The 56,735-nt window shown below is 73.4% G+C and carries 50 protein-coding genes and 2 pseudogenes (1 of these 52 running past the window's edge); 31 read left to right on the top strand and 21 right to left on the bottom strand.

Features of this window, described 5'->3' with window-relative positions; all coding sequences use genetic code 11:
• Positions 1-838: the 5' portion of a glycosyltransferase gene (locus ACGF0D_RS20860; protein WP_392918254.1), read on the bottom strand. The gene continues 398 nt to the left of window position 1, outside the view; 838 of the gene's 1,236 nt are visible here — the first part of the coding sequence; its start codon is at positions 836-838; its stop codon lies off the left edge, out of view.
• Positions 839-1,699: 861 nt separating this feature from the next.
• Positions 1,700-2,317 (bottom strand): annotated as a pseudogene (locus ACGF0D_RS20855) (amidohydrolase family protein); the annotation flags it as partial.
• Positions 2,318-2,320: 3 nt separating this feature from the next.
• Here ACGF0D_RS20855 and ACGF0D_RS20850 point away from each other — a divergent pair.
• Positions 2,321-2,713 (top strand): HPP family protein, encoded by a 393-nt coding sequence (locus ACGF0D_RS20850; RefSeq protein WP_392918252.1) that lies wholly within the window; start codon positions 2,321-2,323, stop codon positions 2,711-2,713.
• A 239-nt stretch (positions 2,714-2,952) separates the two neighbouring features.
• Complete coding sequence (locus ACGF0D_RS20845) at positions 2,953-3,597, top strand: ankyrin repeat domain-containing protein (protein WP_392918249.1); 645 nt, start codon at positions 2,953-2,955, stop codon at positions 3,595-3,597.
• 27 nt (positions 3,598-3,624) lie between these two features.
• On the opposite strand, the gene ACGF0D_RS20840 is transcribed toward ACGF0D_RS20845, so the two are convergent.
• Positions 3,625-4,218 carry an SRPBCC family protein gene (locus ACGF0D_RS20840; protein ID WP_392918247.1) on the bottom strand — a complete coding sequence of 198 codons (594 nt, stop codon included), beginning with the start codon at positions 4,216-4,218 and terminating at the stop codon, positions 3,625-3,627.
• 193 nt (positions 4,219-4,411) lie between these two features.
• Between ACGF0D_RS20840 and ACGF0D_RS20835 the strand changes: the two genes are divergently transcribed.
• Complete coding sequence (locus ACGF0D_RS20835) at positions 4,412-5,347, top strand: LysR family transcriptional regulator (protein ID WP_392918343.1); 936 nt, start codon at positions 4,412-4,414, stop codon at positions 5,345-5,347.
• A 401-nt stretch (positions 5,348-5,748) separates the two neighbouring features.
• Here ACGF0D_RS20835 and ACGF0D_RS20830 read toward each other — a convergent pair whose 3' ends face one another.
• The 4 genes from ACGF0D_RS20830 to ACGF0D_RS20815 all read right to left on the bottom strand — a co-directional run bounded on the left by ACGF0D_RS20830 (position 5,749) and on the right by ACGF0D_RS20815 (position 8,604).
• Positions 5,749-6,519, bottom strand: a complete 771-nt coding sequence (locus ACGF0D_RS20830; protein ID WP_392918245.1) for a GNAT family N-acetyltransferase — start codon at positions 6,517-6,519, stop codon at positions 5,749-5,751.
• 170 nt (positions 6,520-6,689) lie between these two features.
• Complete coding sequence (locus ACGF0D_RS20825) at positions 6,690-7,256, bottom strand: transposase (protein WP_392883173.1); 567 nt, start codon at positions 7,254-7,256, stop codon at positions 6,690-6,692.
• Complete coding sequence (locus ACGF0D_RS20820; protein ID WP_392883175.1) at positions 7,172-7,744, bottom strand: transposase; 573 nt, start codon at positions 7,742-7,744, stop codon at positions 7,172-7,174. Before ACGF0D_RS20820 ends, ACGF0D_RS20825 begins: the two co-directional genes overlap by 85 nt.
• Before the next feature lie 95 nt (positions 7,745-7,839).
• Positions 7,840-8,604 carry a crotonase/enoyl-CoA hydratase family protein gene (locus ACGF0D_RS20815; protein WP_392918242.1) on the bottom strand — a complete coding sequence of 255 codons (765 nt, stop codon included), beginning with the start codon at positions 8,602-8,604 and terminating at the stop codon, positions 7,840-7,842.
• 206 nt (positions 8,605-8,810) lie between these two features.
• Between ACGF0D_RS20815 and ACGF0D_RS20810 the strand changes: the two genes are divergently transcribed.
• Entirely contained in the window at positions 8,811-10,145 is a 1,335-nt protein-coding gene (locus tag ACGF0D_RS20810; protein WP_392918239.1) for a PLP-dependent aminotransferase family protein, read from the top strand.
• Between the two features lie 20 nt (positions 10,146-10,165).
• On the opposite strand, the gene ACGF0D_RS20805 is transcribed toward ACGF0D_RS20810, so the two are convergent.
• Positions 10,166-11,152, bottom strand: a complete 987-nt coding sequence (locus ACGF0D_RS20805) for a helix-turn-helix transcriptional regulator (RefSeq protein WP_392918236.1) — start codon at positions 11,150-11,152, stop codon at positions 10,166-10,168.
• Between the two features lie 181 nt (positions 11,153-11,333).
• Here ACGF0D_RS20805 and ACGF0D_RS20800 point away from each other — a divergent pair, with 181 nt between their 5' ends.
• Positions 11,334-11,882, top strand: a complete 549-nt coding sequence (locus tag ACGF0D_RS20800; protein WP_392918234.1) for a DinB family protein — start codon at positions 11,334-11,336, stop codon at positions 11,880-11,882.
• 89 nt (positions 11,883-11,971) lie between these two features.
• Here ACGF0D_RS20800 and ACGF0D_RS20795 read toward each other — a convergent pair whose 3' ends face one another.
• The gene (locus ACGF0D_RS20795; protein ID WP_359898470.1) at positions 11,972-12,187 is read right to left on the bottom strand and encodes a heavy-metal-associated domain-containing protein; all 216 of its coding nucleotides are present in this window, start codon (positions 12,185-12,187) and stop codon (positions 11,972-11,974) included.
• A 413-nt stretch (positions 12,188-12,600) separates the two neighbouring features.
• Here ACGF0D_RS20795 and ACGF0D_RS20790 point away from each other — a divergent pair, with 413 nt between their 5' ends.
• Together ACGF0D_RS20790 and ACGF0D_RS20785 are read left to right on the top strand one after the other, a co-directional pair.
• Complete coding sequence (locus ACGF0D_RS20790) at positions 12,601-13,302, top strand: DUF3152 domain-containing protein (protein ID WP_392876127.1); 702 nt, start codon at positions 12,601-12,603, stop codon at positions 13,300-13,302.
• 154 nt (positions 13,303-13,456) lie between these two features.
• Positions 13,457-14,368 (top strand): glutaminase, encoded by a 912-nt coding sequence (locus ACGF0D_RS20785; protein WP_392876829.1) that lies wholly within the window; start codon positions 13,457-13,459, stop codon positions 14,366-14,368.
• Positions 14,369-14,455: 87 nt separating this feature from the next.
• On the opposite strand, the gene glmS is transcribed toward ACGF0D_RS20785, so the two are convergent.
• Together glmS and ACGF0D_RS20775 are read right to left on the bottom strand one after the other, a co-directional pair.
• On the bottom strand, positions 14,456-16,282 hold the full coding sequence (gene glmS, locus ACGF0D_RS20780) for a glutamine--fructose-6-phosphate transaminase (isomerizing) (protein WP_392876130.1): 1,827 nt from the start codon (positions 16,280-16,282) through the stop codon (positions 14,456-14,458).
• 138 nt (positions 16,283-16,420) lie between these two features.
• Entirely contained in the window at positions 16,421-16,696 is a 276-nt protein-coding gene (locus tag ACGF0D_RS20775) for a hypothetical protein (protein ID WP_359817625.1), read from the bottom strand.
• Between the two features lie 216 nt (positions 16,697-16,912).
• Between ACGF0D_RS20775 and asnB the strand changes: the two genes are divergently transcribed.
• The 3 genes from asnB (at position 16,913) to ACGF0D_RS20760 (ending at position 21,743) form a co-directional block, all read left to right on the top strand.
• Complete coding sequence (gene asnB, locus ACGF0D_RS20770) at positions 16,913-18,763, top strand: asparagine synthase (glutamine-hydrolyzing) (RefSeq protein ID WP_392918232.1); 1,851 nt, start codon at positions 16,913-16,915, stop codon at positions 18,761-18,763.
• Between the two features lie 265 nt (positions 18,764-19,028).
• A complete protein-coding gene (locus tag ACGF0D_RS20765) occupies positions 19,029-20,144 on the top strand; it encodes a hypothetical protein (RefSeq protein ID WP_392918229.1) in 1,116 nt (371 codons plus the stop codon).
• 159 nt (positions 20,145-20,303) lie between these two features.
• Positions 20,304-21,743 (top strand): pyridoxal phosphate-dependent decarboxylase family protein, encoded by a 1,440-nt coding sequence (locus tag ACGF0D_RS20760; protein ID WP_392918226.1) that lies wholly within the window; start codon positions 20,304-20,306, stop codon positions 21,741-21,743.
• A 60-nt stretch (positions 21,744-21,803) separates the two neighbouring features.
• Here ACGF0D_RS20760 and ACGF0D_RS20755 read toward each other — a convergent pair whose 3' ends face one another.
• From ACGF0D_RS20755 to ACGF0D_RS20740, 4 genes are all read right to left on the bottom strand, one after another.
• A complete protein-coding gene (locus ACGF0D_RS20755; RefSeq protein ID WP_392918224.1) occupies positions 21,804-22,475 on the bottom strand; it encodes a hypothetical protein in 672 nt (223 codons plus the stop codon).
• 102 nt (positions 22,476-22,577) lie between these two features.
• Positions 22,578-22,871, bottom strand: coding sequence for a muconolactone Delta-isomerase family protein (locus ACGF0D_RS20750; RefSeq protein WP_392876147.1), 294 nt, complete (start codon positions 22,869-22,871; stop codon positions 22,578-22,580).
• Between the two features lie 128 nt (positions 22,872-22,999).
• Positions 23,000-23,227, bottom strand: coding sequence for a hypothetical protein (locus ACGF0D_RS20745; protein WP_392876150.1), 228 nt, complete (start codon positions 23,225-23,227; stop codon positions 23,000-23,002).
• Between the two features lie 149 nt (positions 23,228-23,376).
• Entirely contained in the window at positions 23,377-27,321 is a 3,945-nt protein-coding gene (locus tag ACGF0D_RS20740) for an amino acid adenylation domain-containing protein (RefSeq protein ID WP_392918221.1), read from the bottom strand.
• Positions 27,322-27,588: 267 nt separating this feature from the next.
• Here ACGF0D_RS20740 and ACGF0D_RS20735 point away from each other — a divergent pair, with 267 nt between their 5' ends.
• From ACGF0D_RS20735 to ACGF0D_RS20705, 7 genes are all read left to right on the top strand, one after another.
• Entirely contained in the window at positions 27,589-28,287 is a 699-nt protein-coding gene (locus ACGF0D_RS20735) for a GNAT family N-acetyltransferase (RefSeq protein WP_392918218.1), read from the top strand.
• 282 nt (positions 28,288-28,569) lie between these two features.
• Positions 28,570-29,832, top strand: coding sequence for a MurT ligase domain-containing protein (locus tag ACGF0D_RS20730; RefSeq protein ID WP_224281748.1), 1,263 nt, complete (start codon positions 28,570-28,572; stop codon positions 29,830-29,832).
• A 46-nt stretch (positions 29,833-29,878) separates the two neighbouring features.
• Entirely contained in the window at positions 29,879-30,607 is a 729-nt protein-coding gene (locus tag ACGF0D_RS20725; RefSeq protein ID WP_392876158.1) for a type 1 glutamine amidotransferase, read from the top strand.
• Positions 30,608-30,958: 351 nt separating this feature from the next.
• Entirely contained in the window at positions 30,959-31,984 is a 1,026-nt protein-coding gene (locus tag ACGF0D_RS20720) for a 6-phosphofructokinase (RefSeq protein WP_392876160.1), read from the top strand.
• A 155-nt stretch (positions 31,985-32,139) separates the two neighbouring features.
• A complete protein-coding gene (locus ACGF0D_RS20715) occupies positions 32,140-33,138 on the top strand; it encodes a 2-hydroxyacid dehydrogenase (protein ID WP_392918215.1) in 999 nt (332 codons plus the stop codon).
• 562 nt (positions 33,139-33,700) lie between these two features.
• Positions 33,701-35,779: a hypothetical protein gene (locus ACGF0D_RS20710; protein ID WP_392918212.1), complete on the top strand. Its 2,079-nt coding sequence runs from the start codon at positions 33,701-33,703 to the stop codon at positions 35,777-35,779.
• Positions 35,776-37,341, top strand: coding sequence for an ABC transporter substrate-binding protein (locus ACGF0D_RS20705; RefSeq protein ID WP_392876171.1), 1,566 nt, complete (start codon positions 35,776-35,778; stop codon positions 37,339-37,341). The genes ACGF0D_RS20710 and ACGF0D_RS20705 overlap by 4 nt, the downstream gene beginning before the upstream one ends.
• A 232-nt stretch (positions 37,342-37,573) precedes the next feature.
• Here the strand turns inward: ACGF0D_RS20705 and ACGF0D_RS20700 are convergent, their stop codons facing one another.
• A complete protein-coding gene (locus ACGF0D_RS20700) occupies positions 37,574-38,290 on the bottom strand; it encodes a superoxide dismutase (RefSeq protein WP_392918209.1) in 717 nt (238 codons plus the stop codon).
• A 129-nt stretch (positions 38,291-38,419) separates the two neighbouring features.
• The gene (locus ACGF0D_RS20695) at positions 38,420-38,554 is read right to left on the bottom strand and encodes a hypothetical protein (RefSeq protein ID WP_392918206.1); all 135 of its coding nucleotides are present in this window, start codon (positions 38,552-38,554) and stop codon (positions 38,420-38,422) included.
• Between the two features lie 203 nt (positions 38,555-38,757).
• Here ACGF0D_RS20695 and ACGF0D_RS20690 point away from each other — a divergent pair, with 203 nt between their 5' ends.
• Both ACGF0D_RS20690 and ACGF0D_RS20685 read left to right on the top strand, forming a co-directional pair.
• The gene (locus ACGF0D_RS20690; RefSeq protein ID WP_392918340.1) at positions 38,758-39,774 is read left to right on the top strand and encodes a cytochrome c oxidase assembly protein; all 1,017 of its coding nucleotides are present in this window, start codon (positions 38,758-38,760) and stop codon (positions 39,772-39,774) included.
• Positions 39,775-39,915: 141 nt separating this feature from the next.
• Complete coding sequence (locus tag ACGF0D_RS20685) at positions 39,916-40,506, top strand: YdcF family protein (protein WP_392918204.1); 591 nt, start codon at positions 39,916-39,918, stop codon at positions 40,504-40,506.
• Positions 40,507-40,591: 85 nt separating this feature from the next.
• Here ACGF0D_RS20685 and ACGF0D_RS20680 read toward each other — a convergent pair whose 3' ends face one another.
• The gene (locus ACGF0D_RS20680) at positions 40,592-42,814 is read right to left on the bottom strand and encodes an NADP-dependent isocitrate dehydrogenase (RefSeq protein ID WP_392876186.1); all 2,223 of its coding nucleotides are present in this window, start codon (positions 42,812-42,814) and stop codon (positions 40,592-40,594) included.
• A 411-nt stretch (positions 42,815-43,225) separates the two neighbouring features.
• Between ACGF0D_RS20680 and ACGF0D_RS20675 the strand changes: the two genes are divergently transcribed.
• Together ACGF0D_RS20675 and ACGF0D_RS20670 are read left to right on the top strand one after the other, a co-directional pair.
• Positions 43,226-43,573, top strand: coding sequence for an SAV_915 family protein (locus ACGF0D_RS20675; RefSeq protein ID WP_392918201.1), 348 nt, complete (start codon positions 43,226-43,228; stop codon positions 43,571-43,573).
• Complete coding sequence (locus ACGF0D_RS20670) at positions 43,570-43,908, top strand: hypothetical protein (RefSeq protein ID WP_392876192.1); 339 nt, start codon at positions 43,570-43,572, stop codon at positions 43,906-43,908. Before ACGF0D_RS20675 ends, ACGF0D_RS20670 begins: the two co-directional genes overlap by 4 nt.
• 57 nt (positions 43,909-43,965) lie before the next feature.
• On the opposite strand, the gene ACGF0D_RS20665 is transcribed toward ACGF0D_RS20670, so the two are convergent.
• Complete coding sequence (locus ACGF0D_RS20665) at positions 43,966-44,238, bottom strand: hypothetical protein (protein ID WP_392876195.1); 273 nt, start codon at positions 44,236-44,238, stop codon at positions 43,966-43,968.
• 82 nt (positions 44,239-44,320) lie between these two features.
• Entirely contained in the window at positions 44,321-45,211 is an 891-nt protein-coding gene (locus ACGF0D_RS20660; RefSeq protein WP_392876197.1) for a DMT family transporter, read from the bottom strand.
• A gap of 647 nt (positions 45,212-45,858) precedes the next feature.
• On the opposite strand from ACGF0D_RS20660, the gene ACGF0D_RS20655 reads away from it, so the two are divergent.
• Both ACGF0D_RS20655 and ACGF0D_RS20650 read left to right on the top strand, forming a co-directional pair.
• Complete coding sequence (locus tag ACGF0D_RS20655; RefSeq protein WP_392876200.1) at positions 45,859-46,458, top strand: hypothetical protein; 600 nt, start codon at positions 45,859-45,861, stop codon at positions 46,456-46,458.
• 557 nt (positions 46,459-47,015) lie between these two features.
• Complete coding sequence (locus ACGF0D_RS20650) at positions 47,016-48,677, top strand: APC family permease (RefSeq protein ID WP_392876203.1); 1,662 nt, start codon at positions 47,016-47,018, stop codon at positions 48,675-48,677.
• A 67-nt stretch (positions 48,678-48,744) separates the two neighbouring features.
• Here ACGF0D_RS20650 and ACGF0D_RS20645 read toward each other — a convergent pair whose 3' ends face one another.
• Positions 48,745-50,466 (bottom strand): FAD-dependent oxidoreductase, encoded by a 1,722-nt coding sequence (locus ACGF0D_RS20645; protein WP_392918198.1) that lies wholly within the window; start codon positions 50,464-50,466, stop codon positions 48,745-48,747.
• Positions 50,467-50,674: 208 nt separating this feature from the next.
• On the opposite strand from ACGF0D_RS20645, the gene ACGF0D_RS20640 reads away from it, so the two are divergent.
• From ACGF0D_RS20640 to ACGF0D_RS20605, 8 genes and pseudogenes are all read left to right on the top strand, one after another.
• Positions 50,675-51,850, top strand: a complete 1,176-nt coding sequence (locus ACGF0D_RS20640) for a SchA/CurD-like domain-containing protein (RefSeq protein WP_392876209.1) — start codon at positions 50,675-50,677, stop codon at positions 51,848-51,850.
• Between the two features lie 28 nt (positions 51,851-51,878).
• Positions 51,879-52,304 carry a cupin domain-containing protein gene (locus ACGF0D_RS20635; RefSeq protein ID WP_392876212.1) on the top strand — a complete coding sequence of 142 codons (426 nt, stop codon included), beginning with the start codon at positions 51,879-51,881 and terminating at the stop codon, positions 52,302-52,304.
• Positions 52,301-53,557: a beta-ketoacyl-[acyl-carrier-protein] synthase family protein gene (locus tag ACGF0D_RS20630; protein WP_392876215.1), complete on the top strand. Its 1,257-nt coding sequence runs from the start codon at positions 52,301-52,303 to the stop codon at positions 53,555-53,557. The genes ACGF0D_RS20635 and ACGF0D_RS20630 overlap by 4 nt, the downstream gene beginning before the upstream one ends.
• A gap of 5 nt (positions 53,558-53,562) precedes the next feature.
• On the top strand, positions 53,563-54,801 hold the full coding sequence (locus ACGF0D_RS20625; protein ID WP_392876218.1) for a ketosynthase chain-length factor: 1,239 nt from the start codon (positions 53,563-53,565) through the stop codon (positions 54,799-54,801).
• Positions 54,802-54,833: 32 nt separating this feature from the next.
• A complete protein-coding gene (locus ACGF0D_RS20620; RefSeq protein ID WP_392876221.1) occupies positions 54,834-55,094 on the top strand; it encodes an acyl carrier protein in 261 nt (86 codons plus the stop codon).
• A 1-nt stretch (position 55,095) separates the two neighbouring features.
• On the top strand, positions 55,096-55,551 hold the full coding sequence (locus ACGF0D_RS20615) for an SRPBCC family protein (protein WP_392876223.1): 456 nt from the start codon (positions 55,096-55,098) through the stop codon (positions 55,549-55,551).
• Positions 55,552-55,556: 5 nt separating this feature from the next.
• Positions 55,557-55,877: a TcmI family type II polyketide cyclase gene (locus ACGF0D_RS20610; protein ID WP_097235013.1), complete on the top strand. Its 321-nt coding sequence runs from the start codon at positions 55,557-55,559 to the stop codon at positions 55,875-55,877.
• A gap of 302 nt (positions 55,878-56,179) precedes the next feature.
• Positions 56,180-56,735: pseudogene (locus tag ACGF0D_RS20605) on the top strand (hypothetical protein); the annotation flags it as partial.

Here is a 56,735-nt window from a genome sequence, read left to right as displayed (position 1 = left end):
CCCAGCCCCGGGCGAGGAGCAACCGGCGGCCCTGCGCGCGGGCCGCTTCGACGGCCACCCGCGCGATGCCCTCCGGAGCGTACGCGGCCATGCTGCCGAAGCCGACGTACACGGGCGGTTCACCGGCGTCCAGGAACGCCTCCAGGTCGGTCGGGAGCGGGCGGTCGTCGGGCAGGATCCACGCCCCGGTCGGCACCACGTCGAGTTCCGTCATGCCCTCGGACGGGCACAGCATCGGGTCCGCCGCCAGCCATGGCCGCTCGGTGAAGACGTGGTCGCGGACGTTCTCCACCGGCGGCAGTCCGATCGCCGCCCGGTGGCTGTTGAGCGCCTCCCCGTACAGCGCGTTCACCCGCTGGGCGTCCTGCTCCCACAGCTTCCGGTAGTCGGTCTCGTCCTCCGGGGACGGCGTTCCCGGCCGCTGCCCGGGCCGGAAGTGCCGCGAGGGCAGCCCGAAGATGTGGAAGCAGGCCAGCACGTAGTGGAGGCCCAGCTTCTCCGCGACGTCCCGCGCCCCGGCCGGCATCAGCCCGGTCGCCAGCAGCACGTCACAGCCCTCGGCAGCGGCGGTCAGCGTCTCGAACCGCGCGGCGACCAGCTCACGGGCCAGCCGGAACGCGTCCTCCGCCGTCGGCGGCTTCGGACCGGCGACCACCGACCGCACCGTCGGGCCGAGCGGCACCAACGGCACCCCGGCCCGCGCCAGCACCGCCACGAACTCCTCGTCCGGCGGCGCACACACCCGCACCTCCGCACCGAGCCCCCGCAGCGCCACCGCCAGCCCGGCCAGCGGCTCGACATCCCCGCGCGATCCCCACGTCGTCATCAACACACGCATTTCACGACTCCCGTTCCCGCAGGTCATGGCCTTACGAACGGGATTCTGCGACAGATCGGGGGCCTTGCCGCAAGCCCCGGGTCACGCTATAGCTTGATAGTGGCAAGGGGATTGACTCTCCTTGCCCCTTCCTTTGGCCGCGTGGTCCCGCCCGCTCTCCCGAACCGGCCATCCCGTAGCAATCCCGCCGGACCCCCAGCGCAGACTGCCGGCCGTCCCCAGCGGCCCCCGCTGCCCTCGCCAACCCGCGGGACGCGAGCAGCCGCCATGCATCAGGCGCGCTCCACCCACCAGCACGGCGCACAGACCCGCCACCACCACAACGTCCGTCGGCAGAAGCGCGGCCCGGGCCAGGCCGCGCACAACGCCGGCCAGGCGCTCACCGCGCTGTCGGCGGTGACCGCCGGCGCCGACCCTGCGGCCGGCGAGGAGAGCGGGGGTTTGGTCACCGTCGGCCGCCGCGCGGACCTCCCCGCCGCCCGCTCCGCACGCCGGACGCCGACGGGCGCGCGGCTGCTGCCCGAACACTGGACCGCGCGGGTGAGGCGCCACCGAACGGGCCGAGTCCAAACCAACTGCTGCTGCAAGTCCTGCTGGAGGGCGACCAAGCCACCGAGACTGCACGCCGGCGACGGCCTGACCCCGCACCCGGTTGCCCGCCGTCCCGGTCGCCTCGCCGCGCTCGCCGTCCAGGCGCACGGGTGGGGGCTCGGCGTAGCCTCCGGCTACCTCCCGGTCACCATGATCGGTACGGGCCTACAAGCGGACGGGCCTACAAGCGGACGGGCCGACAGGCGGCCAGGCGGCCAGGCGGCCAGGCGGCCGGGCACGAGACCCGCCCGGCTCCTCCGCGCGCGCCTGTCAGCCCGTGAACCGGCCGTCCCGCGCCACCACCCGGCCCGCGCGGACCACCAGTTCGCGCGTCGGCAGGTCGACCACCACCTGCGGCAAGCACTCGCCCGTCACCAGCATGAAGTCGGCGGGCGAGCCCGGCTTCAGGGTGGCGGCCGGCAGGTCCAGCAGTTCGGCGCCGCCGTCGGCCGCCAGGGCGAAGCAGTCGGCCAGCTGCTCGTCGGTGCGGGCGTCGGTGGTCCAGCCGAGCAGGTGGGCGCGGTGCAGGAGGTCGGCGTTGCCGTACGGACTCCACGAGTCGCGCACGCCGTCCGAGCCGAGGCCGACCCGCACCCCGTGCGCCCGCAGCTCGCGGAACGGCAGCACCTGGTGGGCGGAGGGCGCCACGGTGGTGAGGCCGACTCCGGACTCGGCCAGCTCGGCGGCGAGGTCGGCGAGCGGCGCGCCGGTCAGTTCGGGGACGCAGAAGGCGTGGCTGACGACCACCCGTCCGGCCAGTCCGGCCGCCCTGGTCCGCGCGGCGATCTCGCGCAGCGGGCCGAGGCCGCGCTCGCCCCGGTCGTGCAGGTGGATGTCCAGACGCAGTCCGTGCTGTTCGGCGAGTCCGAACAGCAGCTCCAGCTGGTCGGGGTGGGCGTACTGCTCGACCAACCACTGCTGATCCCGTCACTGGCCGCCAGCGCCGCGCTGGTGCACGGCGCGCCCGGGCTGCCGATCTCGCAGCCGCGCAACCTGATCGGCGGTCAGCTGATGTCGGCCCTGATCGGCTTCGCCACCCTGGCCGTCACGGGCAGCACCACCTGGGGCGCGGCCGTCGCCGCCGGGCTCTCGCTGGGCGCGATGATGCTCACCCACCTCTCGCACTCCCCGGCCGTGGCCACCGCCGTGATCGTCGTCCTGCAGACGCCGCACCCCGTGCCCTTCCTCCCGTTGCTCGTACTGGCCACCGGACTGCTGGTGCTCATCGGCCTGCTGCCCTGCCGGATCGGCGGGCACCCGGTCCGCTACCCGGTGTCCTGGTGACGGCCACGCGGCGATGACGGCCACGCGGCCGCGACCGGCCGCACGGTCACGACCGGCCTCGCGCCGGTACCTGACCTCCACTCTCCTGCCGAACGCCGACGGCCGGGTCATCCGATCGGATGACCCGGCCGTCATCCGTTCCGCCCGACCGGGGCCACCGCCCCGCCGACGCCGCCGAGCGCCCGCGACGGCAGGCTGGGACCGTCGCGCAGTCCGCCACCCCGCCGAGGAGCCCCGCCATGACCGCCCGCCCGCTCTCCCCCGCCGACCAGGCCGTGCTGGAGGCCGCCGACCGCGGCGACGTCGACGCCGTCCGCACGGCCCTGACCGCGGGCGCGGCCCTCGAGGCCCGCGACGCCCAGGGCCGTACGCCGCTGCTGCGGGCCGCCCTCGCCGACCGGGTCGCCGTCGCCCGGCTGCTGGTCGAGGCCGGAGCGGACGTCAACGCGCAGGATTCCCGGCTGAACTCCCCCTGGCTGGTCACCGGCATCACCGGCAGCGTCCCGATGCTGCGCGCCCTGCTGCCCGGCGGCCCGGACCTCACCCACCGCAACCGCTACGGCGGGGTGTCGGTGATCCCCGCCGCCGAACGCGGCCACGTCGCCTACGTCCGCGCGGTCCTCGCCGAGACCGCCGTCGACGTCGACCACGTCAACGACCTCGGCTGGACGGCCCTGCTCGAAGCCGTCCTCCTCGGCGACGGCGGCCCGGCACACCAGGAGATCGTCGAGGTCCTGCTCGCCCACGGCGCCGATCCGCTTCTTCCCGACGCCGACGGCGTCACCGCCCGTGCCCACGCCGAGCGCCGCGGCTTCCGCGCCATCGCCGCGGCGCTGCGCACGGCGGAGACCGCCCTCAACGACGGCACGGGCACTACCGGCTGAAGCCCACCCCGCCCCGAGGGGCCGGGATCAGCGCTCGGCCAAGGCCCGATCCCCCTGCTCGGCCAGCGACTTGATGCCGTCGAGGGTGGCCGCCATGCCGGTGCGCAGCTCGTTCAACCGGAAGTCGACGATCTTCTCCTCCAGCTCCGGCGTGGCGTCGATGAACAGGCTGGGGCCGCTGCGGCCCGGACCGATCACCACCGACTGGCGCAGCCGGGTGCCGCCGTCCTCGGGGGTCAGCTCGAAGCGCCACCGGGCCAGCGCCCCGAGGAGGTCGGACACCGGCTCGCCGTAGCGGCCGTCCGCGTCCATCACGCCCCAGGCGAAGACGCGCCGGTCGCCCGGCCCGGCCGGTGCCGTCGCCCCGGTCGGCTCGGTGATCTCGGTCAGCTCGGTGATCTCGGAGACCGTCCGCCAGTCGGGCATGCCCGCATGGCTGTTGTGCCCCTCGAAGCGGGCGCCCACCGCGGGGCCGTCCGCGCCGTCCAGCCAGGCGACCCGCTGGAGCTCCGGACTGAGCCGGGCGGGCAGGCCGATGTCCGTCACCAGGTCCCACACCCGCTCCACCGGCGCCGCGACGAACACCTCGCACTGCGTACCCGGACCTTCGGCGTACCGCATTCCCGTCCCCCTCTGCCTTCCTACGTCACCGCTCTTGCGCATCGATGCGGGTCGACACCCGCCCGCGACCCCGCCTCGGCGTCCGGACGCCGGCGAGGACAGCGGGCGGGTTGCCGCCCTGGGCCCTGGTTCGATGATCGATCCGGCGGAACACCCAAGTCAATCCGCCGATTTACTGGGACACCTCCAAGCGATACCTTGGGCCTCCGTAACCATTGACGACCTCCGTGTCTTCGCCGCGGTCTGCCGGGCCGGCTCGCTCAGCGCCGTGGCCCGCGAGCTGAACTGCACCCAGTCCGCCGTCAGCCAGCACGTCAGGCGGCTGGAGCGGGAGGTCGGCCTCGCCCTGATCGAGCGCCATCCGCGCGGGGTCGTCCCCACCACTGCGGGGAGCCTGCTGCGCACGGCGGTCGCCGCCGGCCTCGGCAGCATCGACCACGCGCTGCACCGGATCGCCGAACTCGCCCGCGGCGAGGGCGGATCCGTACGGATCACCACCGGCGCCACCAGCATCCGGCACTTCATGTCCGCGGCCGTGGTGGACTTCCGGCGGCGCTTCCCCCAGGTCAGCCTGGAGTTCCAGACCGAAGTGTCCAGCCGTAGCTGCCTGGAGTCGCTCAACGCCGGGCGGGTCGACCTCGCCTGGATCACCCTCGGCGCCCCGGCCCGGGGCGTCGACCGGCGGCCGGTGGTCGAGCTGCCCTGGGTGCTCGCGGTCGCGGCGGGTGACCCGCTCGCCGCCCGGGCCCGGATCTCGCCCGCCGACCTCCAGGACGCCCGGCTGATCGGGCTGCCGCAGAACTCCGTCTCCCGCTCCCAGGTCGAGGCCTGGCTGGGGAAGTCGGGCATCCGGCCGGTCTTCGACACCAGCGTCGCCGACTGGGACACCGCGATCCTGCTCGCCGAACTCGGCCTCGGCCACGCCGTCGTCCCGGCCCTCCCGCAGTGGCAGGGCCCCGGCCACCCGGGCCTGCGGCTGCTTCCGCTGCCCGACCTGCCCGCCCTCACGGCCGGTTGGGCCGTCCGCGACTGGGAGAACCTCGGCCCGCTCGCACGCGCCTTCGCCGACACCGTCGCCACCCACTGCGGTCGCGACACTCCGCGGCCCGGAGGCCCGGAGGCGGGCTGACGGCGGCGCGGCCGGCCGCCGTCACCCCTCGCCCTCCGGAGCCGTCCGTCCCCGGCCGGCAGGACGGGACCGACCGGCGTCCACACGCCGTCCCGAGCCGCCGCCGTCCGCAGCGGGGCGAAGTCCTCCGGCGGGACGTCCAGCAGGCTGCGCACGCGCTCCCCTCCCCGCACGGCGTTCGCCACCTCGCACCGCAACCGCGGTGGTGGCTACGGCCGGTGTGACAGCCGGTGCCACAGCGCCGGCCGCGACCAGTGCCGGCCCCGCGGTTCCGCCTACGCCCGCGCCCATGCCCACGTCCACGTCCGCGCCCACGCCCGGTCCGACCGACGGGTGAGACCGAACCCTTCCGCCCGTTCCTCCAGCCGCACGGCCGCCGTACCGTTGTCGCGTAGCCGTCGTCAGCCGCTGTAGAAGGAGTGGCTGCGTCCGATCTGCGCAAAGCCCCGGCGGGCGTACCACTCGCGCGGCCAGTCCACCGCGTCCGCGAGCAGGAACAGCTGCGGGACGCCGACTTCGGCCGCCAGTGCCAGGCCGGTGGCGAGCAGGGTGTCGCCGTGCCCCGCGCCCCGATGCCGTGAGGCGGTCACCAGGTCCTCCAACTGGGCCAGCCCGAGGGACGGTTCGAGGTAGAGGTCGCTCCAGGCCGCGACCTCGCCGACCCGCGTCCGGGCGGCCAGGAAGTGCACCCCCGCGGCACCGCGCAGCCGGGCGGCGCGGCGGTCGGTGAGCTGCCGGCCGAGCTCCTCGTCCTCGCTCCACTCCCGCTGCTGGCGCAGCACCGCCTCCCGCATCTCGGCCAACTCCACCGGAACTGCGGCCGGTTCGGGCCGCGGGCAGCCGTCCGTCGGCCGGGCCAGGATCACCGCGCTCTCCCGCTCGTACCCCGCCGCCGTCAGCACCGGGGCGGCCCGCTCGCCCGAGTCCGGATCCAGCACCGTGATGCGGTACCGGCGGCGCCGCCCCAGCCATCGGGCGGCGAGCTCGGGCAGCATCGCCGGATCGGTGCCCGGCCCCTCGACGATCAGCTGGTTGTGCTCCTCCGAGCGGGCGAACTCGGCGTCCCGGACGGCGAACACCCCTGGGAACTCTGGAAGTTCGAGGAGTTCAGCCGCCTGGCGGCGGGCGAACGCGGAGCGGAAGGTGGTCACGCGCGCAAGCAGATCCGACATCCCGCCATGATCACCCCCACGACCGCCCGCGGACAACGGCTTTCCCGGGCCCGCACCCGCGCGCCCCACACCCCGCACACCACACACCGGCAGACCGGCAGACCGGCAGACCGGCAGACCGGCAGACAGCGCCTCGCACACCGCCCCGGCGGACTACTGACTTCGGCTTGTCAGGGTGATGTTGCAGTGTCGAGGGTCAGGCCGGTGCCGGCTATGAAGCCGTCGAGGAGGTCGGGCCGGTACTGGAGGCGTTTGAGCCGGTTGCGGACGAGGGCCTCGAGTCGGTCGAGGGCGACCACGGCGAGGTTGGCCAGGCTGCGCTTGACGTGTGCCCAGACCCACTCCACGGGGTTGAGGTCGGGCGAGTAGGCGGGAAGCAGGAACACCGTCAGCCACGCACGCTCGGCGATCAAGTCGCGCATGGCGTGGGAGACGTGGGTGTTCAGGCGGTCCCAGACCAGCACGATCGGTGCCTTGACCAGCTGGTGCACGCCGTCGATCAGTGCGATGAAGTCGCGCTCGCCCATGCTGCGGCGCTTGCCTCTGCCCGCGGGGTGGGAGCGCAGGCGGTGGCACAGCCGGGTGCGGGAACCGGGCCGCATGGCGATCAGGCCGGCCACCGACAGGCGTCCCGAGCGGCGGCCGCTGACCGTCACGACAGGGGTGCGGCCTCGCCGGCCCCAGGTGCGTCCTTTGGGCGGACGGCGGGTGAATCCTGCCTCGTCCTCGAAGCAGATGTAGCCCCCGCAGGCCGCCCGCGCAGTTTTACCTCCGCCCAGGTCGCCTCCTTCCACACGGTCACGGCCTGCTCGTCACGCTCGGCCACCCGCCGCGCGGGGACCTGCGGGCTGAAGCCGAGCCGGTGCATCAGCCTCGTGGCACCCGAGACGCTGTAGGAGACGTGGAACTTCCGGCCGATCAGCGTCGCCACCCTCGCCGCGGTCCACACCTGGTCCTCCACCCAGCCATGCGCGGCCGGGCCCTGCTCCAGATACACGGCCAGTTTCTCCAGACAGCGTGGGGACAGACGGCACCGCGACCCGCTCGGGCCGCGAGAGGCCAGAGCCTCGACCCCGCCATCCCGCCACAACTGGTGCCACTGGTACGCCGACTTCGGGCTCACCCGCAGTCGTCGCGCGACTTCCGGCGGTTTGACTCCCTGCTCGAACAGCTCGACCGCCTGGATCCGTACCACTTCCCGACGCTCACGTCCCGCGGCGGTCAGCCCGCCCCCATCCGCATATCTCACACACCACCGGATACAACCACCGCTCCAGAGCCATCAGGGACTTCGCGAAGGTTCACCCTGACAAGCCGAAGTCAGTAACGCTCCAGGAAGCGCCGGATCCCGTCCCGCACACCGTCCGTCGGCACGGTCGCCGCGAAGGCCGCCGCCTCGACCGCCAGCCCTTCGTCGATCGGCAGGTTGATGCCCCGGGTCACGGCCCGCAGGCAGGCGGCCACGGCGGTCGGCGCGTGACGGATGATCCGCTCGGCCAAGTCCCGGGCGGTGTCCAGCAGTTCGTCCGCCGGGACGACGGAGTTGACCAGGCCGAGCTCGGCGGCCCGGGCGGCCGGGATCGGGTCGCCGGTGAGGATCAGCTCCAGACCGCGCTTGCGGCCGACGTGCCGCGGCAGCCGCTGCGAGCCGCCGAAGGGCGGCGGGAAACCGAGCGAGATCTCCGGCTTGGCGAAGGTCGCGTGCTCGGCCGCGACGGCCAGCGGGGCGGCCTCGGTGATCTCGCAACCACCCCCGTAGGCCAGGCCGTTGACGGCTACGATGACCGGCTTGGGGAACTCCTCGATCCGCCGGGTGAGGGTGTGCCCGCGCCGGACGAACTCGCGCAGCGCCCGCTCCGGCCCGCCCGCGATGCTGGCCGCCAGCGACGGGATGTCGGCGCCCGCGCTGAACGCCCGCCCGCCGGCGCCGGTGAGGATCACGGCGCGGACGGTGTCGTCGGCGTCGATCAGGTCGAGCTCGGCGAGCAGCGCGTCGATCGTCGGGTAGTCGAGGGCGTTGAGCTTCTTCTCCCGGTCGATGGTGAGGGTGACGACGTGCCGGTCCCGCTCGCTGCGGATGGTCATGGGCGCGTGCTCCGTTCCTGGCCTCGCTGCTGGATGTGACGAGGCTAGGAACACCCGCCCAGGACAATCCACTTATTGTCCTGGATACACTCCGGTACCCGCCCGCACGCCCGGGGCGGGCCTCCGCCCCCAGGAATCCCACTCCAAGAACTCCACTCCGGGAACTCCACTCCGGGAACTCCGCCCCCAGGAACGGCAGGTGCCCCGTGCGGCCGCCCACCTACAAGGCCGTCGTCGACGAGTACGCGGCCGCCATCCGCTCCGGCGCGCTCCCGGCCGGCACCCGGCTGCCGACCCATCGCGCCCTCGCCCGAGAACGGCGGATCGCCCTCGCCACCGCCACCCGGGTCTACGCCGAACTGGCCGCCGCCGGACTGGTGGTGGGCGAGCAGGGGCGCGGCACCTTCGTCCGGCTGCGGTCCGGCTACGACGGCCCCGAACCCTCACGAGCGCTCCCGGTGCCCCGGGTGGCCGACCTCTCCTTCAACCAGCCGCTCGCCCCCGGGCAGGGCGACCAGCTCCGGCGGGCCCTGCGCGCGCTCGCCTCCTCGGGCGACGCCGAGGCCCTGCTGCGCCAGCACCCGCCGGGCGGCCACCGGCACGACCGGGCCGCGGTCGCCACCCACCTGCTGGACCGCGGGATCGACACCCCGCCCGAGAACGTCCTGCTCACCAGCGGTGCGCAGCAGGCCCTGGACTGCGTCCTGCGCACGCTCACCCGCCCCGGGGACGTCCTCGCCGCGGACGCGCTCGGCTACCCGGGCATCAAGCTGCTCGCCACCGCCCACGGGCTGGACCTCGCCCCCGTACCGGTCACCGCCGCGGGCCCGGACCTCGACGCGCTCGACCGGCTCTGCCGCACCCGGCCGGTGCGGGCGGTGTACACCCAGCCCACCGTCCACAACCCGCTCGGCTGGGTGCTCGACGCGGCGCAGCGCGAGCGCCTCGTCCGGCTCGCCGCCGACCACGGCTTCATCCTCGTCGAGGACGGCACCTACGCCTTCCTGGAGGCCACACCGCCCCCGCCCCTGCACACCCTCGCCCCCGAGCGCACCTGCTACCTGGCAGGCCTCTCCAAGAGCGTGGCACCCGGTCTGCGGTTCGGCTTCGCCGTCCTGCCCACCCACCTGGTCCGGGCCGCCACCACCAACCTGCGCACGGCGGCCTGGGGCACCCCCGGGCTGATCACCGCCCTCGCCACCGGCTGGCTCACCGACGGCACCGTCGCCCGGCTGGAACGGGAACGCCGTACGGACGCCGCCGCCCGCCAGTCCATCGCCCGCACCGCCCTGGCCGGCCTGACCACCACCGCCCACCCCACCTCGTACATCGTCTGGCTCACCCTCGAACCCCACCAGCGCCCGGACCACGCGGCCGCCGCCCTGGCCGCCGCGGGCATCCTGATCTCCACCGCCGACGCCTTCGCCACCACCCCCCACCACCCCAACGCCCTCCGCCTCGCCCTCGCCACACCCCCGCTCCCCACCCTCCCCGCCGTCCTCACCCACCTCCGCACCACCCTCGAAGCCATCGCCCCCTGACTCCCCCAGCCGGCACAGCATCAGAAGTCGGCCTCGCCGACTTCTCCCTCCCCCGCCGCGCGGGCGAAGCGGGCGCTCCAGTCGGCGAGCAGGCTCCGCAGGGCGGGTGGGGCGAGTACGTGGAACTCGGCGCCGAGGGAGCCCAGGGCCATGGCGGGCCAGTCGAGGGAGTCGGCCGTCATCCGCAGGCGGCAGCGGTCGGGGGTGACGGGTTCCACGGTGGCCCAGCGGCCGACGCGGGCGCGGACGTGGTCGGCCGGCGCCTCGACGAGGGCCTCCACGAGGTGCGGCCGGGGCATGCCCTGGAGGCCCGCGCGGACGAACTCCGCCGCGTCGGCGGCCGGGAGGGCCCTCGGGGCGAAGCGGGCGCCGCTGCCGGACGGGACGGTGAGGCGGTCGATGCGGAAGCTGCGCCAGTCGGCCCGGTCGAGGTCGTACGCCACCAGGTACCAGCGGCGGTTCAGGCAGACCAGCCGGTGCGGTTCGACGTGCCGCTCCGTACCGCGCCCGTCGGCGGCCGTGTACGAGAACCGCACCCGTTCGCCGTCCCGGCAGGCGAGCGCCACCACGGTCAGGACGTCCGGGTCGACGCCCGCACCCGTCCCGGTCCCCCAGTCCACCGGGACGGTCACCGCGCGCAGTGCCTCCACCCGTCGGCGCAGCCGGACCGGCATCACCTGGACCACCTTCGCCAGCACGCGCACCGAGGCCTCGGCGACGCCCTCCACCGGGCTCTCGGCCGCCGCCTGCAGGCCCACCGCGAGGGCCACCGCCTCCTCGTCGTCGATCACCAGCGGCGGCAGCGCCGCGCCCGCCGCCAGCTGGTAGCCGCCGTCGACGCCGCGCTGCGCCTCGACGGGGTAGCCGAGTTCGCGCAGCCGGTCGATGTCGCGGCGCAGGGTGCGGACGGAGACGCCGAGCCGGTCGGCCAGTTCCTCGCCCGGCCAGTACCGGTGGGTCTGGAGCAGGGAGAGCAGTCGCAGCGTCCGGGTGCTGGTGTTGGCCATGCCCCCGATTCTCCCGGGATTCAGGACAGGAAGTGGCCGCAATGGTCCGTAGCGTTGTTCTTGCCCGAGGGAGCGGGACCCGAGCAGGGCCCACCAGACCCGCAGGACCCGCAGGACCAGAGCAAAACCAGAGCAAGACCCGTGCAGGAACCGTGCAGGACCCGAACGAAAGGCCGTCACGATGACCACGCCCACCACCCCCGCCGCCAGCCCCCGGAACCTCACCGGCGAGCGCGCCGACCTCCTGGTGGCCCTGGAGAAGCAGCGGCACTTCCTGCGCTTCACCACCCGCGACCTCACCGACGAGCAGGTCGGCCTGCGGACCTGTGCGAGCGAGCTGTGCCTGGGCGGCCTGATCAAGCACGTGACCAGCGTCGAGCGGCTCTGGGCGGAGTTCATCGTGCAGGGGCCGTCCGCGATGCCCGACTTCACCAGCTGGACCGAGGAGGACCTCGCCCGCCGCGCGGACGAGTTCCGCATGCTGCCCGGCGAGACGCTGGCCGGTGTCCTCGCGGCGTACGCCGAGGTCGCCCGCCGCACCGACGAGCTGGTGGCCGGCCTCCCCGACCTGGACGCCACCCAGCCGCTGCCGAAGGCCCCCTGGTTCGAGCCGGACGCCGAGTGGTCGGCCCGCCGGGTGCTGCTGCACATCGCCAACGAGACCGCCCAGCACGCCGGCCACGCCGACATCATCCGCGAGTCCCTGGACGGCGCGAAGAGCATGGGCTGAGCCGGTCCCGGACCGGCCGGGGTCCGTCGGCAGCCGCCGCCGGACCCCGGGACCCACGGACCTGCCCCGGAACCGCCCCGGAACCGCGCTCAGGCCCGCCCGACGAAGGTGAACCCGGCGCCGTCGACCACGCCGCGGACCAGGGCCTCGTCCAGTGGCTGCGCGGAGGCCACGGTGACCCGGCCGCTCGGTGCGTCGGCGCTGACGTCGGTGACACCCGGCAGGACGGCGAGTCCGGCACTGACCGTCTTCTCGCAGTGGCCGCAGCTCATGCCGTCGACGGCGAAAACAGCGGTGGTGGACATGGCGGCGCCTCCGATGGCAGGTCAGACGGAACGAGCCGACCCGGACGGATCGACCCGCCCCCACCACACCCGAATCCGACGGCGGCGCCCAGGGACACGCCGCCCGGGTGACACCATCGAGCGGTTTCGGGAACCGCCGGGGCCTCCCGTCCGACTGGCGTCCGCACGGTGGCCGGCCGTGGTGACGCGCGCCACTCCCTGAACCGCCGCCGCTCCCCGCCGCGTCACTCCAGGTACGACCGTTTCGCACGTTCGGGCGACGGCCCGGCCCGCAGATCCCGTCCTGTCCCGTCCTGGAGCACTTCCGCGATGTCCACCCCGGCCCCGCTCGGCGGCCACCCGGCCACCACCGCCCTCCCGCTCACCCACACCGGCCACACCGCAAGAACCGCCCGCACCGCGGGAGCGAGCCGTTGAGGGCGCCCGCGCTGCTCGCCCGCCGACGCCCCCGGCACGCCGTCCTCGCCCTCGCCCTGGTCGCGGCGCTGGCTGCCGGGCTGCTCTGGTGGCGGCCGTGGAGCGGGGGCGAGGACGGGGACCGGCTGGCCTTCACCACCGCGCCCGGCGGCTCCGCCCGCTTCGGCACGGGCGAACACCTGTACCGCTACAAGGTGCGGGTGGAGAACGGGATCGCCGAGAGCCCGGCGCAGTTCGCCGCCGAGGTGGACGCCGTGCTCGGCGACGTCGGGCACGGCTGGGCGGCCGGCGGCACGGCCTCGTTCCAGCGGATGCCCGCCGACCCGGTGGACTTCACCGTGTACCTGGCCACCCCGGAGTCCACCGACCGGATCTGCGGCCAGTACGGGCTGGACACCGGCGGCTGGGTGAACTGCGGCGTCACCCACCAGGTGGTCATCAACCTCAAGCGCTGGAACGAGCTGTCCGAGTTCTACCAGGGCCGCCCCGAGCAGTACCACGCGCTCGCCGTCAACCACGAGGTCGGCCACATCCTCGGATACGGCCACGTCGACTGCCCCGGACCTGGCGCCCCGGCGCCGGTGATGATGCAGCAGATCAAGGGCCTGCACGGCTGCGTCCCCAACGGCCGGCCGTACTCGGACACCGGCGCCCTGCTCACCGGCCCGCCCGTCCAGGCCCCGAGCAACGCGCCCTGACCTGCCGGCACCCGCCCCCCGTGCCGGGCCGCCTGCCGAAACACGGATAATCCTGGTCGGACCGGACGCACCGCACCGCGCGCCCGGTCCCGGTCGTGTTCCAGTCGGTGCCGGTGGAGGAGAAGCGTTGAACGGTGTGCCCGGCGGGGAGATCCTGGACTGGCCGGTGCTGCTGGAGGCCGCCGAGGCGGCCGCCCGGGCGACCACGGGCCGGGGCCGGGTCGCCGACTACATCCCGGCCCTCGCCAGCGCCGACCCGGAGGCCTTCGGCATGGCCGTGGCCACCGTCGACGGGGAACTGCACGGCGTCGGGGACTGGGAGCGGCCGTTCTCCGTGCAGAGCGTCTCCAAGCTGTTCTCGCTCGCCCTCGCGGTGGCCTACGGCGGCGACACGCTCTGGCGGGGCGTCGGCCGCGAGCCGTCCGGCAACCCGTTCAACTCCCTGGTGCAGCTGGAGACCGAGCACGGCATCCCGCGCAACCCGTTCATCAACGCGGGCGCCCTGGTGGTCACCGACCGCCTCCAGACCATGACCGGCGACGCCTCGGGCGCGGTACGGGAGTTCCTGCGCCGCGAGTCCGGCAACCCGCTGCTCGACACGGACCCGGTGGTCGCCGCCTCGGAGGCCGAACACGGCCACCGCAACGCCGCGCTGGCCCACTTCATCGCCAGTCACGGCAACCTGGAGAACCCGGTCGAGACCGTCCTGGAGCACTACTACGCCCACTGCGCGGTCGCCACCAGCTGCCGCGACCTCGTCCTGGCCGGCTCCTTCCTCGCCCGCTACGGCGTGCGCGCCGACGGCACCCGGCTGATGTCCCGCAGCGAGGCCAAGCGGATCAACGCCGTCCTGCTCACCTGCGGCACCTACGACGCCGCCGGCGAGTTCGCCTTCCGCGTGGGCCTGCCCGGCAAGAGCGGCGTCGGCGGCGGCATCCTCGCCATACTCCCCGGCCGCGCGGCCGTCTGCGCCTGGGGCCCGCGCCTGGACCAGGCCGGCAACTCCGTCGCCGCGGTCGCCGCCCTGGACACCCTGACCACCCTCTCCGGCTGCTCGGTGTTCTGATCCCCGGCGGGGAACCCGGGCCCCGGCCGTCCGCACAGCGACCGGGACCCGGTGGTTCGAAGGGCGGCCGGCCGCCGTCGGGGAGGGCTACTCCACCGTCACGCTCTTCGCCAGGTTGCGCGGCTTGTCCACGTCGCGGCCGAGGGAGACGGCGGCGTGGTAGGCCAGCAGCTGGAGCGGGATGTTGAGCAGCAGCGGGTCCAGCTCGGGCTCGCTCTTGGGCACCAGGATGCAGTGGTCCGCGAGCTTCTCCTCGGGCCGCCGGTGGGCGATCGCGATGACCCGCCCGGAGCGGGCCTTGATCTCGCCCAGCGTGGTCAGGTTCTTGTCCAGCAGCTCGTCGTCCGGAACCAGTGCCACGGTGGGCAGTTCGGGGCTGATCAGCGCCAGCGGGCCGTGCTTGAGCTCGCTCGCCGGGTAGGCCTCGGCGTGCACGTAGGAGATCTCCTTGAGCTTCTGCGCGCCCTCGCGGGCCACCGGGAAGCCGCGCACCCGGCCGATGAACATCATGCCCGTCGACTCGGCGTACTCGGCGGCGAGTCCGGCGATCGCCTCGCTCTGCTCCAGCACCTCGCGGATCTGGTCGGGCAGTGCCTGGAGCGCCGAGACGATCCGACGCCCGTCGGCGGGCGACAGGTCGTGGATGCGCCCGAAGTGCAGGGCGAGCAGCGCGAAGGCGACCACGGTGGAGGTGAAGGCCTTGGTCGAGGCGACGGAGACCTCGGGACCGGCGTGCAGGTAGATACCGCCGTCACACTCTCGGGCGATAGCGCTGCCCACGGTGTTGACGACGCCGAGCACCCGGCCGCCCTTGCGCTTGATCTCCTGGACGGCGGCCAGCGTGTCGTAGGTCTCACCGGACTGGCTGACCGCGACGTACAGGGTGTCCGCCTCGATCACCGGGTTGCGGTAGCGGAACTCCGAGGCCGGCTCGCTGTGCGCGGGGATGCGGGCCAGCTCCTCGATCAGCTGCGCGCCCATCTCGCCCGCGTAGTAGGCCGATCCGCAGCCGAGGATCTTCACCCGGCGGATCTCGCGCAGCTCCCGGGCGTCCAGGTTGAGGCCGCCGAGGTGGGCGGTGGCGAAACGCTCGTCGAGGCGGCCGCTCAGGGTGCGCTCGACCGAGCCGGGCTGCTCGTGGATCTCCTTGAGCAGGAAGTGCTCGAAGCCGCCGGTGTCGTAGGAGTCGACCTCCCAGTCCACGGTGGACGGCTGGCGGTGCGTGGTGCGGGCGTCCGCGGTGAAGGTGCGGAAGCCGTCGGCCCGGACGGTGGCCAGCTCGCCGTCCTCCAGGTGGACGACCTGGCGGGTGTAGCGGACCAGCGCGGAGACGTCCGAGGCGGCGAACATCTCCTTCTCGCCGATGCCCAGCACGATCGGGCTGCCGTTGCGGGCGACCACGATGCGGTCCGGCCGCTCGGCGTCGAGCACCGCGATGCCGTAGGTGCCGACCACCCGGCTCAGCGCGGCGCGCACCGCGTCCTCCAGCTCCACGCCCTCGGCGACGTTCGCCGCGATCAGGTGGGCGAGCACCTCGGTGTCGGTCTCGGAGTGGAACACGGCGCCGTCGGCGGTGAGCTTGGCGCGCAGCTCGTCGGCGTTCTCGATGATGCCGTTGTGGACGACGGCGATCCGCTCGGCGTTGTCCAGGTGGGGGTGGGCGTTGGCGTCGCTGGGGACGCCGTGGGTGGCCCAGCGGGTGTGGCCGATGCCGGTGGTGCCCTTGAACCGGGCCGGCACGGCGGCGGCCAGGTCGGCGACCCGGCCCTTCACCTTGCGGAGCTTGATCCCGCCGCTGCGCCCGGTGACGGCGACGCCGGCCGAGTCGTAGCCGCGGTACTCCAGCCGCGCCAGCCCCTCCAGCAGGAAGGGGGTCGCGTCCTTGGGGCCGATGTAGGCCACGATTCCGCACATGCGTGGTCTCCTCTTCGAAGTCTTCGGAAGGTCGGGAACGACGGTCTAGTCGGGAACCGCGGTCCGGTCGGGAACCGCGGCCCGGTCGGAAGGAACAGCGGCCCAGCCGGCTCGGACGGCCCAGCCGGCTCGGGCGGCTCAGCCGTAGACGATCCGCCGCAGCTGGCGGGCCGACAGCTCCGGCGCCGAGACCCGGCGCTGCGGCAGCTCCTCGGCGAGCCGGGCGAAGATCCGCTCGTTGGTCAGACCGCGTGCCTGGAGCTCGGTGTGGCGGCGGCGCACGTACTCCTCGGTGCTCTCGGAGAAGTACGCCAGCACCTCCGCCACGACCCGCGCCGCCTCCCGGGGCCCGAGCGGGCTGGTCCGGGTGAGGTGGGCGAGGAGGTCTTCGTGAGGGTGGGATGAGCTCGGCACGAATGAGGAGCCTAGGTCGGGCTCCCCGCCGAAGCCAAAGTTTCTGCCCGAAATCGGGCAGACATTACGACTTTCAGACCACGTTCACGCCTCCTTCACATTCGACCGCCGATCGGTCACCCGATCACCCCCGTTCCCGAAAGCCCCTTGAAGCGACGCCAACTCCGCACGTAGCGTGACCCCCTGAACACGAAGCGGAAGACCGGAGGCTTGCGGATGTGCGGGATCACCGGATGGGTCGCGTTCGAGCGCGACCTCACCGCCGAACGGGGGGTCATCGAGGCGATGACGGCCACCCAGGTCCGTCGCGGCCCGGACGCCGGCGGCGTGCACCTGGAGCCGCACGCCGCGCTCGGCCACCGCCGGCTCGCGGTGATCGACATCGCGGGCGGCGTCCAGCCGATGACGGTCGAGCACGACGGCCGGACGCTGGCCGTGCTCACCTACAGCGGAGAGGTCTACAACCACCGCGAACTGCGCGCGGACCTGGAGGCGGCCGGGCACCGCTTCCGCACCCGCAGCGACACCGAGGTCGTGCTGCGCGCCTACCTGGAGTGGGGCGAGCACCTGGCCGAGCGGCTCAACGGCATGTTCGCCTTCGCGATCTGGGACGTGCGGCGCGAGGAGCTGCTGCTGGTCCGCGACCGGATGGGCGTCAAGCCCCTGTACCTCCACCGCACCCCGGACGGGGTGATCTTCGGCTCCGAGGTCAAGGCCCTGCTCGCCCACCCCGCCGTCCGCCCGGTGGTGGACCTGGACGGGCTGCGCGAACTGCTCGGCTACACCCGCACCCCCGGCCTCACCCCGTACCGGGACATCCACGAGGTCCGGCCCGGGCACGTGGTGCGGGTGCGCCGCGAGGGCCTCACGGTGCGCCGCTACTGGGCGCTGGAGGCGCGCGAGCACGGCGACAGCCTGGAGGCCACCGTCGCCACCGTCCGGGCCCTGCTGGACGACATCGTGCACCGCCAGCTGGAGGCGGACGTCCCGCTCTGCTCGCTGCTCTCCGGCGGCCTGGACTCCAGTGCCGTCACCGCCCTCGCCTCCCGGACGCTGGGCGCCGCCGGGGCCGGCCCGGTGCGCTCCTTCTCCGTCGGCTTCGCCGGGCAGAGCGAGACCTTCCACGCCAACGACGTCCGGCAGACCCAGGACGGCCCGTTCGCCCGGCTGCTCGCCGAGCACGTGGGCGCCGACCACAGCGTCGTCGAGCTGGACGCCGCCGACCTGACGGACCCGTCCCGGCGCTCCGTCGTGCTGCGCGCCCGTGACCTGCCCAACGGCGTCGGCGACATGGACACCTCGCTGCTGCTGCTCTTCCAGGGCGTGCGCCGGCACTCCACCGTCGCGCTGTCCGGCGAGTCCGCGGACGAGCTCTTCGGCGGCTACCGCTGGTTCCACGACCCCGAGACCATCGCCGTCGAGGACTTCCCCTGGGCGCTCGGCCTCACCGGCATCGCCGGCGGCGGAGCCACCCCGCGCGAGTACCTCCTGGACGCCGAACTGCTCCGCAAGCTCGACCTGGACGGCTACCGCAGGGCCCGCTACCGCGAGGCGATCGCCGAGGTCCCGCACCTGCCGGCGGCGGATCCGCTGGAACGGCGGATGCGCGAGATCTCGTACCTCAACCTGACCCGCTTCGTCTGCATCCTGCTCGACCGCAAGGACCGGATGAGCATGGCCAACGGCCTGGAGGTCCGGGTGCCGTTCTGCGACCACCGGCTGGTGCAGTACGTCTTCAACGCCCCGTGGGCGATGAAGACCTTCGACGGACGGGAGAAGAGCCTGCTGCGCGCCGCCGTCCGGGACGTGCTGCCGCCCGCGGTCGCCGAGCGGCCCAAGAGCCCGTACCCCGTCACCACGGACCCGCACTATCCGGCGAAGCTGCGCGCCGAACTGGCCCGGCTCGCCGTCGAGCGCACCTCACCGGCCCTGGACCTGCTCGACCGGCGGCGCCTGACCGACGCGCTCGCCCCGGACACCGACCCGCAGTCCGTCCGGCTGGCCGTGGACCTCGCGCTGGACTTCGACGCCTGGCTGACGGAGTACCGGGTGACGCTGGAGCTGTGAACGTGGCGCCCCGCGGGCCCCGGGAGAGGCCTGCGGGGCGCCGGGGCGCGGGTGCCGCCACCCGGACGGCGCAGTTGGCGACGTCCGCGCCCCCATACTCCGTCCGGGTGATTGTGCGGAGCCCCATCCCGCCGGGCCCTGCGGTCCCACGGTGCGGTAGCGTCGCCGACACCTCCCGAACGGCGGGCGAATACGCGGATTACCCGCTCATCTGCCGTCAGGATGGAAGCGAAACGTTCACCTCGATCCGCCGGGGGATCCCGTCATGCAGCCGCGAGTCTTCGCGATTCTCACCGCCCTGCTCCTGGGCGTCCTGGGCCTGGGGTCGGTGGCCGTCACCGACTGGTCGCCCGCGGCGGCCACCGCGCCCCCGGCCGCCGCCCCCGGGGGCACCGCCGCCGGCGCCAAGCCGGCCGCGGCCGGTGCCGCGAGCGCCACCCCGACCGGCGACCCGGCGGTGTGGACCCGCTCCACGCTGCGCAACAAGCTGATGGCCGAGATGGACGCCACCGACCCCGGCGTCGCCCTGGCCGACCTCGACAAGATCACCAAGGAGAAGCCGTACACCGTGCGCTTCTGCCACCCGATCGCGCACGAGCTCGGCCACGCGGCGGTCAAGCGCTTCAACGCCGACTTCCAGAAGGTCATCTCCTTCCCGCACGAGACCTGCGCGGCCGGCTACCTGCACGGCGCGGTCGAGGAGATGCTCAACGCCTCCGCCCAGCCCGAGACGGACCTGCTCAAGCTCTGCGCGCCCAAGAACAACGGCCCCTGCATCCACGGCGTCGGCCACGGCACGATGTTCGTCGCCAAGCAGGACGTCGCCAAGGCCCGCGACCTGTGCAACAAGTTCCCCTCCGACCAGAACCGGATCCGCTGCTCCGAGGGCCTGTTCATGCAGCTCTTCGGCCCGGACGAGGAGGACGAACAGGCCAAGGCCAACCTCCCGGCCGACAAGCTCGCCCAGGACCCGCTCTACCCGTGCAAGGACCAGCCGGCGCTGTTCCAGTCCGCCTGCTTCTTCTACGCCCCGACCTTCTACCTGTCCTCGCACGACTACCCGAACCACCCCGAGGTCTACGCCGAGGCCCTCAAGTGGTGCCTCGGCGGCAAGGCCGGCGGCGGGGCGGTGGACTGCAGCCGCGGCGTCGGCTCGCGCACCATGAAGTACAACCTGGACCGCGAGGACTGGGCGGCCGAGCAGTGCGCCACCGCCGCCGACGGCTGGCAGCGCAAGGCCTGCGCCGAGGGCCTGGTCAGCTACTACACGGTCAACTACACCGACGGGGGCGCGGCCGGACGGCTCTGCGCCAAGATCACCAACAAGGAGATGCAGGGCTACTGCCGCTCGGCGAGCGGCCTGTCCAGCACGCTGGACTGACGCCCCGCTCACCCGGACCGACACCCCGGTCTCAGCATGAGGGCCCGCGCCGCACGGCGCGGGCCCGTTTGCGTAGGATCACCCGATCATCGCCTGATCAGGGTGCGCCAAGGACGCCGCGCCTCGCCCCGCCCCTCCCCGGCCTCCCTGGAGCACGCCATGACCACCGAGGACATCCCCGGCGCCGATTTCCGCCGTGCCGCCCACGCCACCGCCGACCTGGTCTCCGACTACCTCGCCGAACTTCCCGGGCGCCCGGTCTGGCAGCCCATGGACGAGGCCGCCCGCCGGGCCATACTCGACGCCCCGCTGCCCGCCGAGGGCCGCCCGCTCGACGAGCTGGTCGGCGCCATCGGGCGGGACGTCCTCCCGTACCCGATGGGCAACGGCAACCCGCGCTTCTTCGGCTGGGTCAACTCCGCCCCCGCCCCCGCCGGGGTGCTCGCCACCCTCGCCGCCTCCGCGATGAACCCCAGCTCGGCCGGCGGCGACCACGCCGACGTCCACCTGGAGCGCACCGTGGTCCGCTGGACAGCCGAGCTGGTCGGCTTCCCGCACCCGGCCGGCGGCGGCCTGCTCACCTCCGGCACCTCGATGGCGACCATCGTCTGCCTCGCCGCCGCCCGCAACCGCGCCGCCCGGCGGGCCGGCCGGGACGTCCGCGAGGAGGGCCTGGCGGGCCTGCCCCCGCTGGTCGGCTACGTCACCGGCGAGACCCACTCCTGCGTCCGCAAGGCCGCCGAACTCCTCGGCCTCGGCAGCCGCCACCTGCGCACCGTGGCCACCGGCCCCGACGGCCGACTGGACACCGCCGACCTGCGGGCGGCCGTCGAGCGCGACCGCACGGCCGGCCTGCTGCCCTTCCTGGTGGTCGCCTCGGCCGGCACCGTCGGCGCCGGCGCGGTGGACGAGTTCGGCCCGATCGCCGACCTCTGCGAGGAGCAGGGCCTCTGGCTGCACGTGGACGGCGCGTACGGCGCCTTCGGCCGGCTCGACCCGGCCATCGCCCACCGCTACGCCGGCCTGGAGCGCGCCGACTCGCTCGCCCTCGACCCGCACAAGTGGCTCGGCGTCCCGGTCGACTGCGGCTGCGCGCTGGTCCGCGACACCGAGGAGCTGCGCGGCACCTTCAGCCTCGTCCCGTCCTACCTGCGCGACGAGTCGGCCGGCGCACTCGGCTGGTTCTCCGAGTACGGCACCGAGCAGACCCGCCCCTTCCGGGCCCTCAAGGTCTGGGCCACCATCGCCCACAAGGGCCGCGCCGGCCTCGCCCAGGACATCGCCCACTGCACCGCGCTGGCCCGACGACTCGGCGAACTCGTCGAGGCGGACGAGGAGTTGGAGCTGCTCGCCGAGGTGCAGACCTCGATCGTGGCGTTCCGCCACCGCGCCCCCGGACTGGACGAGGCCGCCCGCGACACCCTCAACCGCGACCTCCCCGTCGCCGTCCAGTGGCGCGGCCGGGTCTTCGTCACCGGCGCCCGCCTCGGCGCCGCCGAGATGCTCCGCGCCTGCCTCCTCAACGCCGCCACCACGGAGGACGACCTGCACCTCCTGCTCGCCGAGGTCAAGGCCGCGGCCGCCGAACTGCTCGGATAGCGGAACCGGATCCGCGCCCACCACCCCGGCCCGTCCGGCGGGCGCGGATCCGACCGGCGGTCAGTCCTTCGCCTCGACCTCGACCGCCGCGCGGACCTCCAGCGTGTTCTGCGCCAGGTCCTCCGTCCTGCCGGCGCCCGTGTGGTCGACGACGATGCCGACGGTGCTGCCGTCCGCCCAGACGCAGGCGGTCTCCGAGGTGGACGGGTACACCAGCACCGCGCACATCAGCTGACCGCCGAGCGGGCCGGCCGGGAAGTCCTCCACCTCGGTGACCGTCTCTCCCCCCGCGTCGCCGTTCCCCAGGCGCCCGAAGTACTTCAGCACCTCCTGCTGCGGATCCGAGAAGATCCCGGTCAGCCCGATCACCGTCAGCGTGGTCTCGGTGGTCCCGGCGGTTCCGTAGCCGGCCACCGTGACCTCCCGGTACGGGCTCAGGGCGGTCAGCCGCCGCTGGTAGTAGCCGCGCGCGGCCCGGGCGTTGCCGTCCTCCGGCATCCGCACCTGGTAGCCGAGCTCCTCCGGCAGCAGGATCCGGTGCGGGGGCGGGGCACCCGCACCGGTCACGGCCGCGACGGTCAGCGCGGTCGCCAGACCGACGACGACCGCGCCCGCCGTCACGAGCTTCAGGGGCACCCTGCGGTACCAGGGCAGCGGAGCCACCGGCTCCAAGGTGTTGGCCCAGATCGCCTTCAGGCCGCTGGATCTCTCGGGGGCCTGCTCGGATTCCATACCGACCGTCTCATCTCACTCGCATGATCAAATGCCGAACGAATTCACGGATGGTATGGCAACGCACCGAGCCCACGCACCGGTGTTCCGGGGGCGGCTCCGTCAGGAGCGGCTTCCGGGGTCGTTCGGGTGCGGTTCCAGGGCCGTCACCGTGGCCGTCATCCACGGCCACAGCGGCAGGGTGCCGAGCACCTTCTCCCGGAGTTCCGCCTCGTCGGCCGCCCGCCAGACGCCGATGCTGCGCCGCTCGCCGACCGGCCGCCACAGCCGTGCCAGGTGGCCGGCGGCGGCCAGCTCGCGGGCGCGGACGGCCTCGGCGGCGCGGCGGCGGTCCACCTCCTCCTCGGGGGTGCCCGCGGGCACGGCGGTCGTGATCTCGACCAGGAACTCGTTCACGGCAAGGCTCCGTTCTCCATGGATCCGCGGCGGGGTCACACCTCTCGCCGCCCTTCGCACTACCAGGTCCCGCAACTGCCCTGAGCCGCCCGCACCGCGCCGGCGGGGCGCGGTGCGGGCGGGCCGCCTCAGCCCCGCCCGGCGGGCCGCACCGTGCAGGCCGCGTTGGCGAGCATCGGCCCGAAGCCGCCGAACAGGGCGCCGATCACCTGGTGGCAGGTGGCGGCCTCCTCGGGCGTCCTGGGGCCGTTGTCGGCGGCGCCGGCCGGCCGGGCGAGGGCGAGCGGCGCGGCCAGCAGCAGGGCGCAACAGGCCGTCGCCAGTGCGGAGTTCCTCACGGACGTGGAAGCGGACATCGGAAAGCCCCTTCGGAAGGAGTCGGGATCGGCGGAAAGCCGAGCCATCCCTATCCGAAGGGGCTCCCCCGCTCAGGGATCCTGGGCCATCCGTGAGCGTTTCCGGATCATCCGACCGGAAGCGGCAGCCGCTCGGCGGCACCGTCCGGTCAGCGCCCCGGCCGCCCGCCGGGCACCGTCCGCTCCGCCTCCCGGATCGCGGCGGCCAGCTCGGCCACCCCGTGCTCGCGCAGCACCCCGTAGTGGTCGCCGGCCAGGTCGACCACGGTGGGCGGGGCGGCCGAGTAGCCGCTGCGGCCCTCGATGAAGGAGTAGTCGTCGCCCGCTGCCTTGAAGAGGGTCACCGGCGCCTCCAGCCGCCGCTCGGCGAGTTCGCGGAAGCTGTACTCGAACTCGTAGGTCTCACCGACGATCCCGGTGATCCGCCGGATCAGCTCCTCGTCCAGCTCCGGCAGCATCCGGTGCACGAAGGCGACGAAGGTCGGCTCGTCCACCGTCTCGGCCAGGCAGCGTTCCAGTTCGGGGCCGCCGATCCGGCCGGTGAACACCCCGAACAGGATGGTCAGGTACACCGGGTCGGTGTACGAGGCCTCGCGGCCCCGCCGACGGCCGTCGTTCCGGCGCACCTTCGGGTTGCCGGGGCAGATCAGCAGCAGGCGTTCCACCCGCTGCCCAGCCCGCTCCAGCTGCCAGGCCGCCTCGAAGGCGACCCGGGCGCCGAAGGAGAAGCCCCACAGCGTGTACGGGCCCCGCGGCTGCACCCGGCGCAGCTCGGCGACGTCGGCGGCGGCCATCTCCCGGATGGTCGGGTACGGCGTCTCGCCGGGGTTGACGCCGTACGCCTGGACGCCGTAGAACGCCCGGCCCCCGCTCGCCTCGCGGCCGAGCGGCCGCAGGTTCATCGGGTAGCCGCCGAGGCCGGGCCAGCAGAACACCGCCCGGCCGGCGTCGCCCGGGTGCAGCGGTATCAGCCGGGAGGCCGCGCCCCTGCCGCCGCTCTCCCCGCAGCCCGCGCCGTCGCCCTCCCCGCGCGCCCGCTCGATGCGCGCGGCCAGGTCACCCAGCCGGGGGCACTGGAAGAGCACCTGCAGCGGCAGGGCGACGCCGAACTCCCGGTTGATCCGGTTGACCAGGGCGACGGCGATCAGCGAGTTCCCGCCGACGGCGAAGAACTCGTCCGTCACCGACACGTCCTCGTAGTCCAGCGCCCGCCCCCAGGCCTCGGCCAGCCACCGCTCGTACCCGGTGGCCGGGGCGACGAACTCGCCGCGCACGTCGGCCGTGCGGACGGCCTCGGACGCGGCCAGCGCCTTGAGGTCCACCTTGCCGTTCGCGGTGAGCGGCAGGGCGTCCAGCACCAGCACCCGGTTGGGCAGCATGTAGTCGGGCAGCAGGGTGGCCAGTTCCTCCTTGATGATCTCGGCCGGGCCCTTCATGTGGACGGTGTCCTCGTGCATGCCCTCGCTGCGGATCTGCTCCTCGCTCACCTTGCCGCCGAGGAAGAAGTACGACGGCCCCGGGGTGATCCCGCGGCCGGCCAGGATCTCGTCGATGCGGCGTGCGGCGGGCAGCGGGTGGCCGGACTTGGAGCTGTAGCCGGAGGACATGAGGCCCAGGGCCAGGCCGTTGCGCTGGAGGCGGTGCAGCACCGCGCCGAGTTCGACGTACTGCAGCCACTCCTCCTCGGCGCGGCTGACGGCCGTGATGCCGAACGAGGCCCGGGCGTAGACGGCCTGGTTGATCGCGATCACGTGCCGGGACTCCATCACCTCGTCCGCGACGTGCGTCAACTCGCCGTCGGCGTACCGGTAGAGGCCGCCGGGCAGGCCGTCCACCCGGCCCTCGTGGGCCTGGACGTACAGCTCGACGCGCTCGGCCCGCGCCGGGCCGCCGGCCCGGACGACGGCGAAGCCGCCCAGGTAGTGGTCCTCCTCGGCGACGTCCAGCCGGTCCTTGGCCGCCGGGTCGGGGCCGAGCGGGCGCACGTCCAGCCCGTACCCGGGCAGCACCTCCGCCAGGACGCCCAGCATGTGGCCGGTCTCGAACTCCAGCACCTCCCGGATGTTGTTCCTATAGACCGGCTCGACGGCGCCGTGCTTCCCGGAGAAGTGCAGCGTCAGGCAGGCCTCGGGCGCGGGCTCGGCGGGCCCGATCCGGACCAGGACGTGCTCGACCGGGTGGTAGTAGTACAGCCCGGCGGCGAGCCCGTCCAGGCCGTCGGTCTCCAGGTACAGCTGGGTCGCGTACAGCGCGCCGGGCGAGGCGTAGGAGTACTTGGGCAGCAGCCGCTCCTCGCTGTGGAACTGGCCGAACCACCGCAGGACGCGGCCGAGTTCGGGCAGGCCCAGGAGCTCCGGGTCGCGGCCGGTGGCGCCGGCCGGGCGCGGGGCGAGCAGCGCGGTGAGGTCGTCCCGGGTGACGGCGCCGCCCTCGTAGAACCGGTAGGTCTTGCGGGCGAAGGTCTCCCGGCGCTGGTCCTCGGTCTCCTTCCGTCCGGGCAGCTCGACCCGTTCGCGGCCGGCCAGTGCGCTCCGGTCGCGCAGGCCCGGGTCGGACAGCTGGGCCTTGACCTGGAGCTTGCTGGCCTTGGACTGGTGGTGGCCGCCGTGGCTGCCCTGGTCCATCAGGGCGGCCTCGCGCGGGTTGAGTTCGACGCAGGCGACCAGGTTCGGGTGCCCGGTGCGGTCGTCCCCGGTGACGACCGCGGCCGAGCGGCGCACCCAGGTGTGCTCCTCGATCGCGCGGGCGATCTCGTCCAGCTCGACCCGGTACCCGCGCAGCTTGACCTGGTTGTCCACCCGGCCGGCGAACTGCAGGGTGCCGTCCGGGTTCCGCTGCACGAGGTCGCCGGTGCGGTACAGCCGCTCGCCGGAGTCGAACGGGGCGCGGACGAACCGCTCCGCGGTCAGCTCCGGCCGGTTCAGGTAGCCGCGGGCGAGCTGGACGCCGCCGATGTACAGCTCGCCGACGCCGTCGGCGGCGACCGGCAGCAGCTCCTCGTCGAGGACGTAGCACCGGGTGTCGGCCACCGGCCGGCCGATCGGCACCGAGCCCGCGCCGTCGCCCGGATCCGCCGGGTCCACCAGGTGCGAGGTGGCGTTGATGGTGCACTCGGTCGGGCCGTACAGGTTGACCAGCGCGGCCTGCGGCAGGGCCTGGAGCAGGTCGCGGGCGAGCCGCCGGGAGAGTGCCTCGCCGCCGGCGAACACCCGGGTCAGGCCGGTGCAGTCGGTGAAGCCCTCGGTGTCCAGCAGCGCCCGCAGCAGGGTGGGCACGCACTGGAGCGCGGTCACCCGGTGCCGCCGGACGGCGGCGACCAGTGCCTCCGGGTCGCGGTACAGGCCGGGCGTGCCGGCCACCACCCGGGCGCCGACGGCGGGGGCGAGGATCTCCCACTGCGCGGCGTCGAAGCTCATCGGGGTCTTCTGCAGCACCGTGACCTCGGGGTCCAGGTGCCCGGCGGAGTGCATCCAGCGCAGCTGGGAGACCACCGAGCGGTGCTCGATCATCACGCCCTTGGGCCGGCCGGTGCTGCCCGAGGTGTAGATCACATAGGCGAGCGACTCCGGCGCGGCGGCCTCCTCCGCCGCTTCCTCCGCCGCTTCCTCCGCCGCCGCGTCCGGCATCGGCTCGGAGTCCTCGAAGGTGACGACCGCGGTCCCGGCGGGGGCCAGTGCGGCGAGCCGCTCGCGCAGGTGCGCCTGGGTGAGCACGATCCGGGTGCCGCTGTCCTCGATCATGTAGCGGATCCGGTCCTCGGGGTACTCGGGCGACAGCGGCAGGTAGCCGGCCCCGGCGTGGAGCACGCCCCAGGCCCCGGCGACCAGTTCGACGGACGGCTCGACGTACAGGCCGACGCAGCCGTCCGGGCCGGCGCCCAGGCGGCGCAGCCGCGCGGCCAGCCGGCGGGCCGTCCCGGACAGCTCCCGGAAGGTGAGGCCGCCACCCTCGCCGAGGACGGCCGGCGCGTCGGGCCGGATGCCCGCCTGCCGGTCGAGCAGCCCGGTCAGCGCGGTGCCGACCGGAGCACGGCGGGCATGCGGGACGGCGGGGGTGGCGGTGTCGGTGGTGGGGACGGACGGGGTGTCGCGCATGAGACATGACCTTCGATGGTGCGTGGACGGACGGCCCCGGCGCTCCTGCTCACCAGGAGCACCGGGATCGCCACCCACCGTCGGCCGCCCGGCGTCCCGGCCGCATGAGGCACCGGTCGGGACCTGCGCCGGTGCCGTCCCGGCCGGCCCGCCCGACGTCCCGGGCGGGAGCCCGCCCGGTCCCACGCCGCCCGAGCGCCGCCCGGGCATTCGCGCGTTCACGATCACGTAACCGAACGGAAGCGCACCGTCGGTAGCGTCGGCGGCATGAAGGCATCCCGCACGCGCCCCGAACGGCTCTGGCACCGGCCCTTCCGCAGGTCCGACCGCAGGTGCGCGGCGCCCCAGGGCCAGGCGACCCGGCTGCCCGCGCTCACCGGCGGCCCGTACCGGACCGGCCGGCCGCAGCCGCCCGCGGAGCATGCCGCCGGTCAGGCACCGGAGGCCCCGTCCCGGCTGTCCCTGCCGGACGGGACCGAGCTGCTGCTGCGCCCGGCCGGGCCGGCCGACCGGGCGGCGGCACTGGCGATGCACGGCCGCTGCTCCCCCGCCGCGCTGCGGCTGCGCTACCACGGCCCGGTCCGCGACGCCGGCCGCTACCTGGACCACCTGCTGGACCCCCGGCACGGCCGCAGCCTCGTCGTGACCGCCCCGGACGGGCGGGTCGTCGCGCTCGGGCACCTGATGTGGGACGACGGCGAGGCCGAGCTGGCCGTCCTGGTCGAGGACGCCTGGCAGCGGCGCGGGCTGGGCCTGGCGCTGCTGCGGCGGCTGTCGGCGGTGGCCCGGGCGGCCGGTGTGGGGACGGTGTACGCGGTGACCCACGGCGACAACGCCGGGCTGATCGCCGCGATGCGGCGGCTGGACGCCCCGCTGGACTTCCGGGCCGAGGACGGCACCCTGGTGATCACCGCCACGTTGGCCGCCGCGGATCCGGCCGGATGCGCCCACCGTCCGAACCGCTGATCATTTCTTCACCAGATCCTTACCCGGGCCGCTCGGGAACCCCGCGGTGCCCGTGGAGCGTCGTGAAGGAGTGGGGGTTTGGAGCCGATCCCTTGGGGCTGCTCCGTACACCGCTCTCCCCGACAGGCCGTCAGCGACGCCCGCGAACGCGTCGCAGCAGGCGGCACGGGGTCCGGATCGTCCGGTCGGGCTACGGAGTCGGTAGGCTGACCCCCGTCCCCGCCGCCCGTCGGCCCGTTATCCGGCCACGGGTGGTGCCGCAGCAAGGAGGAACCACTGAGCATGGCAGGCACCGAATCGGAGCCCACAGGCGCACGCGACGCCTCGCTGCCGGCCCGCGCCAAGATCGCGGTCACCGCCGGCCGGGTCGCCGCCGCCGTGTCGCGCAAGGCCGGGCGCGGGAGCGGCTCGGTGATCGGCGGCAAGGTCGCCCTCAAGCTCGACCCCGACCTGCTCGCCACCCTCGCCGACCACCTCGACGTCGTCCTGGTCAGCGCGACCAACGGCAAGACCACCACCACCCGCCTGATCGCCGAGGCGCTGCGCGCCGCCGGCCCGGTGGTCTCCAACGCCCTGGGCGCCAACATGCCGGCCGGCATCACCTCCGCCCTGGCCGGCGGCACGGACGCCCGCTTCGGCGTGATCGAGGTCGACGAGAAGTACCTGGCGACGGTCGCCCGCGACACCCGCCCCAAGGCGATCGCCCTGCTCAACCTCTCCCGCGACCAGCTCGACCGCGCCGCCGAGACCCGGATGATGGCCGAGAAGTGGCGCGAGGGCCTGCAGAACACCGAGGCCGTGGTCATCGCCAACGCCGACGACCCGCTGGTGACCTGGGCCGCCTCCTCCTGCAAGAAGGTGGTCTGGGTGGCCGCCGGACAGGCCTGGAAGGAGGACGCCTGGTCCTGCCCCGCCTGCGGCGGTGTCATGCAGCGCCCCGGCGACGACTGGTTCTGCCAGGACTGCGGCTTCCGCCGTCCCAACCCGCACTGGGCGCTCCAGGGCACCCACGTGATCGACCCGCAGCGCGGCGCCTGGCCGATCCAGCTCCAGCTGCCGGGCCGGGCCAACCTGGCCAACGCCACCAGCTCCGCCGCCGTCGCCGCCGTGTTCGGCGTCGCCCCGCAGGTCGCCCTGGAGCGGATGCGCTCGGTGGCCGCCGTGGCCGGCCGCTACGACGTGGTCCAGTACCAGGGCCGGGACATCCGCCTGCTGCTGGCCAAGAACCCGGCCGGCTGGCTGGAGACCTTCTCGCTGATCGACGGCCCGCCCGCCCCGGTGATCCTCTCCGTCAACGCCCTCGACGCCGACGGCACCGACACCTCCTGGCTGTGGGACGTCGACTACGAGCGCCTCGCCGGGCACCCGGTCTTCGTGATGGGCCAGCGCAAGCTGGACCTGGCCGTCCGCCTGGAGGTCGCCGGGCTCCAGTTCCACGTGGTGGACACCCTGGAGCAGGCCGTCCGGATGGCCCCGCCCGGCCGGATCGAGGCCATCGCCAACTACACCGCCTTCCAGCAGCTGCGGAAGGTCGTGGCCGGCTGATGCCGCGCCCGCACACCAGTCTTTACGTGACGGAAGGCCTTCGAGGATGAGTGAGAGCAGCCTGCGCGTGGTCTGGGTCTACCCGGACCTGCTCAGCACCTACGGCGACCGGGGCAACGCCCTGGTCGTGGAGCGCCGGGCCCGCCAGCGCCACCTCAACGTGACCCGGATCGACGTCCGCTCCGACCAGGCGATCCCCACCAGCGGGGACATCTACCTGATCGGCGGCGGCGAGGACCGCCCGCAGCGCCTGGCCGCCGAGCGGCTGCGCGCCGACACCGGCCTGGTGCGGGCCGCCGAGAACGGTGCGATCATCTTCGGCGTCTGCGCCGGTTTCCAGATCATGGGCCACGAGTTCATCAACGACCTCGGCGAGCGCGAGCCGGGCCTGGGCCTGCTCGACGTCTGGACCACCCGCGGCGAGGGCGCCCGCTGCGTCGGCGACGTGCTCGCCGACGTCGACCCCCGGCTCGGCCTGCCGCAGCTGACGGGCTTCGAGAACCACCAGGGCGTCACCCACCTCGGCCAGGGCGTGCAGCCCTTCGCCACCGTCAACGTCGGTCGGGGCAACGGCACCGGTGACGGCACCGAGGGCGCCTGGCGGGACACCGTGTTCGGCACCTACCTGCACGGCCCGGTGCTGGCCCGCAACCCCGCCGTGGCCGACATGCTGCTGAAGCTGGCGCTGGACGTCAGCGCGCTGCCGCCGGCGGACACCACCTGGTACGACGCGCTGCGCGCCGAGCGCATCGCGGCCGCGACGCGCCCCCAGTAGTACATCCGTACGCCCCGGCCGGGTGCCCGCCATGCGGTCACCCGGTCCGCGGGCGGCCCCGGAAGTACCACAATGGGGCTGCCTACTGCACACCCTCCTCGGCAGCAGGCTGCAATTCCGCGCGGGGGCGCCGACGGCGCCGCTCCCGCGTCGGCTCCTGCCCGGCCGGACCAGGGGCCGTATGCTCGACTTCGCGGCCGTTTTCGGACGTTCTGTCCGGATCGGCCGGTCCTTCACCCCTCGGCCACCTCCCCGCCACCCCGGCGTGGGAGCGACCCGTTACGGTGACGGCTCGTCGTCCCAGCCTGTAGTCCGGCCGTTCCTCGGTTCTGCTCGGGAGTTGCAAAGCTAATGCGTATCGGAGTGCTGACCAGCGGCGGTGACTGCCCCGGCCTGAACGCGGTGATCCGTTCCGTGGTCCACCGGGGGGTGGTCGACCACGGCGACGAGATCATCGGGTTCGAGGACGGGTGGCGCGGGTTCCTGGAGGGCCACCACCGCCCCCTGACCCTGGACTCGGTGAGCGGCATCCTGGCCCAGGGCGGCACCATCCTCGGTTCCTCCCGGGTCCAGCCGAGCCACCTCCGGGACGGCGTCGAGCGGGCCAGGAAGTACTGCTCCGACCTCGGCCTGGACGCGGTCATCCCGATCGGCGGCGAGGGCACCCTGAAGGCCGCCAAGCTGATGAGCGACGCGGGCCTGCCGATCGTCGGCGTGCCGAAGACCATCGACAACGACATCGCCGCCACCGACGTGACCTTCGGCTTCGACACCGCCGTCTCGGTGGCCACCGAGGCGCTGGACCGCCTGAAGACCACCGCCGAGTCCCACCAGCGGGTCATGGTCGTCGAGGTCATGGGCCGCCACACCGGGTGGATCGCGCTGAACGCGGGCATGGCGGCCGGCGCGCACGCCATCGTCGTCCCGGAGCGCCCGTTCCACATCGACAAGCTCACCGAGGTCGTCCGCGAGCGCTTCGACCGGCAGAAGAAGTTCGCCATCGTGGTCTGCGCCGAGGGCGCCAAGCCCGAGCCCGGCACCATGCACTGGGAGGAGGGCACCAAGGACATCTACGGCCACGAGCGGTTCACCGGCATCGCCACCCAGCTCTCCCGCGAGCTGGAGCACCGTCTCGGCAAGGAGGCCCGCCCGGTGATCCTCGGCCACACCCAGCGCGGCGGCACCCCGACCGCCTACGACCGGGTGCTCGCCACCCGCTTCGGCTGGCACGCCGTCGAGGCCGTCCACAAGGGCGCCTTCGGGCACATCACCGCACTGCAGGGCACCAACATCAACCTGGTGCCGCTGGCCGAGGCGGTCGCCGAGCTGAAGACCGTGCCGCAGGACCGCTACCTGGAGGCCGAGACGGTCATCTGACCGCCCGCCCGCACCCGCAGGCCCCCGGACCCGCCCCGCGCGGTCCGGGGGCCTCGTGCTCTCCGGATCCGGTGGACAACAGCCCCGGCTTCGGGTGGGCGCGGTCTCCCGCCTCGGGTGGGCGCGGCCCGGCCCCGGCCGTTAGCGTGTCCGGCATGGAGATCCTCGCGTACGGAGTGCAGGCCGACGAACGGCCACTGCTGGAGCAGGCCTTCGCCGGCCGGCACGGGCTTCGCTGCCTGGACGTGTTCCTCAACCGCGACACCGCCCCACTGGCCGTCGGCTACCCGGCCGTCAGCAGCAGCGTCAACGCCGTCCTCGACGCCGAGACCCTCGCGGCGCTGGCGGCGGGCGGCACCGAACTCATCGCCCAACGCTCCACCGGCTTCAACAACATCGACCTCGACGCCGCCGCCGAACTCGGCCTCACCATCGCCCGGGTCTCCTACTACAGCCCGTACTCGGTGGCCGAACACGCCTGGGCCCTCGCCCTCGCCGTCAACCGCCGCCTCACCCGCGCCGCCAACCGCACCCGCGAGTTCGACTTCCGCCTCGACGGCCTGCTCGGCCGGGACGTCCACGGCATGACCGTCGGCGTCATCGGCACCGGCAAGATCGGCGAGTGCTTCGCCCGGATCGCGGCCGGCTTCGGCACCGAACTCCTCGGCTGGGACATCGCCCCCAACCCCGCCTGCCTCGACCTCGGCATGCACTACACCGAACTGCCCGAACTCCTCACCCGCGCCGACCTGGTGAGCCTCCACGTTCCCCTCCTCCCCGCCACCCACCACCTGATCGACGGGGACGCGCTGGCCCGGATGAAGGACGACGCCATCCTGATCAACTCCAGCCGCGGCGGCCTCGTCGACAGCGCCGCCCTCGTCGAGACCCTGCGCGCCGGACGCCTCTCCGGCGTCGGCCTCGACGTCTACGAGGAGGAGACCGGCCTCTTCTTCACCGACCGCTCCATCCAGGGCATCACCGACGACACCCTCGCCCGCCTCGTCACCTTCCCCCAGGTCCTGGTCACCAGCCACCAGGCCTACTTCACCCGCACCGCCGTCGGCCAGATCATCGACGCCACCGCCCGCAACATCGACGACTTCGCCGCCGGCCGCCGCAACGAGAACACCCTCGTCCCCAGGAGCACGTGAGCCGCGGTGCTCGACGGCCGGCCGGACCGGCAGGTGTGGCACCGCGCCGCCGCGACCGGGACTCCCGACGAATCCGTGGCCTCCGCCTTGCAGGACGCGGCGCGACGGGCCGCCCGGCGCGGCGGCATCGCCGCGGCCGTCACCGCGCTGGAACAGGCCGCCGCGCTCAGCGAGGACGCCGACCGGCGTGCCGAACTCCGGGCAGAGGGAATCTCACTGAGCGCTCCAAGGCGGGTGACGGGTGACGGAGGGTCGGCGCCCCCTGGCTGGGTGCCGGGTTCGGCGGACATCGGTCGTGCCGCCGTCCGCGAGGTGGTCAGGCCTGCCGGCCCCGGCGGCGCAGCCAGGTCGGCGCCGCGTCCGCGATCTCGCGCCGGCCACTGTCGACGGTCAGCGAGTGCCCTCCGACCACCGGCCCCTTTCCGCCCCCGAACCATCACGATTGTCTAACTGACCGTCAATTCACAGAATCTGCTTACGCTTTCCTCTCGCCGTCCGTAGTCTTCCCAGCGTCATCCGACCGCCGAGCCGATCGGCGCGGGCCACAGGGAGTACGAGGCGCGTGAGGCTCTACGGACAGGAGGCCGTCCTCGACGGCCTCGTCCCACAACTGGTGGGACTCGACCGCACCACCAACCGACGACCGCACCACCGGCGCGCCGCCCCGGTCGTCCACCTGGTCGGCGCGCGCGGCAGCGGGAAGACCACCCTTCTCGACGACCTCCGGAACAACTACCGCAACCGGGTCCCCCTGGTCCGGGCCGACCTGGCAAGGGAGGACTTCGGCTTCGAAGGACTGGGAAGGCTTCCGGGCGACGACCTCCCGAACGCCTCCCACCACACCAGCCTGCTCTACCTGGTCTCCCACTACCTGCAACTCGCCGTCCCGGGCTCCTGGACCAGCCTCAAGTTCCGCAGGCTCTCCCTCGGTCTCCTCGTCGTCACCACCTGGCCGGCCTCCACCCCCGCCGACCCCGACGAACCGGCCGACCTCCACAACCTCCGGCAGCAGCTGGACCGCTTCCGGACCGTCATCACCGCCGACAGTGTGGACCGCAGACGCCGCAACGAACTGATCAAGCAACTGTTCGACGCCCTGCTCCCCCTGATCAGCACCGTCACCGCGATGCCCCCCGGCGCCGACGCCCTCGCCCAGACCGTCCTCACCACGGCCCGCGATGCCCTCCTCTCCCCGCGCGGCGACCGGGGCGCCCTCAACTGGTGGAAGAAGAGGCTCGGCGACTACCAGGGCGACGCCATCCAGAGGCTCTACCGGTTCGGCCAGACCTTCCAGCAGCAGGACCACCGACGGAACGGGATCGAGGCACTCCTCACCGCCGCCCTCATCGCCGACATCGACGACAGCTACGACCTCAGACGACGCCTCAACGACACCCCCCGGCCGCTCATCCTGCTCGACAACCTCGACGCCCTCCCCGACGACCGGCTCATCGCCCCGCTCCGAGACGCCTTCGCCCACCTCGACGCCGACCGACCCGGCACCCACCCCGTCTTCGTCGTCACCACCCAGGGCCCCTCCCGGGGCCTCCCGCCCCTCACCCGCGACCCCATCCCGGACGGAACCTGGATGACCATGGGCCTGCCCCCCGTACGGCAGCGGGAGATCCGGATGATGCTCGGCACCACCCTCTACCCGACCGAACTCCCCCTCCTCGTCGACCGGCTCAGCGGCGGACGCGCCGCCACCGCCTGCACCCTCCTCGACGCCTTCGACAGGGTCCACCAGGCCGCCGACCGCACGGGCGGCGCCGGCAGCACCCGCGCCCTCACCGACCAGCTCCGCTCCCCCAGCGACACCGGGACCCGCGCCGGCCTCCTCCACGACCTCGTGGACCAGTTCCTCCCCGACCCCGCCCTGCGGGCCCGCATCCGCCTCCTCTCCGCCGCACTCGACCGCGGCGAGGCCATCGCCCTGCTCACCTCCTACCGCCAGGAGACCGACCCCGTCGACCGGCTCGAAGAAGTCCAGGCCCACCTCACGGCCAACCACGCCGACCCGTACCACTGGCCCTCGTACGGACCCGGCACGCCCTACCTCGCCGACCGCGCCCTGCGCACCCTGCTCCTCCAGGAACTACGCGCCGAAACCTCCTGGGCCGGCTGGGAGCAGATGCACAGCCTCCTCCGGGACCGCTACCCGAGCCCCACGGACGGCACCCCCCGCCCGCCGGAAGCCGAAGCCAAGTACCTCCACCACACCCTCGCCCTCGGCGACGTCGCGGAAGTCACCAACGCCCTCCACCGGCGCTTCCTCGCCGACCGGCCCGCCGACTGGCTCACCCTCCTCAACGTCGTCTGCTCCGCCCCCCAGCCCCCCGACGTGCAGACCGTCCCCGCACCCCTGTCCTGCCCCACCTGCACGGGCCCCGGTGCCGCCGCCGGCTCCCCCACCGTGCACCTCGCCGTCGCCCGCCTCCTCACCGCCCTGTGGCAGCAGTCCGCACCCCTCGCCGCCACCGACGAGGACCACGTCAACGAGATCGCCGCGCACCTTCGCACCCTCCGCGCGGTGAGCGACGACCCCGAACTCAGCCTGCTCCGGGCCCGCGACCACTGGCCCGTCCAGCTCCGGCAGGGCACGCAGGCACCCGACCTGCCGATAGAGAGAGCGAACGCATGAGCATCTCCGACATCTACGACGGCTGGGGGCGGCTCACCAAGGTCCTCGCCCTGGTGGCGGCCCTCGCCGTCGTCGCGGGCGCGATCGTGGCGGGCATCGAACTCACCCGCCCCGATCTCTCCTGCGGCAAGGGCGTGAGCAAGCAGACCCCCCACGGGGAGTGCACCGGCGTCACCGACGGCGCGTTCAGCTTCTCGCCCGCCCTCGACGCCGTCTCCCACCGGATCAAGGCGGAGAACGACAGCATCGCCGACCGCCCGCACGTCACCGTCGCCGTGATGGTCCCCATGACGGGCCTCGCCCAGTCCGTCAGCCAGGACCGCGTCCTGCGGCAGCTCCAGGGCGCCTACCTCGCCCAGTACCGCGCCAACCACGACGACGGCGGCAGGACCCCGCCCATCCGGCTCGTCCTCGCCAACCCCGGCTCCGACAGCTTCAACTGGAGGCCGGTCACCGAACAGCTCGCCGGCATGGCCGCCTCCACGCAGGACAACCTCCGCGCCGTCACCGGATTCGACCGCAGCGTCCCCTCCACCAAGGAGACCATCGCCCACCTCACCCGCGACCTGAAGATCCCCGTCGTCGGCGGGGCCATCACCGCGGACGACCTCGCCAACAGCCCCCAGGGGCCGAAGGACTTCCCCGGCCTCGTCCGGGTCGTCCCCACCAACACCGGCGAGGCCGACGCGCTCTCCTACTACGGCGCCCAGACCGGTACGCCCGAGAGTGCCGTCGTCGTCGAGGACACCCGCGAGGACGACAACTACATCACCACCCTCAAGCGTGCCTTCGAACGGAACACCAAGATCACTGCCGCCCACCAGCCCCAGACCTACACCTCGCCCCAGGACATCAACCAGGTCGGCAACATCCCCAACGTGTTCGACATCATGATCCAGAACATCTGTCAGTCCCAGGCGAACACCATCTACTTCGCCGGCCGCTACCTCCAGCTGCGGCTGTTCATCAACCGGCTCGGGGCACGCGGCTGCACCATGAAGCCGTACACCCTCATCAGCGGCTCCGAAGCGAACTCCCTGCTCACCGACCCCGAGCTCGACTGGGCGGCCCTCTCCAAGAACGTCACCGTACGCTACGTCTCGCTCGCGCACCGGGACATGTGGACCGGACCGACCGTCAACGGAGGCTCCGCCGAGGACCTCCAGGCACTCTCCGCCCGCGTCGACCAGGCCGCCAAGGAACCGGTCGGCCCCATCGGCCCCACCGACCTCTTCGACTCCCGCACCATCGTCATGCACGACACCGTGTGGACGGCCATCAGCGGCATCCGCCTCAGCGTCTCCGGAACCACCCCGCCCGCCACCTCCGCCAACCCGCTGCCCAGCATCACCGACGTCGCCAACATCTGGCAGTTCATGCACTCCAAGGCGATGGTCAAGGGCGCGGGCGGCTGGATCTGCCTCGACCAGAACGGCAACCCCTACGACAAGGCCCTCGCCATCGTCGAACTCCGGGACAACCCCCACGCCGCCAAGTTCGTCGGGCTCGCCTGGCCGACCGGCAAGCCCCCGGAGGAGGACTGCACCGCGCCGAACTCCTGAGCACGCCTGCCGGGCATGCCTTCCGAGCGGGATCGGCCGGCGGTGCCGGCACGGTGACCGACGTCCTGGTCGTCACCGGCGCGCAGAGGAGCACCCCGCCCGCGCTGCCGGCCCGGGTCATGGCGGCCATCACCCGCGCCGTCGTCGACCGGATCGCCGACGACGACACCGCGGGCCGCCGGACGCCGACGCGCACGGGCGACGGCGTCCGGCGCCGGAAGGCGGCGTCGGCTCAGAAGGCCGCGTTGGCGCAGGCCAGGCGGCTGCCGGCCTTGCCGGCCGAGCCCGCGGCCGTCTCCGTCTTCATCGCGTGCAGGATGACCGACTTGGGCGCCCGGCCGTCGGAGAAGTCCCAGGGCTGCTTCGACCAGACCACGGCGTGGCCCTGGGCGTCGGTCTGGAAGTCCAGCCAGATCTCGTTGGTGGGGTTGGCGAACTGCGGGTCCGTCGAGGCGCCCTTCGGGTCGGGGGTGTGCTCGAAGTGCCCGCCGGCCGCGTCGCCGTTGGCACCGCAGGCGTTGACGTGCGCGTGCGAGCCGTAGACCGTGCTCGGCAGCAGGCCGCTGACCTCCATCCGCACCAGCGTGCTGCCACCCGCCGCGACGACCTGCACGGTGGCCTTCGCGCCCGCCGGGACCTTGGCGGTGTCGTACGTGGGCGCCGCCGGGTTCGCCGCGAAGTCACCGAAGACGGCGTCGGTCTTGTGGGCCGCGCCCAGGTCGGTCTTGGTGTCGCCGTCGGTCATCGCGCCGTGCATCGCCGTCCCGGGGGCCATGTGACCGGAAGACATGTCCATGCCCATGGCCATGGTCGACGGGGCCGAAGCCGTGGCCGGCGCGGCCGCGGCGGACGTGCCGGACGCCGCCGGGGCGGTCGCGGCGGAACCGCAGGCAGCGAGCAGCGGAGAGGCCACGAGGGCGGCGGCGAGAGTGAGGGCGGAGCGCTTCATGATCAGTTGGCCTCGTCTGTTCGGTACAGGAGTCGGCGGCGCTCGGCGCGACCGCCTCGACGGGCACCCGGCCGGTCCCTCCGGCGGCTGCCCGCCAGAGTGCACGTAGCACCCGCACGACCGGTTCAATCAGTGCTGGTCGAACGGGGTGGCGGCGTCACCGCGACGGCCGTCGGCGGCGGGCGGCACCCCGGAGCCGACGAGGCCGGTCGCCCCGGTCGGCGCGGCCGCGGGGTGCGCCGCCGGTCCGTGTTCCGTCGCCATCCTCCGAGCCTCCCTGCCGACCGGTCGGCCGGTCCGGCCAGGACGGGCGCGCGGTGGGGAGCCACCCGTACGGAGGGGGCGGGGGTAGGCCCGAGGTAAGGCCCGCCTAGGCTGTATGCCAAGCAAAAGGGGCGAACCGGACCCGCACCAGGGACCACGAGGACGGAAAGCAGGACCCGCCGATGGGCGACGGAATGTCAGGAATGCACCACCACGGCGGGATGACCCGACTAGGCCCGTTCACCTTGTCGAACGTCTGGACCTGGTCCCCGGACTGGGTGTTCCTGATCGGCGGTCTCGTCGTCCTGGGGCTGTACGCGGCGGGCGTGGTGCGGCTGTACCGGCGCGGCGACCGCTGGCCGATCGGCCGGATGGTCGGCTGGGCCCTGGGTGTCGCCAGCCTGCTGCTGGTCACCTGCACCGGGCTGAACGACTACGGCATGGTGCTGTTCAGCGCGCACATGATCCAGCACATGGTGCTCTCCATGCTGACGCCGATCCTGCTGCTGCTCGGCGCCCCGATCACGTTGGCCCTGCGGGCGCTGCGCCCGGCCGGCAAGGGCCGTCCGCGCGGGCCGCGCGAGCTGCTGGTGGCGCTGCTGCACAGCCGGTACATCCGGATCGTGTCGCACGCGGCGTTCACCATCCCGATGTTCATCGCGAGCCTGTACGGGGTCTACTTCACCCCGCTGTTCGACTTCCTGATGCAGTACCGCCTCGGGCACATCTTCATGATGGTGCACTTCCTGCTCACCGGTCTGGCCTTCTTCTGGCCGATCATGGGCGTGGACCCTGGCCCGCACCGCCCCGGCCATGTGATGCGGATCATCGAGCTGTTCATGGGGATGCCGTTCCACGCCTTCTTCGGCGTGGCGGTGATGATGGCCGGCCACCCGCTGGTCACCACCTTCACCGTGGAGGGAGCACCACCGGGGACGAACCTGCTGGAGGACCAGAAGCTGGCCGGCGGCATCACCTGGGCGTTCGGCGAGATCCCGACCGCGATCGTGCTGATCGCGCTGGTCTACCAGTGGATGGGCTCCGAGCAGCGGCAGGCCCGCCGCCGCGACCGTTCCGAGGAGCGCACCGGCGACGCCGAGCTGGAGGCGTACAACGCCTACCTGGCCTCGCTGCACAAGCGCGACCGGCGCGCGGGCGCGGCCCCGACGGCCCCGGTCGCCCCGGTCGCCGGCGCCGCCCCGGCGGCCGACGCGGGCTGAGGCCCGCCGTCCGCCGCGGAACGCTCGTTCCCGGGAACCCCCGTTCCGCCTCCGGAACGGGGGTTCCGCCGTTACCGGGGCCTGGGACAGCGGTGCCACCCGGTGCGGAACGGTCGTTCCGGCGCGGGCGTTCGAACAGGTATGCACGTCCTGCTGATCGTCGCCGTCCTGCTCTGCGGGTACGTCCTGCTCTGGCTGCTCGGCTTCCTCGGCTTGGCGCTGTACCACCGCCACCGCAGGCCCGCGCCGGCCGGCCCGGACTACCTGGTGGTCCTGGGCGCCGCGCTGGACGGCTGTGAGCCCGCGGCCCCGCTGGCGGCCCGGCTGGACGCCGCACTGGAGCGTCTCGCCGCCGAGGAGGCCGCCGGGTACGCCCCGCTGGTCCTGGTGACGGGCGGGAAGGGCCCGCACGAGGAGTGCACCGAGGCCGCCGCGATGGCCCGCTACCTGGTGGCCAGGGGCGTCCCGGCCGAGCGGATCCGGCGCGAGGAGCGCGCCGTGAACACCGCCGAGAACCTGCGCTTCAGCGCCGCCCTGATGGCCGCCGAGCGCCCCGGCTACCGCTGCACGGTGGTCACCAACGGCTTCCACACCGTCCGCTCCGCGCTGGCCGCCCGCCGGGCCGGCGCCCCCGCCGCGGTGCTCGGCGCGGACGGCCCGCTGGCGCACGGCCCGTACCTCCTGCTGCGCGAGGCCGTCGGCACCGCCCTCGCCCTGCTCGGCCGCGCCTGAACCGGGACAGCCCGAAGGCCCCGGGTCCGATCCCTGGGTTTCAGGAATCAGAGCCGGGGCCTTCGTCAGCTCGACTCGACCGGAATCAGCCGAGGTTGGCGAGCGCCTCGTTGAAGGTCTTCGACGGGCGCATCACGGCGGCGGCCTTGGCCGCGTCCGGCTGGTAGTAGCCGCCGAGGTCGACCGGCGAGCCCTGGACGGCGATCAGCTCGTCCACGATGGCCGACTCCTGCTCGGCCAGCGTCGCGGCCAGGCCGGAGAAGGCCTGGGCCAGCTCGGCGTCGGCGGTCTGCTTGGCCAGCTCCTGGGCCCAGTACATGGCCAGGTAGAAGTGGCTGCCGCGGTTGTCGATGCCACCGAGGCGGCGGCTCGGCGACTTGTCCTCGTTGAGGAAGGTGCCGGTGGCGCGGTCCAGGGTGTCGGCCAGCACCTGGGCGCGGGCGTTGTCCGTGGTGCTCGCCAGGTGCTCGAAGCTGGCGGCCAGCGCGAAGAACTCGCCCAGGCTGTCCCAGCGCAGGTAGTTCTCCTTGACCAGCTGCTGGACGTGCTTCGGGGCGGAGCCGCCGGCGCCGGTCTCGAACAGGCCGCCGCCCGCCATCAGCGGGACGACCGACAGCATCTTGGCGCTGGTGCCCAGCTCCAGGATCGGGAACAGGTCGGTCAGGTAGTCACGCAGCACGTTGCCGGTCACCGAGATGGTGTCCTCGCCGCGGCGGATGCGCTCCAGCGAGAACTCGGTGGCCTCGACCGGGGACTTGATCTCGATCTGCAGGCCGGCGGTGTCGTGCTCCGGCAGGTACTGCTTGACCTTCTCGATCAGCACCGCGTCGTGGGCGCGGGTCTCGTCCAGCCAGAACACCGCCGGGACGCCGGTGGCGCGGGCGCGGGTGACGGCCAGCTTGACCCAGTCCTGGATCGGCAGGTCCTTGGTCTGGCAGGCGCGGAAGATGTCGCCCGGCTGGACGGCCTGCTCCAGCACCACGTTGCCCTCGGTGTCGACCAGGCGGACGGTGCCCGCGGCGGCGATCTCGAAGGTCTTGTCGTGCGAGCCGTACTCCTCGGCCTTCTGGGCCATCAGGCCGACGTTCGGCACCGAGCCGATGGTCGCCGGGTTCAGGGCGCCGTGGGCACGGCAGTCGTCGATGACGGCCTGGTACACGCCGGAGTAGCTGCTGTCCGGCAGCACGGCCAGGGTGTCGGCCTCCTTGCCGTCCGGGCCCCACATGTGGCCGGAGGTGCGGATCATGGCCGGCATCGAGGCGTCGACGATGACGTCGCTCGGCACGTGCAGGTTGGTGATGCCCTTGTCGGAGTCGACCATGGCCAGGGCCGGGCCCTCGGCCAGCTCGGCCTCGAAGGAGGCCTTGATCTCGGCGCCCAGGTGCGGCACGTTGTCGAGCCCGGCCAGGATGCCGCCGAGGCCGTTGTTCGGGTTCAGACCGGCGGCGACCAGCACCTCGCCGTACTTGGCGAAGGTCTTCGGGAAGAACGCGCGGACCACGTGGCCGAAGATGATCGGGTCGGAGACCTTCATCATGGTGGCCTTGAGGTGCACCGAGAACAGCACGCCCTCGGCCTTGGCACGGGCGACCTGCGCGGCCAGGAACTCGTTCAGGGCGGCGGCCCGCATCACCGAGGCGTCGACGACCTCGCCGGCCAGCACCGACACCTTGTCGCGCAGCACGGTGGTGGTGCCGTCCTCGCCGAGCAGCTCGATGCGCAGCGCACCGTCGGCGGCGATCACGGAGGACTTCTCGGTGGACCGGAAGTCGTTCTCACCCATGGTGGCGACGTTGGTCTTGGAGTCGGCCGTCCAGGCACCCATGCGGTGCGGGTGGGTCTTGGCGTAGTTCTTGACCGACTGCGGGGCGCGGCGGTCCGAGTTGCCCTCGCGCAGGACCGGGTTGACGGCGCTGCCCTTGACCTTGTCGTAGCGGGCGCGGACGTCCTTGTCCTCGTCGGTCTGCGGGTCGTCCGGGTAGTCCGGCAGGGCGTAGCCCTGGGCCTGGAGCTCGGCGACGGCGGCCTTGAGCTGCGGCACCGAGGCCGAGATGTTCGGCAGCTTGATGATGTTGGCACCCGGGGTCTTGGCCAGCTCACCCAGCTCGGCCAGCGCGTCGCCGATCCGCTGCGCCTCGGTCAGACGCTCCGGGAAGCTCGCGATGATCCGCCCGGCCAGGGAGATGTCGCGGGTCTCCACCCGCACACCCGCGGTCGAGGCGTAGGCCTGGACCACCGGCAGGAACGAGTAGGTCGCCAGGGCCGGAGCCTCGTCGGTGTGCGTATAGATGATGGTCGAGTCAGTCATCGGTACTCCGCTTCACGTCTCCAACGTCTTGACGTCAAGATATCTCGTCACAGGCCTCCGGCTCCACCTCCCCCCGTCTTCGGGTGCCCACCGGTCCTGCGGAGGGCGTGACGGGAGGCGTGACCGGGGGATGCGACGGGGGCCGAATTCCACGGTGGTCCGGGTCGGGACGCGTGGCAAGCGGAGGGCTCGGGCAGTGGTCCAGGGCCCGTCCTGTCGATCAGCTCGGCCCCGGGAACGATCGGCGGGACGGGCCCCGGTCCAGTCGGGTGAGCCGGGCGTCAGGAGTGCGTCAACGCACGACCCCATTCGGTCAACGGCGCGTCAGGACCGGGGATCCCCGGGCCGGTCCGCCCTAGCGTCGAGGCAGTAGTTCCGGCAGGCACCACCACCCCACTCGGGAGCATCCGCATGGCCCGCGTCGTCTGGCACGTTCCGGTCACCACCTCCGGCACCGGAAGCACCACCGCACTCCGCCTGTTCCGCCTGCGCGACGGCCGCCGCTGCGCGGTCGGATTCTCCAGCCCCGAGGCCCTCGCCGCCCTCCTCGGGCCCGGCCAGGCCCGCACCGAGCTCGCCGAGCCCGCCCTCCGCGAGCTCACCGCCCCGCTCGGGATCGACACCCTGGTGCTGGACCCGCGAATGGTCGCCCCCTCCGTGTCCACGCCGTCCGCCAGCGCACCGTCCCTGACGGCCCCACCCGGCACCGCCCCCGTCGGCCCGGCCCCGGCCCCGACCGTCCAGTTCCAGCACCGGTGACCGCCCCGCTCCAGCTCGTCCCGGACGATCCGGCCCAGGGCCCGCCGGGGCCGGGGCGGGCCCGGCCGGCCCGGGCGCTGCACGCGATCGCCCGGATCAGCCACGGACCGGTCCCGCTCGACTTCGACCGTCTCGCGGCGCAGTTCCCGGCCGTCCAGAGCGGCCTGGCCCTGGCCGGCGAGGCCGACCTCGAGCTGCGCCTCGCCTGCACCGGCCCCGAGGAGTTACGGGCGATCGCCGCCGCCCTGCACCGCGCGGGCGCCGCCAGGGTGCACATCGACCTCGTCCTGCGCTCCCTCACCCCCGCCCCGGTCACCCTGCGCCCGGTGCCGTGACGCCGGTAGCGGACGGCGCCCCGCTCCCCTGCCCGGGGGCGGGGCGCCGGGCCGCGCTCACTCCTCCCCGGGGCGCGGATCCGGGTTGATCGCCTGGCCGTCGACGGGCTGGCCCCAGGCGTCGTCGCCGGCCGCGTCGACGCAGTAGCCGCTGCCCTCGACGTGCCCTCCCGCGCTCCGGCACTGGTCGGCGGTGACGTCCCGGCGCCCGCTCGCCGCCGCCGGTCCGGCGGCGGCGAGCAAGGCCCCGGCGGCGCCCGCGGCGACGGCGGCGAGCAGGAGGACGGAGGCGGTCGCGGCGGCCCACCGGGCCGGGAGTGAGCTGTTCATGCGGACCACGACAGCACGCCACCAGGCCCCCCGGCGACCACAGGACGCCCGCCCGGGTGGCCGCCGCCCACCGCCCGCCGGTCTACGGCCGCGCCAGCGCCGCGATGGCCGCGAGCAGCAGCGCCGAGCCCGCCAGCAGGCCCGCCGTCAGCGGCTCGCCGAGGAACAGCACGCCGATCACCGCCGCGGTCGCGGGCTCCAACAGGACCAGCACCGCGGCCGTGGTGCTGGGCACGGCGGTCAGGCCGGTGAAGTACCAGCGGTAGGCGAACAGGGTGGGGACCGTACCGAGGAAGAGCAGCGCCACCGCGGTCACCACCGGGTCCCCGCCCGTCGGCAGGACGCCCTGGGCACCCTGGACGGCCGCGAGCGGCAGCAGGCAGAGCAGGCCGGTGGTGAAGGCACCGGTGCCGGCCCTGGCCGAGCCGCCACCGCGGGCCCAGAGGGTGAGGCCGCTCTGGCCGGCGCCCGCGAGGACGGCCAGCGCGACGCCGAGCGCCGGGCGCGGGCCCGCCGCCGGGGCGGCGACCAGCAGGGCGAGGCCGGCCAGGGCCAGGGCCACCGCGGCCGCGGCGCGACGGGTCAGCCGCTCGCCGAGCAGCAGGTGGGCCCCGAGGCTGGTGAACACCGGGCCGGCGCCGATGGTGATCAGCGTGCCCAGCCCGAGCCCGGCGTACCGCACCGAGCCGAAGTAGGCGCACTGGCTGACCGCCAGGCCGAGTCCGGTCAGCCCGGCGGCGCGCCACCGGGCGGTGCCGCGCTCACCGCCGCGCCCACCGTGCGGTTCACGGCTCGGCAGCAGGGCCAGGCAGAGCGCGGCGACGCCGAAGCGCCAGCAGGAGACGCCCGCCGGGCCGAGCCCGCCGGTGCGCATCAGCAGCGCGGACACGGCGCCGCCCACGCCCCAGGCGACGGCGGCGGCAGAGATGGACAGGAGGCCGTGCCGGAAGGGCACGGCGGCGTTCGAGGTCATGCGTCGGTACTCCACGATGAGTTGCCGGTTCGGGTCCGCGGGGTACGCGGGCGGCAGTCACCGCCCCGGCTGCGGGCTGGTCCCGTCGGGCCGGAGTGGGTGGAGTGGGCCGCCCGCTAGCGGGCCGGCGGGGGGAGGATCACGAAACGCACAGGAACAGCCTATGCCGCCGTTCGGTGATCGCTTCAGGCCCGCTCGGGCCGCCTACGAGACACCACGGACCAGCCGACCTGCGGCGAGGTCGAGTCCGCCGGCCGTCGGCCCCCGTCGAGCGGCGGGCGCCCCCCGCGCCCGACCCGGCACAGCCCCTCGGCGCGAACCTCGGTGCCCGCGATTTGGCATGCCGTCATTCCGGTCCGCCATCGCAGACAGGCCGACAGCACTCCAAATGAGCGAGGGGGGCCGGACGCGATCTCACCGACCTCGTCCGCATCGTCAACTCACGTTGGAATCAGGGGATTTGAGAAACGTGACAGCCAGGCAAATCGACCCGGGAGACAGTTCGATGACGCATCTGACCACCCATTCGGCCCCCACCGTCAACCATTTGGCACGGATTAATATGACAAGCAATTAGCCAGTCGATACGTTCATTCATGTCGGCACCAAGCCGATCCAGTCCAGATCAGGAAACCAGGAGAAGGTCCATGAAGAACATGACCACCGCCATTGTCCTCGCGGCGTCGGCGGCCGTGGCCGTGACCGGCATCACCTACGCGTCGGCCGCTTCCGAGCCCGTGACTCAGGCGGCCCCGGTCGTTCAGAAGGCCGCCCCGGCGGCCGCTCCCGCCCCGGCGGTCGCTCCCGCCCCGGCGGCCGTTCCCGCCCTGGCTCCGCTCGACGGCGGCTCGAAGGGCAACGAGGGCAAGGGCGAGGAGGGGCGTCGCGGGGGTCGCGAGCACCACGAGCGTCGCGGCATCATCCACGTCAACGAGCGGTCGTACTCCGCCGACGACTTCGGCTGCATCACCGTCGTCAGCGGCCTGGGCGCCAAGACGCTCAACATCCGCAACGACAGCCACCGGTCCGTCGAGCTCTTCAGCGGCGCCGTCTGCGACAACGGCGCCCCCATCGCCACCGTCGGGCCGCACAGCTCCAGCGACGGTGTTCGCCCGCGCCACCACGGTCACGGTATCGAGGTCGAGGACGGCGTCGTCGGCAGCTTCCGGGTCGTGAGCCACGACTTCGGCTTCGGCGGCGGCTTCGGCGGCGGGCGCGGCGGCGGCGGCGGCTTCGACAAGAAGTGATCCAACGGCATAAGTGGAGCCCCGGCCCGCCGTAATCGGGCCGGGGCACCGACATGGGCATCCTCCCACAGGTCCACACGCTCTGCCCGCGAACGATGACCGTCGCGGCGGCGCAGCAGCGACCGCCCCATGATCCGGAGAGCTGAACCCACCACATCGACAGCACCTTGGGCAACGCTGCGCGGAGGTCCCGCGATCCGGTCGATCGGATCGCGGGACCTCTTCACGGTCACCCGCGGCCACCGCTCGACACCCACCGGCCCGCGCCCGCCCACCCCGTGTCATGGCTGTGCGAAAGCTGTCATTTCCATGCGTGGATGGGCGCTCCAAGTCGCCGGGGCCCGAGAGGGAAGCTCAATTCGCGCTCAAACGGTGAGCCTGCCCACCAGTCACGTAACAGACAACTGAACAGACAGCCTCCTACCTGCAAGGACGTCCAGAAAAAAATGTAAACATTCAGTAATGAAATCTGTGCAGGGGCAGCTGGAAAGTCCTACTGTGTGGCAACTCTCATCGCTCCGCCCACCTCGGGGCCCCCACCCACAGAGAGATCGTTCATGGCTTCCCTCAACCAGATCTCACCGCCCGATCAGGGCACCGGCTCCGACTCCGGGACCACCCACCGGTCGCTGCGTCGCCACGTCGGGCTCGTCGGCCTCATGTGGGCCTCGGTCGGCTCGATCATCGGCTCCGGCTGGCTCTTCGGCGCGAAGGAGGGCGTCATGGCGGCGGGCCCGGCCGCCGTCCTGTCCTGGGGCATCGGCACGGTCGCGATCGTGCTGCTCGCGCTCGTCCACGCCGAGCTCGGCAGCATGTTCCCGGTCTCGGGCGGCACCGCGCGCTACCCGCACTACGCCTTCGGCGGCCTGGCCGGCATGTCCTTCGGCTGGTTCTCCTGGCTCCAGGCGGCCACCGTCGCGCCGATCGAGGTCGAGGCGATGATCGGCTACGCCCGGCACTGGCCGTGGGCGGCCGGCCTGCTCAACGACAACAACACCCTCACCGTCAGCGGCTTCGTCGTCGCCACCGTGCTGATGGCGGTGTTCGTCGCGGTGAACTTCCTCGGCGTGCGCGTGCTGGCCCGCACCAACAACATCGCCACCTGGCTGAAGATCTTCGTCCCGCTGCTGACCATCTTCGTGCTGGCCGTGACCAACTTCCACGGCTCCAACTTCACCTCGCACGGCTTCGCGCCGTTCGGCGCCAAGGGCGTGCTCGCGGCGATCAGCACCAGCGGCATCATCTTCGCCCTGCTCGGCTTCGAGCAGGCCATCCAGCTCGCCGGCGAGAGCCGCAACCCCAAGCGCGACATCCCGCGCGCCGTGCTCGGATCCGTCGCCATCGGCAGCCTGATCTACACCCTGCTCCAGGTCGTCTTCATCGGCGCCCTGCCGGTCAGCACCTTCGCCAACGGCTGGGACAAGCTCGACTTCCCCGGCATCGACGGCCCGTTCGCGGGTCTCGCCACCCTGGTCGGCCTCGGCTGGCTGGCCTGGGTGCTGTACGCCGACGCCGTGATCTCCCCCGGCGGCAGCGGCCTGATCTACACCACCTCGACCTCCCGCATCTCCTACGGCCTGAGCCGCAACGGCTACGCCCCGCAGCGGTTCGAGGAGCTGGACAGGAACGGCGTGCCGTGGTTCGGCCTGGTGATCGCCTTCGTCACCGGCGTGATCTGCTTCCTGCCGTTCCCGAGCTGGCAGGAGCTGGTCGGCTTCATCACCTCCGCCAGCGTGCTGATGTACGCCGGCGCCCCGCTGGCCTTCGGCGCGATGCGCCGCCGCCTGCCCGGACACGAGCGCCCCTACCGGCTGCCGGCCGGCGGGCTGATCTCCCCCGCCGCGTTCGTGGTCTCCAGCCTGATCATCTACTGGTCCGGCTGGCACACCCTCTCCCGCCTGGGCATCGCGATCGTGCTCGGCTACCTCCTGCTCGGCAGCTACGCCGCGTACGCGATCAGGAAGGGCCTGCCGAACGCGCCCCGGCTGAGCTGGAAGTCCGCCCAGTGGCTGCCCCCGTACCTGGTGGGCCTCGGCGTGATCTCCTGGCAGGGCGGCTTCGGGGACGGCACCGGCCGGATCCCGATGTGGGGCGACATGGCCCTGGTGGCGGTGTTCTCGCTGGTCATCTACTACTGGGCGATCCGGGTGGCGCTGCCGACCGAGGCGATCGAGCAGGAGATCGCCGACGTCGAGGTGGTCGACGAGGGCGGCCACTGACCGACCCCGGACAGACGCGGAAGGGCCCGCCGGCCGTGCGACCGGCGGGCTCTTCCGCGTCCCGTCCTCAGAGGCCCAGAACCGTCCGCAGCACCGTGGTGAACTCGGCCTCCGCGTCCTGCGCCGGGCCGGTCGAGCGCCAGGCGACGAAGCCGTCCGGGCGGACCAGCACCGCACCCCGGGGGCCGATGCCGTGCAGCGCGGCGAAGTCCGCGCCGGGCTCCGGCGCCAGGTCGTCCTCGGCGCCGTCGCCGACCCGGAAGCCGTCCAGCGGGACGGCCAGCCGGTCGGCCGCGCGCCGGGCGCCCGCCTGCCAGGCGCCGCCCTCTGGGCCGGTCAGCAGCACCATCGCCTGCTCGTACAGGTCCAGCGTGGACAGCCGCACCCCCGCCCGCAGCAGCCACTGGTGCGGGGCCCGGCTGCCCGGCTCGCCCGCCGACTCGAACTGCTCGGGGACGACCGGGCCGTTGCGGTCCGCGCCGACCACCGCGCCCACCGGGTACCGGTAGCCCAGCGCCACCGCCAGCACCCCGGCCTGCCGGCCGACGCCCGGCACCACCGCGTAGCCCGGGTGGCTGTGCTCGGCGGAGCGGGCCGAGGCCCGCTCACCGGTCACCCGGGCGACCGGGCGGCGCTCCTGCCCGTACGACTCCAGCAGCCGCGGCCCGGCCCAGCCGCACAGCACGGCGGCGATCTTCCAGGCCAGGTTGTGGGCGTCCTGGATCCCCGTGTTGGAACCGAACGCGCCGGTCGGGGACATCTCGTGGGCGGAGTCCCCGGCGAGGAAGACCCGCCCGGCGCCGTACCGGTCCGCCACCCGCTCGGCGGCGTGCCAGGGCGCCCGGCCGGTGACCTCGACGTCCAGCTCCGGCAGCCCGACGGCGGTGCGGATGTGCCGCTCGCAGCGCTCGTCGGTGAAGGCCTCCAGCGGCTCGCCGTGCTCGGGGTGCCAGGGCGCGTGGAAGACCCATTCCTCCTGGTTGTCCACCGGCAGCAGCGCGCCGTCCGCCTCCGGGTTGGTCAGGTAGCAGGCGATGAAGTGCCGGTCGCCGACCACCTCGGCCAGCCGTTTGGCCCGGAAGGTGATGCTGACGTTGTGGAACAGCTCGCCCTTGCCGGACCGGCCGATGCCCAACCGCTCCCGGACCGGGCTGCGCGGGCCGTCCGCGGCGATCAGGAAATCCGAGCGCACCACCCGCTCCTCGCCGCTCTCCCGGCTGCGCAGTACCGAGGTGACGCCGTCCGCGTCCTGCTCGAAGGAGACCAGCTCGGTGCTGAACCGCAGGGCGCCGCCGAGCTCGCGGGCCGCGCGCCGCAGCACCGGCTCCAGGTCGTTCTGGCTGCACAGGCACCAGGAGCTGGGGCTGAACCGGGCCAGCCGGCCGCCCGGGTCGATCTCCCGGAACAGCCACTCCTGCTCGGCGCCGGTCAGCGACGGCGCCTGGAGGATGCCGTGGTTGGGGGCGAGGACCGAGGCCGCCTCGCGGATCGCCGGCTCGATCCCGGCCACCCGGTACAGCTCCATGGTGCGGATGTTGTTGCCGCGCCCCCGCGGATGGTGCGAGGTGTCGGCGTGCTTCTCGACCAGCAGGTGTCCGACCCCGAGCCGACCGAGGAAGAGTGAGGCGGACAGCCCCACCAGCGAGCCGCCCACGATCAGGACCGGCACCCGGTCGTCAACCTTCGGATTCATCAATTGCTCCGCCCTGTCAGGGGATTCCGCGGCCCGGCGGTTGGGCTCGGCGCCGCCCACGACGGGCCCGCTCAGCCGGGGGCCCCGCTCTTCCATCCCCCGCCGGAGGGGGCCCGTGGCACTCCTTCGCCCGGATGGCCCGCAAATCTCGCGCCGCGCCCGGTGCGCCGCCCACGATCGACCTCAGGCCTGGCGCCGACTCGCCCGGCCGAACCGCCGTCGCACCGCACTCCCAGGCCGGGGAGCACCCGCCGGACACGGCCGACACGGCCCGCAGCGTGCGGCCCAGAGCAGAAAGTGGATCATGACGACTCTGTCAGAACCCCAGCCGAAGCAGCAGGACGAGGCCGACACCCGGCTGCGGGTGGTGCTGATGCTGGAGATCCAGGACGGCGCCCAACAGCGCTTCCTCGACGTGTACGAGCAGCTGCGCCACCAGGTGGCCTCGGTCCCCGGCCACGTCAGCGACCAGCTGTGCCAGTCGATCAACGACCCGCGCCAGTGGCTGATCACCAGTGAGTGGAAGGACCAGGAGACCTTCCTGGAGTGGGTGGACAGCCCGGCCCACCGGGAGATGGTCAAGCCGATGCACGGCTGCGTCAGCGACAGCTTCCGCTCGCTGCGCTACGCCGTGCTGCGCGAGACCTCGGCGGCCGGCTCGACCGGCACCCGGGCCCCGCTGGAGGTGCCACCCGGGCTGCCGCGCACCGCGCCCGCCGGGCACGTCGGCCCGCCCAAGGCCGAACCGGGCCCGGACGGCATCGTCCGCCACGCGCTGACGTTCACCGTCAAGCCCGGCAGCGAGCCCGAGGTGGCCCGCATCCTCTCCGGCTACTCCTCGCCCCGGGCCGACGTGGACCAGCACACCCGGCTGCGCCGCACCTCGCTGTTCATGCTCGGCAACCGGGTCGTCCGCGCCGTCGAGGTGATCGGCAACCTCGGCGACGCGCTGCGCCACGTGGCGATGCAGCCCGAGGTGCGAGCCGTCGAGGAGGCGCTCAACCCGCACCTGGAGGAGGCCCGCCAGCTGGGCGACCCGCAGGCCGCCCGGGCGTTCTTCGCCAGGGCCGCGCTGCCCGCCCGGCACCAGGCGATCGCCAGCTCCCCCGCCTCCGCGCGGCTGCACCGGCACGCCGTGCTCTACCCCGTCCGCCCGGGCCGCGGGCAGGCCGTGGCCGAGCTGCTGGCCGAGCACGACAACCTGGCCACCGCCGACCCGACCGGGCCGGTCGCGGCGGCCACCGTCTTCCACCGCGAGGACGTGGTGGTACGCCTGGTCGACCTGCGGGTGCCGGCCGAGGCCGACCCGGCGGCCGCCCTCGGCGTGGCCGACGACGAACAGGCCGCCGTGCTCGCAGGGCTGCTCGACCTCGGCCCGCAGGGCGACCTGCGCACCGTGGCCGGGCTCGGCGCCTTCCTCGCCGCCCGCGCGATGAACCCGGTCACCGACCGCACCTCCCCCGACCCGATCAACAACTGACGCTCCGACACCTTCACGGGAGATCTTCATGACCACGCAGTCCCCACGGATCGTCAGCGTCCACGAGGCACCGGAGAACCGCCGTCACGGCGCCGAGCTGCGCACCATGCTCACCCCGACCACCTGCGGCGCGACCAGCGGCTTCATGGGCCTGGCGATCGTCAAGCCCGGCGAGCGGATCGGCGAGCACTACCACCCGTACTCCGAGGAGTTCGTGTTCGTCGTCTGCGGCGAGCTGGAGGTGGACCTCGACGGGAAGCCCCATCCACTCAAGCCGGACCAGGGCCTGATGATCCCGATCAACATGCGCCACCGCTTCCGCAACGTCGGCGACACCGAGGCCCGGATGGTCTTCCACCTCGGCCCGCTCGCCCCACGCCCCGACCTCGGCCACGTGAGCACCGAGGGGACCGCGGCCTCCGGCCCGCCGGAACACGCCAAGGTGGGCTCGTGACCCGGCGCGTCGCCGTCACCGGGATCGGTGTGGTCGCGCCCGGCGGGGTCGGCGTCCCGGCGTTCTGGGACCTCCTGACGGCCGGCCGCACCGCGACCCGGGGCATCACGCTCTTCGACCCCGCCGGGTTCCGCTCCCGGATCGCCGCCGAGGTCGACTTCGACCCGGCGGCCCACGGGCTGGGCCCGGAGGACGTCCAACGGGCCGACCGCTACGTGCAGTTCGCGATGGTCGCGGCCGACGAGGCAATCGCCGACGCCGGCCTGGACCTGGCCGCCGAGGACCCGTGGCGGATCGCCGTCTCGCTCGGCACCGCCGTCGGCGGCACCACCCGGCTGGAGCACGACTACGCCCTGGTGAGCGCGTCCGGCGCCCGCTGGGACGTGGACCACCGGCAGGCCGAGCCGCAGCTGCACCGGGCCTTCGCGCCCAGCACGCTGGCCTCCGCGGTGGCCGAGCGGACCGGCGCGCACGGCCCGGTGCAGACCGTCTCCACCGGCTGCACCTCCGGACTGGACGCGATCGGCTACGGCTTCCAGGCGGTCGAGGAGGGTCGCGCCGACATCTGCGTCGCCGGCGCCTCCGACTCCCCGATCTCGCCGATCACCGTCGCCTGCTTCGACGCCATCAAGGCCACCAGCGAGCGCAACGACGACCCGCAGCACGCCTCCCGCCCCTTCGACGCCGACCGGGACGGCTTCGTGCTCGGCGAGGGCGGCGCCGTCCTGGTGCTGGAGGAGCTGGAGCACGCACGCCGCCGCGGCGCCCGGATCTACGGCGAGATCGGCGGCTTCGCCACCTTCGGCAACGCCTACCACATGACCGGCCTCACCAAGGAGGGGCTGGAGATGTCCCGGGCGATCGACCACGCGCTCGCCCACGCCCGGGTGGACCGCACCGAGGTGGACTACGTCAACGCGCACGGCTCGGGCACCAAACAGAACGACCGCCACGAGACCGCCGCGGTCAAGCGCTCACTGGGCGGGCACGCCTTCGGGACCCCGATGAGCTCGATCAAGTCGATGGTCGGGCACTCGCTCGGCGCGATCGGCGCCATCGAGGTGGTCGCCTGCACCCTGGCGCTCGTCCACGGCGTCGTGCCGCCGACCGCCAACTACGAGACTCCGGACCCGGAGTGCGACCTCGACTACGTGCCGCGCACCGCGCGCGAGCTGCCGCTGAGCCACATCCTCTCGGTCGGCAGCGGATTCGGCGGATTCCAGTCCGCCGTCGTGCTCAACAGAACGGGGTGAGTTCCATGACGTCACGTCAGCAGGGCCGCCGGGCGGTGGTCACCGGCCTCGGCGTGGTGGCGCCGAACGGCGTCGGGGCCGACGCCTTCTGGAAGGCCACCAGGCAGGGCGTGAGCGTCCTGGACCGGATATCCCGCGAGGGCTGCACCGACCTGCCGCTGCGGATCGCGGGCCAGGTGAACGGGTTCGATCCGCAGTCGGCGATCGACAACCGCTTCCTGGTGCAGACCGACCGCTTCACGCACTACGCGATGGCCGCCGCCGACCTTGCGGTGTCGGACGCCGGGTTCCGGCCCGACCCGGAACAGCCCTTCGCGGTCGGCGTGGTGACCGCCGCCGGCTCCGGCGGCGGCGAGTTCGGCCAGCGCGAGCTCCAGCAACTCTGGGGCCAGGGACCGAAGTTCGTCGGACCGTACCAGTCCATCGCCTGGTTCTACGCGGCCAGCACCGGCCAGATCTCGATCCGCGGCGGCTACAAGGGCCCCTGCGGGGTCGTCGCCAGTGACGAGGCCGGCGGACTGGACGCCGTCGCGCACGCCGCCCGGGCGATCGAACGCGGCACCGACGCGGTGGTGGTCGGCGCCGCCGAGGCCCCGCTGGCGCCGTACTCGATGGTCTGCCAGCTCGGCTACCCCGAGCTCAGCCTGGCCGAGCAGGCCGATCGGGCGTACCTGCCGTTCACCGCGCAGGCCTGCGGCTTCTCCCCCGCCGAGGGCGGCGCGATGCTGCTGCTGGAGGACGAGCAGTCGGCCCGCCTGCGTGGCGCCCGCGTTCGGGCGCAACTGGCCGGCCACGGCGCCACCTTCACCGGAGCCTCCCGCTGGGCGGAGTCCCGGGAAGGACTGGCGGCCGCCATCCGGATCGCACTGGACGACGCCCGCATCACGCCCGATGAGATCGACGTGGTCTTCGCGGACGCCCTGGGGCTGCCCGCCGCCGACCGCGCCGAGGCCCTGGCACTGGCCGACGCGCTCGGCCCGGCCGCCGAGCGCATCCCGGTCACCGCGCCCAAGACCGGTACGGGCCGTGCCTACTGCGGCGCGCCGATGCTCGACGTGACCGCCGCCGTACTGGCCATGGAGGACGGCGTGCTGCCGCCCACCCCCAACGTCACCGAGGTCTGCCACGACCTCGCCCTGGTGACCGGCCGCGCCCGCCCGGCCGAACTGAACACCGCGCTGGTGCTCAGCCGCGGGCTGATGGGCTCCAACTCCGCGCTGGTGCTCCGGCGCGCGCGGCCCTGAACCACTCCGTCACACCTTCGAAGGGACACCCCGTGAGCAACACCCTCAGCTATCCGGAACTCGCCGAGCTGCTCCAGGCCCGGGCCGGCGTCACCGTCGACCCGGGCGACCTGGCGCGGCCGGGCGCGGAGTTCGACACGTTCGGCATCGACTCGCTCGGCCTGCTCGGCGTCGTCGGCGAGCTGGAGAACCGGCACGGCCTCAAGGTCACCTCGGGCGCCGAGTCGGCCAAGACCCCGTCCGAGTTCCTGGAGCTGGTCAACTCCTCCCTCACCGCGAAGGCTGGTGCCTGAGATGCCCGGACACACCGACAACGAGATCGTCATCGCCGCTCCGCTCGACCTGGTCTGGGAGATGACCAACGACCTGGAGAACTGGCCGCAGCTGTTCAGCGAGTACGCCTCGGTGGAGGTGCTGGACCGGCAGGGCGCCCGGGTCCAGTTCCGGCTCACCATGCACCCGGACGAGAACGGCCAGGTGTGGAGCTGGATCTCCGAGCGGGAGACCGACCGGGACGCGCTCTCGGTGCGCGCCCGCCGGGTCGAGCCCGGCCCGTTCGAGTTCATGGAGATCCGCTGGGAGTACGCGGAGGTGCCGGCCGGCACCAGGATGCGCTGGATCCAGGACTTCGCGATGAAGCCGACCGCCCCCGTCGACGACGAGGGCATGACCGGCCACATCAACCGCAACTCCAAGATCCAGATGCAGCTGATCCGGGAGAAGGTCGAGAAGCGGGCGGCGGAGCTGTGACCGGCGTGCACAGGGCGCTGATCGTCGCCCGGATGAAGCCCGAGGCCGCACCGGACATCGCCGAGGTGTTCGCCGAGTCCGACCAGGGCGAACTGCCGCACCTGATCGGCGTCACCGGCCGCAGCCTCTTCCAGTTCGGCGACGTCTACCTGCACCTGATCGAGGCCGACCGACCGCCGGGCCCGGCCGTCGCCAAGGTCGTCGGGCACCCGGAGTTCCGGACCGTCAGCGACCGCCTGACCGCCTTCGTGCAGGCGTACGACCCCGCCACCTGGCGGGAACCCAAGGACGCGATGGCGCGGGAGTTCTACCGCTGGGACCGCTGACCCTGCGACGCCGCTGATCCGCGGCTCCCTGATGGGCCCGCCCCCGGCCGCGTGCCGGGAGCGGGCCCACGCGTGTCCGGCGGCCGGGTGACCCGGGCGGATTCACCCGGATCGACCGGCCAACCGGGTGAACACTCCCGGGACTCCACCCGAAGGGCGCACGCTGCGCACCGGCGCTGCCACGCTCCGGTGGCAGGCAGCCGCACGGTGGATGACGGTGGATCAGGCGCACCCACCGCGAGTCCCCTTGTCCGACACCGTGTCGGACAGTCGCGGTCCTGCGCGCCGGAAGGATCATCCTCATGCGTTCTGCACGCACGCTGCTCGCCGGGGCGGCCGTCGCCGCCGCGCTCACCGTCGGCACCCCCGTCGCATTCGCCGACGGGGCCGCCGACCAGGGCAAGAACCTCACCTGGCAGGAGAAGCAGGACAAGTCCGAGAGGACCTCCGACAACGAGCGAAGCTCCGGCAACTTCAAGGGCGACGACGACAGGAAGGGCGGTGGCTCCGAGGAGCGCACGGGTTCCGACGAGCGCAGGGGCGAGGACCAGAAGGGCTCCGACGACCGCAAGGGCGAGGACCACAAGGGCTCCGACGAGCACAAGGGCGAGGACCACAAGGGCTCCGACGAGCACAAGGGCGAGGACCACAAGGGCTCCGACGAGCACAAGGGCGAGGACCACAAGGGCTCCGGCGAGCACAAGGGCTCCGAGGCCAAGGGCGAGGACCACAAGGGCTCCGGCGAGCACAAGGGCTCCGAGGCCAAGGGCGAGGACCACAAGGGCTCCGGCGAGCACAAGGGCTCCGAGGCCAAGGGCGAGGACCACAAGGGCTCCGGCGAGCACAAGGGCTCCGAGG

The sequence above is a fragment of the Kitasatospora sp. NPDC048298 genome, assembly GCF_043201465.1.
Lineage (GTDB): Bacteria > Actinomycetota > Actinomycetes > Streptomycetales > Streptomycetaceae > Kitasatospora.
This window is presented reverse-complemented; position numbering and strand designations above follow the sequence as displayed.

Bases quoted from the DNA above. Each gene is read 5' to 3' on its own strand.
- ACGF0D_RS20845 (WP_392918249.1), top strand. From the start codon at position 2,953: ATGACCGCCCGCCCGCTCTCCCCCGCCGACCAGGCCGTGCTGGAGGCC.
- ACGF0D_RS20840 (WP_392918247.1), bottom strand. From the start codon at position 4,218: ATGCGGTACGCCGAAGGTCCGGGTACGCAGTGCGAGGTGTTCGTCGCG.
- ACGF0D_RS20830 (WP_392918245.1), bottom strand. From the start codon at position 6,519: ATGTCGGATCTGCTTGCGCGCGTGACCACCTTCCGCTCCGCGTTCGCC.
- ACGF0D_RS20815 (WP_392918242.1), bottom strand. From the start codon at position 8,604: ATGACCATCCGCAGCGAGCGGGACCGGCACGTCGTCACCCTCACCATC.
- ACGF0D_RS20805 (WP_392918236.1), bottom strand. From the start codon at position 11,152: ATGGCCAACACCAGCACCCGGACGCTGCGACTGCTCTCCCTGCTCCAG.
- ACGF0D_RS20800 (WP_392918234.1), top strand. From the start codon at position 11,334: ATGACCACGCCCACCACCCCCGCCGCCAGCCCCCGGAACCTCACCGGC.
- ACGF0D_RS20795 (WP_359898470.1), bottom strand. From the start codon at position 12,187: ATGTCCACCACCGCTGTTTTCGCCGTCGACGGCATGAGCTGCGGCCAC.
- glmS (WP_392876130.1), bottom strand. From the start codon at position 16,282: ATGTGCGGAATCGTGGCCTACATCGGCCCCAAGGACGCGACCCCCTTC.
- asnB (WP_392918232.1), top strand. From the start codon at position 16,913: ATGTGCGGGATCACCGGATGGGTCGCGTTCGAGCGCGACCTCACCGCC.
- ACGF0D_RS20765 (WP_392918229.1), top strand. From the start codon at position 19,029: ATGCAGCCGCGAGTCTTCGCGATTCTCACCGCCCTGCTCCTGGGCGTC.
- ACGF0D_RS20760 (WP_392918226.1), top strand. From the start codon at position 20,304: ATGACCACCGAGGACATCCCCGGCGCCGATTTCCGCCGTGCCGCCCAC.
- ACGF0D_RS20755 (WP_392918224.1), bottom strand. From the start codon at position 22,475: ATGGAATCCGAGCAGGCCCCCGAGAGATCCAGCGGCCTGAAGGCGATC.
- ACGF0D_RS20745 (WP_392876150.1), bottom strand. From the start codon at position 23,227: ATGTCCGCTTCCACGTCCGTGAGGAACTCCGCACTGGCGACGGCCTGT.
- ACGF0D_RS20740 (WP_392918221.1), bottom strand. From the start codon at position 27,321: ATGCGCGACACCCCGTCCGTCCCCACCACCGACACCGCCACCCCCGCC.
- ACGF0D_RS20735 (WP_392918218.1), top strand. From the start codon at position 27,589: ATGAAGGCATCCCGCACGCGCCCCGAACGGCTCTGGCACCGGCCCTTC.
- ACGF0D_RS20730 (WP_224281748.1), top strand. From the start codon at position 28,570: ATGGCAGGCACCGAATCGGAGCCCACAGGCGCACGCGACGCCTCGCTG.
- ACGF0D_RS20725 (WP_392876158.1), top strand. From the start codon at position 29,879: ATGAGTGAGAGCAGCCTGCGCGTGGTCTGGGTCTACCCGGACCTGCTC.
- ACGF0D_RS20720 (WP_392876160.1), top strand. From the start codon at position 30,959: ATGCGTATCGGAGTGCTGACCAGCGGCGGTGACTGCCCCGGCCTGAAC.
- ACGF0D_RS20715 (WP_392918215.1), top strand. From the start codon at position 32,140: ATGGAGATCCTCGCGTACGGAGTGCAGGCCGACGAACGGCCACTGCTG.
- ACGF0D_RS20705 (WP_392876171.1), top strand. From the start codon at position 35,776: ATGAGCATCTCCGACATCTACGACGGCTGGGGGCGGCTCACCAAGGTC.
- ACGF0D_RS20700 (WP_392918209.1), bottom strand. From the start codon at position 38,290: ATGAAGCGCTCCGCCCTCACTCTCGCCGCCGCCCTCGTGGCCTCTCCG.
- ACGF0D_RS20695 (WP_392918206.1), bottom strand. From the start codon at position 38,554: ATGGCGACGGAACACGGACCGGCGGCGCACCCCGCGGCCGCGCCGACC.
- ACGF0D_RS20690 (WP_392918340.1), top strand. From the start codon at position 38,758: ATGCACCACCACGGCGGGATGACCCGACTAGGCCCGTTCACCTTGTCG.
- ACGF0D_RS20685 (WP_392918204.1), top strand. From the start codon at position 39,916: ATGCACGTCCTGCTGATCGTCGCCGTCCTGCTCTGCGGGTACGTCCTG.
- ACGF0D_RS20680 (WP_392876186.1), bottom strand. From the start codon at position 42,814: ATGACTGACTCGACCATCATCTATACGCACACCGACGAGGCTCCGGCC.
- ACGF0D_RS20675 (WP_392918201.1), top strand. From the start codon at position 43,226: ATGGCCCGCGTCGTCTGGCACGTTCCGGTCACCACCTCCGGCACCGGA.
- ACGF0D_RS20665 (WP_392876195.1), bottom strand. From the start codon at position 44,238: ATGAACAGCTCACTCCCGGCCCGGTGGGCCGCCGCGACCGCCTCCGTC.
- ACGF0D_RS20660 (WP_392876197.1), bottom strand. From the start codon at position 45,211: ATGACCTCGAACGCCGCCGTGCCCTTCCGGCACGGCCTCCTGTCCATC.
- ACGF0D_RS20655 (WP_392876200.1), top strand. From the start codon at position 45,859: ATGAAGAACATGACCACCGCCATTGTCCTCGCGGCGTCGGCGGCCGTG.
- ACGF0D_RS20650 (WP_392876203.1), top strand. From the start codon at position 47,016: ATGGCTTCCCTCAACCAGATCTCACCGCCCGATCAGGGCACCGGCTCC.
- ACGF0D_RS20645 (WP_392918198.1), bottom strand. From the start codon at position 50,466: ATGGAAGAGCGGGGCCCCCGGCTGAGCGGGCCCGTCGTGGGCGGCGCC.
- ACGF0D_RS20640 (WP_392876209.1), top strand. From the start codon at position 50,675: ATGACGACTCTGTCAGAACCCCAGCCGAAGCAGCAGGACGAGGCCGAC.
- ACGF0D_RS20635 (WP_392876212.1), top strand. From the start codon at position 51,879: ATGACCACGCAGTCCCCACGGATCGTCAGCGTCCACGAGGCACCGGAG.
- ACGF0D_RS20625 (WP_392876218.1), top strand. From the start codon at position 53,563: ATGACGTCACGTCAGCAGGGCCGCCGGGCGGTGGTCACCGGCCTCGGC.
- ACGF0D_RS20615 (WP_392876223.1), top strand. From the start codon at position 55,096: ATGCCCGGACACACCGACAACGAGATCGTCATCGCCGCTCCGCTCGAC.